This window comes from Streptomyces sp. NPDC014623 (assembly GCF_043088245.1).
GTDB lineage: Bacteria > Actinomycetota > Actinomycetes > Streptomycetales > Streptomycetaceae > Streptomyces.
Map to the genome: position 1 here is coordinate 279,888 of NZ_JBIBZU010000006.1, position 53,813 is coordinate 333,700.

The 53,813-nt window shown below is 71.6% G+C and carries 47 protein-coding genes and 1 pseudogene (1 of these 48 only partly in view); 33 read left to right on the forward strand and 15 right to left on the reverse strand.

Annotated features, from left to right (window positions below; translation table 11 throughout):
• The 5 genes from hutU to ACF1FZ_RS13450 form a co-directional block, all read left to right on the forward strand.
• A protein-coding gene (hutU, locus tag ACF1FZ_RS13430; RefSeq protein ID WP_391773500.1) for a urocanate hydratase crosses the window boundary here: on the forward strand, window positions 1–329 show its 3' portion. It extends 1,336 nt beyond the left edge of the window; only the last 329 of its 1,665 coding nucleotides appear in the window; its start codon lies beyond the left edge, outside the window; its stop codon occupies window positions 327–329.
• Between the two features lie 17 nt (window positions 330–346).
• Window positions 347–1,561 (forward strand): allantoate amidohydrolase, encoded by a 1,215-nt coding sequence (locus tag ACF1FZ_RS13435; protein ID WP_391773552.1) that lies wholly within the window; start codon window positions 347–349, stop codon window positions 1,559–1,561.
• Window positions 1,558–2,922: a formimidoylglutamate deiminase gene (locus ACF1FZ_RS13440; protein ID WP_391773501.1), complete on the forward strand. Its 1,365-nt coding sequence runs from the start codon at window positions 1,558–1,560 to the stop codon at window positions 2,920–2,922. The genes ACF1FZ_RS13435 and ACF1FZ_RS13440 overlap by 4 nt, the downstream gene beginning before the upstream one ends.
• A gap of 159 nt (window positions 2,923–3,081) precedes the next feature.
• Window positions 3,082–4,263 carry an imidazolonepropionase gene (gene hutI / locus ACF1FZ_RS13445; protein ID WP_391773502.1) on the forward strand — a complete coding sequence of 394 codons (1,182 nt, stop codon included), beginning with the start codon at window positions 3,082–3,084 and terminating at the stop codon, window positions 4,261–4,263.
• A 220-nt stretch (window positions 4,264–4,483) separates the two neighbouring features.
• Window positions 4,484–4,684, forward strand: coding sequence for a hypothetical protein (locus ACF1FZ_RS13450; RefSeq protein ID WP_391773503.1), 201 nt, complete (start codon window positions 4,484–4,486; stop codon window positions 4,682–4,684).
• 126 nt (window positions 4,685–4,810) lie between these two features.
• Here ACF1FZ_RS13450 and ACF1FZ_RS13455 read toward each other — a convergent pair whose 3' ends face one another.
• Window positions 4,811–5,794: an RNA polymerase sigma factor SigF gene (locus ACF1FZ_RS13455; RefSeq protein ID WP_391773504.1), complete on the reverse strand. Its 984-nt coding sequence runs from the start codon at window positions 5,792–5,794 to the stop codon at window positions 4,811–4,813.
• A 293-nt stretch (window positions 5,795–6,087) separates the two neighbouring features.
• Here ACF1FZ_RS13455 and ACF1FZ_RS13460 point away from each other — a divergent pair, with 293 nt between their 5' ends.
• Complete coding sequence (locus tag ACF1FZ_RS13460; protein ID WP_391773553.1) at window positions 6,088–6,456, forward strand: STAS domain-containing protein; 369 nt, start codon at window positions 6,088–6,090, stop codon at window positions 6,454–6,456.
• Between the two features lie 200 nt (window positions 6,457–6,656).
• Window positions 6,657–7,151: an ATP-binding protein gene (locus ACF1FZ_RS13465; protein WP_391773505.1), complete on the forward strand. Its 495-nt coding sequence runs from the start codon at window positions 6,657–6,659 to the stop codon at window positions 7,149–7,151.
• 96 nt (window positions 7,152–7,247) lie between these two features.
• Here ACF1FZ_RS13465 and ACF1FZ_RS13470 read toward each other — a convergent pair whose 3' ends face one another.
• On the reverse strand, window positions 7,248–8,738 hold the full coding sequence (locus ACF1FZ_RS13470) for an oligopeptide:H+ symporter (RefSeq protein WP_391773506.1): 1,491 nt from the start codon (window positions 8,736–8,738) through the stop codon (window positions 7,248–7,250).
• Window positions 8,739–9,227: 489 nt separating this feature from the next.
• Here ACF1FZ_RS13470 and ACF1FZ_RS13475 point away from each other — a divergent pair, with 489 nt between their 5' ends.
• A complete protein-coding gene (locus ACF1FZ_RS13475) occupies window positions 9,228–9,905 on the forward strand; it encodes a response regulator transcription factor (RefSeq protein ID WP_391773507.1) in 678 nt (225 codons plus the stop codon).
• 14 nt (window positions 9,906–9,919) lie between these two features.
• Window positions 9,920–11,188: an ATP-binding protein gene (locus ACF1FZ_RS13480; protein WP_391773508.1), complete on the forward strand. Its 1,269-nt coding sequence runs from the start codon at window positions 9,920–9,922 to the stop codon at window positions 11,186–11,188.
• Window positions 11,189–11,191: 3 nt separating this feature from the next.
• On the opposite strand, the gene ACF1FZ_RS13485 is transcribed toward ACF1FZ_RS13480, so the two are convergent.
• Window positions 11,192–11,710, reverse strand: coding sequence for a GtrA family protein (locus ACF1FZ_RS13485; RefSeq protein WP_391773509.1), 519 nt, complete (start codon window positions 11,708–11,710; stop codon window positions 11,192–11,194).
• Between the two features lie 174 nt (window positions 11,711–11,884).
• On the opposite strand from ACF1FZ_RS13485, the gene ACF1FZ_RS13490 reads away from it, so the two are divergent.
• Genes ACF1FZ_RS13490 through ACF1FZ_RS13500 form a run of 3 tightly spaced genes read left to right on the forward strand, consistent with a single transcriptional unit; the run spans window position 11,885 to window position 14,773 of the window.
• Window positions 11,885–13,036, forward strand: a complete 1,152-nt coding sequence (locus tag ACF1FZ_RS13490; RefSeq protein ID WP_391773510.1) for a 5-(carboxyamino)imidazole ribonucleotide synthase — start codon at window positions 11,885–11,887, stop codon at window positions 13,034–13,036.
• Window positions 13,033–13,569, forward strand: a complete 537-nt coding sequence (purE, locus tag ACF1FZ_RS13495; RefSeq protein ID WP_391773511.1) for a 5-(carboxyamino)imidazole ribonucleotide mutase — start codon at window positions 13,033–13,035, stop codon at window positions 13,567–13,569. The genes ACF1FZ_RS13490 and purE overlap by 4 nt, the downstream gene beginning before the upstream one ends.
• A gap of 10 nt (window positions 13,570–13,579) precedes the next feature.
• A complete protein-coding gene (locus tag ACF1FZ_RS13500) occupies window positions 13,580–14,773 on the forward strand; it encodes a dipeptidase (RefSeq protein WP_391773512.1) in 1,194 nt (397 codons plus the stop codon).
• 89 nt (window positions 14,774–14,862) lie between these two features.
• On the opposite strand, the gene ACF1FZ_RS13505 is transcribed toward ACF1FZ_RS13500, so the two are convergent.
• Window positions 14,863–15,225 (reverse strand): VOC family protein, encoded by a 363-nt coding sequence (locus tag ACF1FZ_RS13505; protein WP_391773513.1) that lies wholly within the window; start codon window positions 15,223–15,225, stop codon window positions 14,863–14,865.
• Window positions 15,226–15,353: 128 nt separating this feature from the next.
• Between ACF1FZ_RS13505 and ACF1FZ_RS13510 the strand changes: the two genes are divergently transcribed.
• Window positions 15,354–15,878, forward strand: coding sequence for a CGNR zinc finger domain-containing protein (locus ACF1FZ_RS13510; RefSeq protein WP_391773514.1), 525 nt, complete (start codon window positions 15,354–15,356; stop codon window positions 15,876–15,878).
• A 24-nt stretch (window positions 15,879–15,902) separates the two neighbouring features.
• Here the strand turns inward: ACF1FZ_RS13510 and ACF1FZ_RS13515 are convergent, their stop codons facing one another.
• Window positions 15,903–17,246 carry a UDP-glucose dehydrogenase family protein gene (locus ACF1FZ_RS13515; RefSeq protein ID WP_391773515.1) on the reverse strand — a complete coding sequence of 448 codons (1,344 nt, stop codon included), beginning with the start codon at window positions 17,244–17,246 and terminating at the stop codon, window positions 15,903–15,905.
• Between the two features lie 195 nt (window positions 17,247–17,441).
• On the opposite strand from ACF1FZ_RS13515, the gene ACF1FZ_RS13520 reads away from it, so the two are divergent.
• The gene (locus tag ACF1FZ_RS13520; protein ID WP_391773554.1) at window positions 17,442–18,599 is read left to right on the forward strand and encodes an acyl-CoA dehydrogenase family protein; all 1,158 of its coding nucleotides are present in this window, start codon (window positions 17,442–17,444) and stop codon (window positions 18,597–18,599) included.
• A 110-nt stretch (window positions 18,600–18,709) separates the two neighbouring features.
• Here the strand turns inward: ACF1FZ_RS13520 and ACF1FZ_RS13525 are convergent, their stop codons facing one another.
• Entirely contained in the window at window positions 18,710–19,978 is a 1,269-nt protein-coding gene (locus ACF1FZ_RS13525) for an LCP family protein (RefSeq protein ID WP_391773516.1), read from the reverse strand.
• A 119-nt stretch (window positions 19,979–20,097) separates the two neighbouring features.
• On the opposite strand from ACF1FZ_RS13525, the gene ACF1FZ_RS13530 reads away from it, so the two are divergent.
• Together ACF1FZ_RS13530 and ACF1FZ_RS13535 are read left to right on the forward strand one after the other, a co-directional pair.
• A complete protein-coding gene (locus tag ACF1FZ_RS13530; protein WP_391773517.1) occupies window positions 20,098–20,646 on the forward strand; it encodes an acyl-CoA thioesterase in 549 nt (182 codons plus the stop codon).
• 47 nt (window positions 20,647–20,693) lie between these two features.
• Window positions 20,694–21,214, forward strand: a pseudogene (locus tag ACF1FZ_RS13535) (GNAT family N-acetyltransferase).
• Between the two features lie 27 nt (window positions 21,215–21,241).
• On the opposite strand, the gene ACF1FZ_RS13540 reads toward ACF1FZ_RS13535, so the two are convergent.
• A complete protein-coding gene (locus tag ACF1FZ_RS13540; RefSeq protein WP_391773555.1) occupies window positions 21,242–22,606 on the reverse strand; it encodes an LCP family protein in 1,365 nt (454 codons plus the stop codon).
• A 333-nt stretch (window positions 22,607–22,939) separates the two neighbouring features.
• Here ACF1FZ_RS13540 and ACF1FZ_RS13545 point away from each other — a divergent pair, with 333 nt between their 5' ends.
• Window positions 22,940–23,962 (forward strand): glycosyltransferase family 2 protein, encoded by a 1,023-nt coding sequence (locus tag ACF1FZ_RS13545; protein WP_391773518.1) that lies wholly within the window; start codon window positions 22,940–22,942, stop codon window positions 23,960–23,962.
• A gap of 78 nt (window positions 23,963–24,040) precedes the next feature.
• On the opposite strand, the gene ACF1FZ_RS13550 is transcribed toward ACF1FZ_RS13545, so the two are convergent.
• The 3 genes from ACF1FZ_RS13550 to ACF1FZ_RS13560 form a co-directional block, all read right to left on the reverse strand.
• On the reverse strand, window positions 24,041–25,699 hold the full coding sequence (locus ACF1FZ_RS13550) for an LCP family protein (RefSeq protein WP_391773519.1): 1,659 nt from the start codon (window positions 25,697–25,699) through the stop codon (window positions 24,041–24,043).
• A gap of 463 nt (window positions 25,700–26,162) precedes the next feature.
• Window positions 26,163–27,446: an LCP family protein gene (locus ACF1FZ_RS13555; RefSeq protein WP_391773520.1), complete on the reverse strand. Its 1,284-nt coding sequence runs from the start codon at window positions 27,444–27,446 to the stop codon at window positions 26,163–26,165.
• Window positions 27,447–27,632: 186 nt separating this feature from the next.
• Window positions 27,633–28,385, reverse strand: coding sequence for a TIGR03089 family protein (locus tag ACF1FZ_RS13560; RefSeq protein WP_391773521.1), 753 nt, complete (start codon window positions 28,383–28,385; stop codon window positions 27,633–27,635).
• A 140-nt stretch (window positions 28,386–28,525) separates the two neighbouring features.
• Here ACF1FZ_RS13560 and ACF1FZ_RS13565 point away from each other — a divergent pair, with 140 nt between their 5' ends.
• From ACF1FZ_RS13565 to ACF1FZ_RS13575, 3 genes are all read left to right on the forward strand, one after another.
• A complete protein-coding gene (locus ACF1FZ_RS13565) occupies window positions 28,526–29,968 on the forward strand; it encodes an N-acetylmuramoyl-L-alanine amidase (protein ID WP_391773522.1) in 1,443 nt (480 codons plus the stop codon).
• Window positions 29,969–30,047: 79 nt separating this feature from the next.
• Entirely contained in the window at window positions 30,048–31,139 is a 1,092-nt protein-coding gene (locus ACF1FZ_RS13570; protein WP_391773523.1) for a sugar phosphate nucleotidyltransferase, read from the forward strand.
• Window positions 31,140–31,260: 121 nt separating this feature from the next.
• Window positions 31,261–32,253: a DNA-3-methyladenine glycosylase family protein gene (locus ACF1FZ_RS13575; RefSeq protein ID WP_391773524.1), complete on the forward strand. Its 993-nt coding sequence runs from the start codon at window positions 31,261–31,263 to the stop codon at window positions 32,251–32,253.
• Between the two features lie 10 nt (window positions 32,254–32,263).
• Here ACF1FZ_RS13575 and ACF1FZ_RS13580 read toward each other — a convergent pair whose 3' ends face one another.
• The 3 genes from ACF1FZ_RS13580 to ACF1FZ_RS13590 are packed head-to-tail and all read right to left on the reverse strand — an operon-like array spanning window position 32,264 to window position 35,128.
• The gene (locus ACF1FZ_RS13580; protein ID WP_391773525.1) at window positions 32,264–33,589 is read right to left on the reverse strand and encodes a coenzyme F420-0:L-glutamate ligase; all 1,326 of its coding nucleotides are present in this window, start codon (window positions 33,587–33,589) and stop codon (window positions 32,264–32,266) included.
• The gene (gene cofD / locus ACF1FZ_RS13585; RefSeq protein ID WP_391773526.1) at window positions 33,586–34,542 is read right to left on the reverse strand and encodes a 2-phospho-L-lactate transferase; all 957 of its coding nucleotides are present in this window, start codon (window positions 34,540–34,542) and stop codon (window positions 33,586–33,588) included. The genes ACF1FZ_RS13580 and cofD overlap by 4 nt, the downstream gene beginning before the upstream one ends.
• A gap of 46 nt (window positions 34,543–34,588) precedes the next feature.
• Window positions 34,589–35,128: a cysteine dioxygenase gene (locus ACF1FZ_RS13590; protein WP_391773527.1), complete on the reverse strand. Its 540-nt coding sequence runs from the start codon at window positions 35,126–35,128 to the stop codon at window positions 34,589–34,591.
• Window positions 35,129–35,777: 649 nt separating this feature from the next.
• Between ACF1FZ_RS13590 and ACF1FZ_RS13595 the strand changes: the two genes are divergently transcribed.
• The 3 genes from ACF1FZ_RS13595 (at window position 35,778) to ACF1FZ_RS13605 (ending at window position 41,869) form a co-directional block, all read left to right on the forward strand.
• Complete coding sequence (locus tag ACF1FZ_RS13595) at window positions 35,778–36,041, forward strand: WhiB family transcriptional regulator (protein ID WP_031093859.1); 264 nt, start codon at window positions 35,778–35,780, stop codon at window positions 36,039–36,041.
• A gap of 474 nt (window positions 36,042–36,515) precedes the next feature.
• Window positions 36,516–40,334: a glycosyltransferase family 2 protein gene (locus ACF1FZ_RS13600; RefSeq protein ID WP_391773528.1), complete on the forward strand. Its 3,819-nt coding sequence runs from the start codon at window positions 36,516–36,518 to the stop codon at window positions 40,332–40,334.
• Window positions 40,331–41,869, forward strand: a complete 1,539-nt coding sequence (locus ACF1FZ_RS13605; protein ID WP_391773529.1) for a DUF5719 family protein — start codon at window positions 40,331–40,333, stop codon at window positions 41,867–41,869. Before ACF1FZ_RS13600 ends, ACF1FZ_RS13605 begins: the two co-directional genes overlap by 4 nt.
• Window positions 41,870–41,890: 21 nt before the next feature.
• Here the strand turns inward: ACF1FZ_RS13605 and ACF1FZ_RS13610 are convergent, their stop codons facing one another.
• Window positions 41,891–42,319 carry a metallopeptidase family protein gene (locus ACF1FZ_RS13610; RefSeq protein ID WP_391773556.1) on the reverse strand — a complete coding sequence of 143 codons (429 nt, stop codon included), beginning with the start codon at window positions 42,317–42,319 and terminating at the stop codon, window positions 41,891–41,893.
• A gap of 321 nt (window positions 42,320–42,640) precedes the next feature.
• On the opposite strand from ACF1FZ_RS13610, the gene ACF1FZ_RS13615 reads away from it, so the two are divergent.
• The 9 genes from ACF1FZ_RS13615 to ACF1FZ_RS13655 all read left to right on the forward strand — a co-directional run bounded on the left by ACF1FZ_RS13615 (window position 42,641) and on the right by ACF1FZ_RS13655 (window position 51,240).
• Entirely contained in the window at window positions 42,641–43,012 is a 372-nt protein-coding gene (locus tag ACF1FZ_RS13615; RefSeq protein WP_391773530.1) for a DUF3499 domain-containing protein, read from the forward strand.
• 283 nt (window positions 43,013–43,295) lie between these two features.
• Window positions 43,296–43,427 carry a hypothetical protein gene (locus ACF1FZ_RS13620; RefSeq protein ID WP_391773531.1) on the forward strand — a complete coding sequence of 44 codons (132 nt, stop codon included), beginning with the start codon at window positions 43,296–43,298 and terminating at the stop codon, window positions 43,425–43,427.
• Window positions 43,428–43,488: 61 nt separating this feature from the next.
• Window positions 43,489–44,856, forward strand: coding sequence for a phosphomannomutase/phosphoglucomutase (locus ACF1FZ_RS13625; RefSeq protein WP_391773532.1), 1,368 nt, complete (start codon window positions 43,489–43,491; stop codon window positions 44,854–44,856).
• A gap of 221 nt (window positions 44,857–45,077) precedes the next feature.
• Window positions 45,078–45,260 (forward strand): Trm112 family protein, encoded by a 183-nt coding sequence (locus ACF1FZ_RS13630; RefSeq protein WP_391773533.1) that lies wholly within the window; start codon window positions 45,078–45,080, stop codon window positions 45,258–45,260.
• 40 nt (window positions 45,261–45,300) lie between these two features.
• Complete coding sequence (locus tag ACF1FZ_RS13635; RefSeq protein WP_391773534.1) at window positions 45,301–46,437, forward strand: SIS domain-containing protein; 1,137 nt, start codon at window positions 45,301–45,303, stop codon at window positions 46,435–46,437.
• A 53-nt stretch (window positions 46,438–46,490) separates the two neighbouring features.
• The gene (gene manA / locus ACF1FZ_RS13640) at window positions 46,491–47,681 is read left to right on the forward strand and encodes a mannose-6-phosphate isomerase, class I (RefSeq protein ID WP_391773535.1); all 1,191 of its coding nucleotides are present in this window, start codon (window positions 46,491–46,493) and stop codon (window positions 47,679–47,681) included.
• Window positions 47,682–47,768: 87 nt separating this feature from the next.
• The gene (locus ACF1FZ_RS13645) at window positions 47,769–48,764 is read left to right on the forward strand and encodes a cation diffusion facilitator family transporter (protein WP_391773536.1); all 996 of its coding nucleotides are present in this window, start codon (window positions 47,769–47,771) and stop codon (window positions 48,762–48,764) included.
• A gap of 261 nt (window positions 48,765–49,025) precedes the next feature.
• Window positions 49,026–50,483: an adenosylhomocysteinase gene (ahcY, locus tag ACF1FZ_RS13650; RefSeq protein WP_391773537.1), complete on the forward strand. Its 1,458-nt coding sequence runs from the start codon at window positions 49,026–49,028 to the stop codon at window positions 50,481–50,483.
• 124 nt (window positions 50,484–50,607) lie between these two features.
• Window positions 50,608–51,240 (forward strand): hypothetical protein, encoded by a 633-nt coding sequence (locus ACF1FZ_RS13655; RefSeq protein WP_391773538.1) that lies wholly within the window; start codon window positions 50,608–50,610, stop codon window positions 51,238–51,240.
• Between the two features lie 40 nt (window positions 51,241–51,280).
• Here ACF1FZ_RS13655 and ACF1FZ_RS13660 read toward each other — a convergent pair whose 3' ends face one another.
• On the reverse strand, window positions 51,281–52,201 hold the full coding sequence (locus tag ACF1FZ_RS13660; protein ID WP_391773539.1) for an RDD family protein: 921 nt from the start codon (window positions 52,199–52,201) through the stop codon (window positions 51,281–51,283).
• A gap of 119 nt (window positions 52,202–52,320) precedes the next feature.
• Here ACF1FZ_RS13660 and ACF1FZ_RS13665 point away from each other — a divergent pair, with 119 nt between their 5' ends.
• The gene (locus tag ACF1FZ_RS13665; protein WP_391773540.1) at window positions 52,321–53,328 is read left to right on the forward strand and encodes a stage II sporulation protein M; all 1,008 of its coding nucleotides are present in this window, start codon (window positions 52,321–52,323) and stop codon (window positions 53,326–53,328) included.
• Window positions 53,329–53,813 lie beyond the last annotated feature (485 nt).

The window sequence follows — 53,813 nt, forward strand, 5'->3', positions numbered from 1 at the left end:
CTCCCTACCGCGAGACGGAGGGCATGCTCGACGGCTCCGACGCGATCGCCGACTGGCCGCTCCTGAACGCCATGGTGAACGTCGCTTCGGGTGCCTCCTGGGTCTCCGTCCATCACGGCGGCGGTGTCGGTATGGGCCGTTCCCTCCACGCGGGGCAGGTCTCGGTCGCCGACGGCACGAAGCTGGCCGGCGAGAAGATCCGCCGTGTCCTCACCAACGACCCCGGCATGGGCGTCATCCGGCACGTGGACGCCGGCTACGACATCGCGGAGTCGGTGGCGGCCGAGCGCGGCGTGCGCATCCCGATGCGTGAGGAAGGCACCGCGTGAGCGACACCTTCCACGCCATGTGGCGCTCGCTGCGGCCCATCGGCCGCAGCGACGCCTCCGGCGGCTACCGCCGCTACGCCTGGACCGGTGCCGACGCCGAGTGCCGCCTGTGGTTCCAGGCGCAGGCCGAGGCGCGCGGCCTCGACCACGAGGTCGACCGCAATGGCAACCAGTGGGCCTGGCTCGGTGATCCGCTCGCGGGGGACGCCGTGGTCACCGGGTCCCATCTCGACTCCGTGCCCGACGGCGGCGCCTTCGACGGCCCGCTCGGTGTGGTGTCCTCCTTCGCCGCGCTGGACGAACTCCGCCGCAGGCGGGTGGTGTTCACCAGACCCTTGGCCGTCGTCAACTTCGGTGACGAGGAAGGGGCCCGGTTCGGGCTCGCCTGCGTCGGCTCCCGGCTCGCCGCCGGACAGCTGACCACCGAGGACGCGCACCGGCTCCGCGACGGGGACGGCGTCTCGCTGCCGCAGGCCATGGAGGCCGCGGGGTACGACCCCGACGCCATCGGGCCCGATCCCGGACGCCTCGCCCGGATCGGCGCGTTCGTCGAGCTCCACGTGGAGCAGGGGCGCGCCCTCGACCTGACCGGGGACCCGGTCGGGGTCGCCTCGGCCATCTGGCCGCACGGCCGCTGGCGTTTCGACTTCCGGGGCGAGGCCAACCACGCCGGCACCACGCGGCTCGCCGACCGGCGGGACCCGATGCTCACGTACGCCGAGACCGTGCTCGCGGCCCGGCGGGAGGCGGAGCTCGCCGGAGGCCTCGCGACCTTCGGCAAGATCGCCGTCGAGCCGAACGGGGTCAACGCCATCCCCTCCCTCGTGCGAGGCTGGCTCGACTCACGGGCCGCCGACCAGGCCACTCTCGACGCCGTCGTGAGCGGGATCGAGCGGGCCGCGCGGGAGCACGCCGAGCGGGCCGGGATCGACCTCGACGTCGTACGCGAGTCGTTCACGCCGGTGGTGGACTTCCAGCACGCGCTGCGGGACGAGATCCGCCGGGTACTGGAGAGGACCGGGCCGCAGGACACGGGGCGCACCGTACCCGTGCTCGGCACGGGAGCGGGACACGATGCGGGCATTTTGTCCGCTTCCGTGCCGACCGCCATGCTGTTCGTACGGAACCCCACCGGGATCTCGCACTCCCCTGCCGAGCACGCCGCGGAGGACGACTGCGTGGCCGGGGTGCGGGCACTCGCCGACGTACTGGAAGGTCTCGCGTGCAGATGACTACGCAACCGACGGGAACACCGGTCGCCGTGACGTACTGGATGTCGCACGCCTGGCTCGGCACCCACGTGGAACCGGGCGTCCTCCTGGACGTGGCCGGCGGGCGCATCGCCGGTGTCCGGACGGGCGTCGACACCCCGCCGCCCGGTGCCACCGCGCTGCACGGGCTGACCGTCCCGGGGCTGGCCAACACCCATTCGCACGCCTTCCACCGCGCGCTGCGCTCCACCGTCCAGGTGGGCTCCGGCACCTTCTGGACGTGGCGCGAGCTGATGTACCGGACGGCCTCCCGCCTCACCCCCGACACCTACTACGACCTGGCCCGTGCCACGTACGCCGAGATGGCGCTGGCGGGAATCACCGCGGTGGGCGAATTCCACTACCTGCACCACGCGCCCGGCGGCACGTCCTACGACGACCCGAACGCCATGGGCGAGGCGCTCATCGCCGCGGCGGCGGAGGCGGGCATCCGCATCACCCTGCTGGACACCGCCTACCTCGCCGCCGGGTTCGGGGAGAAGCCGAGCCGGCACCAGCTGCGCTTCTCCGACACCACCGCCGACGCCTGGGCCGAGCGCGCCTCCCTCCTCAAGGGGGACGGTGACCTGGTCGTGATCGGCGCCGCCGTCCATTCCGTACGCGCCGTGCCGGCGGGGCAGCTGGCCACCGTCGCCCGGTGGGCCCAGGAGCGAGCGGTCCCGCTGCACGTCCACCTCTCCGAACAGACCGCGGAGAACGAGGCCTGCCTCGCCGCCCACGGCCGCACCCCCGCCCGGCTCCTCGCCGACCACGGGGTGCTCGGCCCGCACACCACCGGCATCCACAACACGCACCTGACGGCCGAGGACATCGAGCTGCTGGGGGCCTCCCGGACGGGGACCTGCATGTGTCCCACCACCGAACGCGACCTCGCCGACGGCATCGGCCCCGCCACCGCTCTCCAGGGCGCGGGTTCCCCCCTCTCGCTGGGCAGCGACAGCCACGCCGTGATCGACCTGTTCGAGGAGGCCAGGGCGATGGAGCTCAACGAGCGCCTGCGCACCCATGTGCGCGGCCACTGGACGGCGGCAGCACTGCTCAGGGCGGCTTCCGCCCAGGGGCACGCCGCGCTCGGCCGTCCGGACGCGGGCGTGCTCGAACCGGGTGCGCCCGCGGATCTGGCCACCGTCGCGCTGGACTCCGTCAGAACAGCGGGGCCGGTGCCCCGGCTGGCAGCCGAAGCAGCCGTGTTCGCCGCCACCGCCGCTGATGTGCGGCACACCGTGGTGGCGGGCCGGCACATCGTCCGGGACGGCCGGCACACCCGGATCGACGACGTGCCCGGAGCACTCGCCTCGGCCGTCGCCGCCCTGTACACCTGAGGACCCGGACCGCGGCCCGCACCGGCAGAACCCGCCGGACCGCGGCCCGCACCGGCAGAACGACCCGCGCCCGAAGAACGCCCCAGGCCCGAGCCGGAAGCGCGACGGCCGAGAACCCCGGCGACCCAGCCGGGCGAACCCGACGAAAGCTGTTCCCTGATGACGACGACCACGACGACCGCCATCACCCACATCGCCCACCTGGTCACCAACGATCCCTCCCTCGGGGACGGGACCCCCCTGGGCCTGATCCGGGACGCGGCCGTCGTCATCGACGGCGACCGCATCGTGTGGACCGGTGAGTCCAGCAGGACACCCGCCACCGACGAGGCCGTCGACGCGGGCGGCCGCGCAGTGATCCCCGGCTTCGTGGACTCCCATTCCCACCTGGTGTTCGCGGGCGACCGCACCGCCGAGTTCAACGCCCGGATGTCCGGTCTCTCCTACTCCGCGGGCGGCATCCGCACGACCGTGGCCGCCACCCGCTCGGCCTCCGACGACGAGCTCTCCGCCAACGTCGCGCACTACCTGGCCGAAGCGCTCAGGCAGGGCACCACCACCTTCGAGACCAAGTCCGGCTACGGCCTCACCGTCGAGGACGAGGCACGCGCCCTGCGCATCGCCGCACGCCACACCGACGAGGTCACCTTCCTCGGCGCCCACATCGTGTCCCCCGACTACGCGGACGACCCCGCCGGTTACGTGGACCTCGTCACCGGACCGATGCTGGACGCCTGTGCCCCGCACGCCCGCTGGATCGACGTCTTCTGCGAGCGGGGGGCCTTCGACGAGGACCAGGCGCGCACCGTCCTCACCGCGGGCCTGGCCAGGGGCCTGCACCCCCGTGTCCACGCCAACCAGCTCGGCCACGGTCCCGGCGTCCGGCTGGCCGTCGAACTGGACGCGGCGTCCGCCGACCACTGCACCCACCTCGACGACGCCGACCTCGACGCGCTCGGCCAGGGCGACACCGTCGCCACCCTGCTCCCCGGCGCCGAGTTCTCCACCCGCGCGGCCTGGCCCGACGCCCGTCGCATCCTCGGCGCGGGCGCCACCGTCGCCCTGTCCACGGACTGCAACCCGGGCTCCTCCTTCACCTCCTCCATGCCGTTCTGCATCGCCCTCGCCGTACGGGACATGGGGATGACCCCCGACGAAGCGGTCTGGTCCGCCACCGCCGGGGGAGCCGCCGCGCTGCGCCGCACCGACATCGGCCGCATCACCCCCGGAGCCCGCGCGGACCTGGTGATCCTCGACGCGCCGAGCCACGTCCACCTCGCCTACCGGCCGGGAGTCCCGCTGACCGGCGCCGTATGGCGGAGGGGGAAGCGGGTCGTGTGACGCTCCGTCCGGACGGGCCCGGTACGCGCCGTCCGGTCACGGGACGTCGCGGCTGTCCACCGCCGGCGACCGCGCCCGGTACCGTTCCGGCCGGCGTGGCTCAGGGGGAGGGACCGGGGCCCTCCCGAAGGGGCGCTGACCCTGGCCGCCACGGGCTCGTTCCCCGAGGCGCTGCGCCGCTACGACCGGCTGGAGCACCGGTTCTTCGCCGGGCAGGAACGTGCCCGAGAACGCCGAGATGATCGAGGACCCGGCGCGCTGCCTCCCGGCCCGGCCGCCGCCCGGGGCCGCGGCCTACGTCGTTCTCACGCGCACCCAGGACATCCGCACCGGCGGTGAGGCCCTTCCCACGGATCCGGGTACGGCGTCCACGGCGGTCGGACACGCCGCGGAGCGGCCGGCCGGACCGCTCTTCCCCTGAGCCGTGTGCTCCCCCGGAACCCCGCCCGGCGGGGCCCGGGCGCTCCGTCGGCAACGCGGAAGGACCCGCCCGTCGGCCGGGCGGGTCCTTCCGCGACGACGTACCGGTGGTGCCGGTGACGCCGGTTCACTCGTCCACGGTCAGGCCCTTCCTGAGCTTGACGAGGGTCCGGGAGAGCAGCCGGGACACGTGCATCTGCGAGATGCCGAGCTCCTCACCGATCTCCGACTGCGTCATGTTGGAGACGAACCGCATGGAGAGGATCGTGCGGTCACGCAGGGGGAGCGAGGCGATGAGCGGCTTGAGGGACTCGATGTACTCGATGCCCTCGATCCCGTGGTCCTCGTAGCCGAGCCGGTCCGCGAGGGCGCCCTCACCGTCGTCGCCGTAATCCTCGGGCTTGGCGTCCAGCGAGCTCGCGGTGTACGCGTTGCTCGCGGTCATGCCCTCGACGACCTCGTCCCGGGTCAGGCCGAGGCGGTCGGCGAGTTCGACGACCGTGGGCGCGCGGTCCAGCTTCTGGGCCAGCTCGTCGCCCGCCTTGGCCAGGTCCAGCCGCAGCTCCTGCAGTCGGCGCGGGACGCGCACGGACCAGCTGGTGTCGCGGAAGAAGCGCTTGATCTCACCGATGATGGTGGGCATCGCGAACGTCGGGAACTCCACGCCCCGGCTGAGCTCGAAGCGGTCGATCGCCTTGATCAGGCCGATGGTGCCGACCTGGACGATGTCCTCCATGGGCTCGCTGCGGGTGCGGAACCGGGAGGCGGCGAACTTGACCAGGGCCAGGTTGAGTTCGACCAGGGTGTTACGGACGTACGCGTGCTCGTGGGTGCCTTCGTCGAGGGCTTCGAGCCGTGCGAAGAGCGTCTTCGACAGGGCCCTGGCGTCCAGCGCGCCGATTTCGGCGTAGGGCGGAATCTCGGGAAGCTCCTCGAAGCCCTCGAATTCTTCGCCCGGAAGAAAGTCGTCGCCGGTCAGGCCGGTGGTGGTGTGGATGCTGCTCCGAGGGCCGGGTACGGCCCTCGCGGCAGCGGAGTCGGAATCGGTCGGTCCCTGAGGACATGCCGACGTCGCGAGGGGGGTACGCGATACGTCGAGCCGGGGTGACATGGTTCTCCTCCGTCGTTCTCGGCATATGGCTGCCGATGCCCATACGTCTTCCTGCGGTGAAGCGGCGCCTCCGAAGCCGATCAGAATTCCTGGTGCAGATGTCTTCTCTACCCTTACCCGGTTCCAGCCACGAGTTACAAGCGCCAATTCCGCCTTTATGTCCGGTTTGTTGAGTTCTCCGACTACCGTGTGGCGAGGGAAACGCGTAATGTGCCACGCACGTCGGGGGCAGCCACGATGAAGTCGCGTACACAGGGGCGCGGGTAGTGACGGACGGCGAAGAGGGACAGGCGATGGACCGCGGGACGGTCGGCAGTGCGAACCGGGGTCGGCTGAGTGTCGAGGTCCGGACCGAAGGGCGCAGCGAAGTCGTGACGCCGGTGGGTGAGCTCGATCACCACACCGCCGATCTGCTTCGGGAGCCCTTGGAGAGCGCGGTCGAACAAGGGCGTTTGCGTCTGGTCGTCGACTGTGCGCGGCTCGATTTCTGCGACTCCACCGGACTCAACGTGCTGCTCGGCGCCAGGCTGAAGGCCGAGGCGGCGGGGGGCGCGGTCCACCTGGCCGGAATGCAGCCCGTGGTGGCTCGCGTCTTCGAGATCACGGGAGCGGAGGCGGTCTTCACCGTCCACGCCTCGCTCGAAGACGCTCTGAGTGGCTGACAGCGGTTTTCCGTGCGTATCCCCGGCCGCGGCATCCCCGACTGTCGCAAGACTCTCGCTCATGGCGTACTTGTAGTGGGTGTCGTCACCATTCAGCCGGGCAGGAGACACCCCGTCGGGGGCAGGAAGCCCGCACACGCTGTATCTGATCAGTATCTGTTCGATGGCAACACACGGTGAATCGGTGAGGTGAAGCGCTGATGAGCACCACCCGGCAGCATCCGCCGGGCGGCCTCGGCCGCGAGCCGGACGGCACAGGGACCGCCTCTGCCGTGCCCGCTGACCGGCAGTGGCGCACGCTCTCGCTGAGAGAGGCCACGGGCATCGTTCCCATGGCCCGTGACTTCGCCAGGCAGGCGCTCCACGACTGGGGCTGGCTGCCCGCGTCGGGCGCCGACCGGAAGGCCGCCGCCGAGGACGTCCTGCTGGTCGTCTCCGAGCTGGTCACGAATGCCTGCCTGCACGCGGGCGGCCCCGACGAGCTGCGTATCGCCTGGTCGCCGAAGGTCCTCCGGGTCGAGGTCGTCGACGGCGGAGCGGGGCAGCCCGCACCCCGTACGCCGCATCGCGCCGGGCGGCCGGGCGGGCACGGCATGTTTATCGTGCAGCGGCTCTGCCTGGACTGGGGTGTGGCGCGCACGCCCGAGCAGCCGGGCAAGACCGTCTGGGCGGAGCTCGCGGCGCCGCCCGCGTAGGCCCCGGCCCTCCTTCCTCCGCTTACGCCCGCCCGTACGGCTCAGGCCCCCGCACCGGACCGGTGCGGGGGCCTGAGCCGTACGGGCGGGTCCGTGTCAGCGGACGTTGCCCATGAGGGCCTTGACCTTGCCGCGGTACATGAAGATCGCGACACCCGCGAGGACCGCGAGCGCGGCCTGGAGCGCGACGACTCCGGTGCCGTTGAGCTCGACACCCGCGAGGGAGAGCAGGCCCGTGGTGCAGTCACCGGCGGTCACGGCCAGGAACCAGACACCCATCATCTGACTGGCGTACTTGGCCGGCGCCATCTTCGTGGTGACCGAAAGGCCGACCGGGGACAGCGTCAGCTCGCCGACGGTCTGCACGAAGTAGATCGCGACCAGCCACATCGCGGCGGCCTTGTGACCGTCGCCCGCGATGGTCAGCGGCGCCAGGAAGAGGAAGAACGACGCACCGACCAGCACCAGGCCGGAGCTGAACTTCACGACCGTGCTCGGCTCCTTGCCCCGCCGGTTCAGCGCCAGCCAGAAGGCGGCGAAGACCGGGGCCAGCGCCATGATCAGGACCGGGTTGACCGACTGGTACCAGGAGACCGGGAAGTTCCAGCCGAGAACCGAGTTCTCCGCGGAGGACTCGGCGAAGATCGCCAGGGTCGAACCGCCCTGGTCGTAGATCATCCAGAAGATGGCGGCGGCCACGAAGAACCAGATGTAGCCGGACATCTTCTTCTGCTCGGTCTCGCTGAGCTCCTTGTCGCGCTTGATGCGCGCCAGGACCATCACCGGGATGACCAGGCCCGCGATCGTGATCGGGACCAGCAGCCAGTTCAGCGTGTAGACGCCGGTGACGACCGTGCCGAGGTAGAAGACGGCCGCGATGCCCAGCCAGATCATCGACTTGCGCAGGGTGGAGGCGCGCTCGTCGGCGGAGAGCGGCTTCGGCACGACGAGGCTGCGCTCGTTCAGGTGGCGCGTACCGAGCAGGAACTGGACGACACCGAGTCCCATGCCGAGTGCGGCCAGGGCGAAGCCCAGGTGCCAGTTGACGTTCTCGCCGACGGTGCCGATCACCAGCGGGGCGGCGAAGGCGCCCACGTTGATGCCCATGTAGAAGATCGTGAAGCCACCGTCACGGCGCGGGTCGTCCGGGCCGTCGTAGAGGTGGCCGACCATCGTGGAGATGTTGGACTTCAGCAGACCGGAGCCGATGGCGACCAGGCCGAGCCCGGCGAAGAAGGTGCCCTCGGAGGGCAGTGCCAGGGTCAGGTGGCCGAGCATGATGACGCCGCCGGCGACGGCGACGGTCTTGCGGGGGCCCCAGACACGGTCGCCGAACCAGCCGCCGGGCATGGCGAGCAGGTACACCAGCGACAGGTAGACCGAATAGATCGCCGTGGCCGTGGCGGGGTTCATGTGAAGCCCGTTGGGAGCGATCAGGTAGAGCGGGAGGAGGGCGCGCATGCCGTAGTAGCTGAAACGCTCCCACATCTCCGTCATGAAGAGAGTGGCCAGGCCGCGGGGGTGGCCGAAGAAGGTCTTCTCGGAGCCGGAAGTGCCGGCCGAGTCCTTCGTCAGGCTGGACGCCATGGTCGATCCTTGCTGGTCGGGACGCGCCGCCTCGTGAGCGGTACGCGCCCGGTGGGGGGTGGCCGGCACCGGGGCGGAAGCGCCCCACCCCTGACGCCTCGAGGGATTCGATCCGGCCACCCGATCCGTAGGGGAGTGCGGGAGGCGGGTCGTGGGACCGACCGCTCAGGGATCCACACCCGGCACGCGTCCTCGCGCTCCGGGCCCGGCCCACAGGTCATTCACTGGTCGGGGCCGGCAGGAACCGGCCCGTACACAAAAGTGACCCCTGGCGCTCAAAGCAGCCAACGGGTCATTCAGCGGTGCAACAGGCGTCGAGCAACCATACGACACGACACATGGGGATATGGAAGGACTTGAGAGATGGATCACAGGTTTACGTGGAACCACGGTCCCATATTCAAAGGAGGATGTCCGATTCGTGGCCCTGACCCGTAGGGCTTGCCCAGTGCCTCACCCTGGCAGGTCTGTGCGGACTACCATCACTGCATGACCCGTGTACTGCTCGCCGAGGACGACGCATCCATCTCGGAGCCACTGGCCCGCGCCCTGCGTCGTGAGGGTTACGAGGTCGAGGTCCGCGAGGACGGTCCGAGCGCACTCGACGCCGGACTCCAGGGCACCGTCGACCTGGTCGTCCTCGACCTGGGGCTGCCCGGGATGGACGGCCTCGAGGTCGCCAGGCGGCTGCGGGCCGACGGTCACGCCGTACCCATCCTGGTGCTCACCGCCCGGGCCGACGAGGTCGACACGGTCGTCGGCCTCGACGCCGGGGCCGACGACTACGTCACCAAACCCTTCCGCCTGGCCGAGCTCCTCGCCCGGGTCCGCGCCCTGCTGCGCCGCGGCGCCACCGAGCACGCCCCGCAGCCCGCCACGCACGGCGTCAGGATCGACGTCGAGTCCCACCGGGCCTGGATGGGTGACGAGGAGCTCCAGCTCACCGCGAAGGAGTTCGACCTGCTGCGGGTCCTCGTGCGGGACGCCGGGCGGGTCGTCACCCGCGACCAGCTGATGCGTGAGGTCTGGGACACCACCTGGTGGTCCTCCACCAAGACCCTCGACATGCACATCTCCTGGCTTCGCAAGAAGCTCGGCGACGACGCGGCCAATCCGCGCTACATCGCCACCGTCCGGGGCGTCGGCTTCCGGTTCGAGAAGAGCTGACGTACAGAACAGACATGCGCCGCCGACTGATCAACTCCACGCTCGCCGTGGTGCTCGTCGTGATCGCCGTCTTCGGCGTGTCCCTCGTCATCGTCGAGACCCGCACCATCAGCAACAGTGCCCAGGAAAGCGTCGACTCCGAGGCCTTCAGGCTGATCAGCGTCGTCGAGAGCCGGCTGCTCGGCGCCGAGCGGATCACCCCCCAGGTCCTCGCCGAGCAGGTGGACCCCAGCCGCTACGCCCGCGTCGAGATCCCCGGCAGGGCTCCCATCGAGGTGGGCGAGCGCCCCACGGACAGCGACGTCACCCGCAGCACCGAGACGGGGGAGCAGGGCGAGAAGGTCACCGTCGAGGAGTCCCGCTCCGCCGTGACCCGTGAGGTCGGCCGGACCCTGCTGATCATCGGAGCGGTGGCACTGCTCGCCATCATCTCCGCCGTCCTCCTCGCCGTACGCCAGGCCGACCGGCTGACCTCCCCGCTCACCGACCTCGCCGAGACCGCCGAACGCCTCGGATCGGGCGACCCCCGCCCCCGGCACAAGCGGTACGGGGTGACGGAGCTGGACCGGGTCGCCGACGTCCTCGACTCCTCCGCCGAGCGGATCGCCCGGATGCTGACCGCGGAGCGGCGTCTGGCCGCGGACGCCTCGCACCAGCTCCGCACACCGCTGACCGCCCTCTCCATGCGGATCGAGGAGATCTCCGTCACCGACGACCCGGAGACGGTGAAGGAGGAGGCGAACATCGCGCTCACCCAGGTCGAACGGCTCACGGACGTGGTGCAGCGGCTGCTGACGAATTCCCGTGACCCGCGCACCGGCTCCGCCGTCGTCTTCGACCTCGACGAGGTCGTCAAGCAGCAGATCGAGGAGTGGCGCCCCGCCTACCGCAGCGCCGGCCGGGCCGTCGTCTGCTCCGGCAAGCACGGGCTGGAGGCCGTCGGCACCCCCGGAGCCGTCGCCCAGGTGCTCGCCGCGCTGATCGAGAACTCACTCATGCACGGTGGCGGCACGGTCGCGCTGCGTACCCGCATCACCGGCAACCAGGTCGTCGTCGAGGTCACGGACGAGGGCCCCGGTGTGCCCGCCGACCTCGGGGCCCGCATCTTCGAGCGAACCATCAGCGGCCGCAACTCCACCGGTATCGGCCTCGCCGTCGCCCGGGACCTCGCCGAGGCCGACGGCGGCCGGCTCGAACTGCTCCAGCAGCAGCCACCGGTCTTCGCCCTCTTCCTCAGCCGGGTCGCCCCGAGCCGCAAGGACTCCGTACGCCCGGTGCGCTGAACCTCAGCGGGGCACAGGGCCGGGTGCTACCTCGTCGGAGGGCCGCCGCTGTTCCAGAAACCGTCCCGCGTCGCGCGCGGCCTCCTCGGCGGGCAGCGCCCTGAACACCCAGGTGCGGTAGGACCAGAAGCGGAACAGCGTGGCGATCCCGATGCCGAGGATCTTGAAGACGTTGCTCTGGACCGGGCTGTTCCACCCGAAGCCGTACGTCGCCACGTAGAGCACACCCGTCTCGATCACCGCACCGACGGCGCTGAACAGCAGGAACAGCGTCAGCTCACGGGTCCGGCCGGTCTTGTCCCGGTCCCGGTAGGTCCAGTAGCGGAAGCCGACGTAGTTGAAGAGGATGGCGACGGCCGTGCCCATGAGCCCGGCGCGTACCACCGGAATGTCCGTGGTGCGCCAGATCAGGTTGGAGACGGCGATGTTGACGACCAGCCCGAGTGCGCCGACCGCGCCGAACTTGGCGACCTCCCGGGACAGCAGATCAAGCCGGGCCCGCAGTGCGCCCCGTTCGCTCATGGTGATCGCTCAGCCCCGTCCGGTCGGTTCCGTCAACCCGGCCATGCTAACCAGCCCTCCCGCGTGATGCCTGTGAGGCGGACGGCCCGTGTGACGCGGCCGTCCCGCCCGGGACCTGCCGGGCCCGGCAGGAGAGGGTGAGGGGCGTTCCCGCACGCCCGATACCCTGGACACGTGACGTTCCCTGTAGTCGGCATGGTCGGCGGCGGTCAGCTCGCCCGTATGACCCACGAGGCGGGCATCCCCCTCGGCCTGAAATTCAAGCTCCTCAGTGACACCCCCCAGGACTCGGCTGCCCAGGTGGCCGGCGAAGTAGTCGTCGGCGACTATCGCGACCTGGAGACACTGCGCGCCTTCGCGCGCGGCTGTGACGTGATCACCTTCGACCACGAGCACGTGCCGACCGAGCACCTGCGGGCCCTGGAGGCGGACGGCATCCCCGTACGCCCCGGCCCCGACGCTCTGGTGCACGCCCAGGACAAGGGGGTGATGCGCGCGAAGCTCATGGAGATCGGCGCGCCCTGCCCCCGTCACCGCATCGTGGCGGACCCGGCGGACGCCGCGGCCTTCGCGGAAGAGGGGGGCGGCTTCCCCGTCATCCTCAAGACGGTCCGGGGCGGCTACGACGGCAAGGGCGTCTGGGTGGTGCGCTCCGAGGCGGACGCCGCCGAGCCCTTCCGGGCCGGGGTCCCCGTCCTCGCGGAGGAGAAGGTCGACTTCGTGCGGGAGCTGGCGGCGAACATCGTCCGCTCACCGCACGGCCAGGCCGTCGCCTACCCCGTCGTCGAGTCCGTCCAGGTCGACGGGGTCTGCGACACCGTCATCGCCCCGGCGCCCGGCCTGGACGAACGCCTCGCCGGCGAGGCCCAGCAGCTCGCCCTGCGGATCGCGGCCGAGCTCGGTGTGGTGGGCCACCTCGCGGTGGAGCTCTTCGAGACGCGCGGACCCGACGGGAAGCCCGGCATCCTCGTGAACGAGCTGGCGATGCGCCCGCACAACTCCGGGCACTGGACCCAGGACGGCGCGGTCACCTCGCAGTTCGCCAACCACGTGCGGGCCGTCCTGGACCTCCCGCTCGGCGACCCCCGCCCGCGCGCCCCGTGGACGGTCATGTGCAACGTCCTCGGCGGTGACTACCCGGACATGTACCAGGGTTACCTGCACTGCATGGCCCGGGACCCGCAGCTCAAGATCCACATGTACGGCAAGGACGTGAAGCCTGGCCGCAAGGTGGGCCACGTCAACACCTACGGCGACGATCTGGCGGACGTGCGCGAGCGCGCCCGGCACGCGGCCGACTACCTCCGAGGAACGATCACCGAATGACCGCACCAGGTTCCGCCCCCGTCGTCGGCATCGTCATGGGCTCGGACTCCGACTGGCCCGTGATGGAAGCGGCCGCCAAGGCCCTCGACGAGTTCGAGATCCCCTACGAGGTCGACGTCGTCTCCGCGCACCGCATGCCGCACGAGATGATCGCGTACGGCGAGAAGGCCGCGGACCGCGGCCTCAAGGCGATCATCGCGGGAGCGGGCGGAGCGGCCCACCTGCCCGGGATGCTCGCCTCCGTCACCCCGCTGCCCGTGATCGGCGTCCCGGTCCCGCTGAAGTACCTCGACGGCATGGACAGCCTGCTGTCCATCGTCCAGATGCCGGCCGGGGTCCCCGTCGCCACGGTCTCCGTCGGCGGCGCCCGTAACGCGGGCCTGCTCGCCGCCCGCGTCCTCGCCGCCCACGACGGCGCGCTGCTGGAGCGGATGAAGGACTTCCAGCAGGAGCTCAAGGAGCAGGCGACGGAGAAGGGCAAGCGGCTGCGCGCCAGAACCCAGGGTGCGGACTCCTTCGGCTTCGGGAAGTAGGCGGTCGCGGATGGACAACCTGGAACGCGCCCGGCTGCTCCTGGCCGACCATCCCGTCGTCGACGGCCACAACGACCTCCCCTGGGCCCTGCGTGAGCAGGTCGGCTACGACCTCGACGCCCGTGACATCTCACGGGACCAGACCGGCACCCTGCACACCGACATCCCGCGGCTGCGGGCCGGAGGCGTCGGCGCACAGTTCTGGTCGGTCTACGTCGCTCCCCGGCTGGCGGGCGACGCCGCGGTCAGCGCCACGCTGGAACAGATCGACGTGGTCGGCGAGATGCTGGACCGCTACCCGGCCGACCTGCGGCGCGCCCTGACCGCCGACGACATGGAGAAGGCCCGCGCCGAGGGCCGTATCGCCTCCCTGATGGGTGCCGAGGGCGGCCACTCCATCAACAACTCCCTGGGCACTCTGCGCGCCCTGCACACCCTGGGCGTCCGCTACATGACGCTCACGCACAACGACAACACCGACTGGGCGGACTCGGCGACCGACTCCCCGCGCGTCGGCGGCCTGTCGGAGTTCGGCCGCGAGGTCGTACGCGAGATGAACCGCATCGGGATGCTGGTCGATCTCTCCCACGTGGCGGCCACCACGATGCGTGACGCGCTCGCCACCTCCGTGGCGCCGGTGATCTTCTCGCACTCCTCCGCCCGGGCGGTCTGCGATCATCCGCGCAACATCCCCGACGACGTGCTGCGGATGCTGGCGGCCAACGGCGGCGTGGCCATGGCGACCTTCGTACCGAAGTTCGTCCTGCCGGCGGCCGTCGAATGGACGCTCGCCGCGGACCGCAACATGCGGGAGCACGGCCTGCACCACCTGGACACCACACCGGCCGCCATGCGGATCCACGCGGACTTCGAAGCGCTCCACCCGCGTCCCGCGGCCACCGTGGCCACGATCGCCGACCACCTCGACCACATGCGCGAGATCGCCGGGATCGACCACATCGGCGTCGGCGGCGACTACGACGGCACGGCGTTCCTCCCGCTGGAGCTGGAGGACGTGTCGGGCTACCCGTACCTGATCGCGGAGCTGCTCACACGGGGCTGGTCGGAGACCGACGTGGCCAAGCTGACGTGGGAGAACGCGGTGCGGGTCCTGCGTGACGCGGAAGCGGTGTCCCGCGACCTGAGCAGCCGGACCGGCCCGTCACACGCGACGATCGACGAGCTGGACGGCCCGGCGCGCTGACGTCCCTCGTACCGGACACGAAGGCGGCGGGGCGGGGCCGGCCACGGCCCCGCCCCGCCGCCTTCGTGTCCCGGCCCGGACAGGCGCCTTCAGCAGGCGCACAGACAGAACGGGTGCCCCGCGGGGTCGGCGTACACGCGCCAGGTACGTGACGGGTCTCCCGCCTCCAGCAGGGTCGCCCCCAGCGACAGCACCTCCCGCTCCGCCGCTTCCAGGTCCTCCACCGTCAGGTCCAGATGGAACTGCTGCGGGGCCTCGGCCCGCGGCCACTGCGGCGGTACGTGGCCGGGAGCGGCCTGGAAGGCCAGCACCGCGCCGTCGTCCGTCTTCAGGTCGACCCATCCCTCGCCGTCGTTCTCGGTCCTGCCGCCGAGCACCTGGGCGTAGAAACCGGCCAGGGCGACGGGGTCGGGACAGTCCAGGACGACGGTGCCCAGCTTGGCGACGGCCATGACGTCTCCTCCTCGGATCGGAACCGCGAGAGGGCGTGGCGGACCGCCGCCCCCCGTGGGTTACCTATTGAACCGCTCAACCGGTAACCGTTACTGCATGCTCCCGCAAAGGGAGTAACCTCGCAACCATGAACGAGAGGGCGACCGCCCCCGGTGGACTCGCTCTGATCGAGAGCCTGGTCAACACGCTGGACATCGAGACCGGCACGGACGCCCTCGGTACACCGGAGGGACGCGCGCCCTTCGGCCTGACCGGGGCGGATGTGCCCGGCGCCACGCTCCTGCGTGAGGCGCTGCGCCAGGTCTGCCTCACCCACGCCGGGCACCGCCCACCGGAGGGCTGCGGCGCTCCCCCGCTCGACCGGCTGCTCGCCGCCGCGCCGCTCCGGGTCACCGTGGACGTGACCGGGGCCGTCGCGCTGCGGCCGGTCGCCGAACCCGCGGGGCTGACGGCCCGGGTCGCCGTGGCTGTCGCGGAGGCCGCCGCGGACGGCACCTGGGCACGGCTCAAGGCGTGTGAGGCCGATGACTGCCGCTGGGTGTACTACGACCGGAGCCCGGCGGGGCGCCGCCGCTGGTGTTCGATGTCGGTGTGCGGGGCCCGCGCCAAGATGCGTAGGTACCGCGCCGGACGGGGCGAGGGCCCTGCCTGAGGCCTGCCCCGCCCCTTCCTCGCGTCAGGCCTTCGGACGGCCCATCGCCCGGTAGGTCCAGCCGGCCTCGCGCCACACCGCGGGGTCCAGCGCGTTGCGGCCGTCCAGAATGATCCGCCGTCCCGCGACCTCGCCCAGCGCGGCCGGGTCCAGCTCCCGGAATTCGCTCCACTCCGTCAGGTGCAGCACCACGTCCGCACCGCGCACCGCGTCCAGCGCCGTGCCGGCGTAGCCGAGCGTCGGGAACAGGCGCCGGGCGTTGTCCATGCCCTTGGGGTCGAAGACCGTCACCTGGCCACCCTGCAGGTGGATCTGCCCGGCGACGTTCAGGGCCGGCGAGTCGCGTACGTCGTCGGAGTCCGGCTTGAAGGTGGCGCCCAGCACCGCGACCCGCGTGCCCAGGAACGACCCGCCGCCCACGGCCTCGCGGGCCAGTTCCACCATGTGCCCGCGCCTGCGCATGTTGATGGAGTCGACCTCCCGCAGGAAGGTCAGTGCCTGGTCGGCGCCCAGCTCACCGGCGCGCGCCATGAAGGCGCGGATGTCCTTGGGCAGGCAGCCCCCGCCGAAGCCGATCCCGGCCCGCAGGAACTTCTTCCCGATGCGCTCGTCGTGGCCGATGGCCTCGGCGAGCTTCACCACGTCACCGTCGGCGGCCTCGCAGACCTCGGCCATGGCGTTGATGAACGAGATCTTGGTGGCGAGGAAGGAGTTGGCGGAGGTCTTCACCAGCTCGGCGGTCGGGAAGTCCGTCACCACGAAGGGCGATCCCTCGGCGACCGGCCCCGCGTAGACCTCGCGCAGCAGCTTCTCGGCCCGCTCGCTCTCCACGCCGACGACGATCCGGTCCGGGTGCAGCGTGTCCTTCACCGCGAAGCCCTCACGCAGGAACTCCGGGTTCCAGGCCAGCTCCGCGTCCGTACCCACCGGTGCCAGCTCGGCCAGCCGTGCCGACAGCCGTGCGGCGGAGCCCACCGGGACGGTGGACTTGCCCACGACCAGCGCGGGGCGGGTCAGCTGCGGGGCCAGTGACTCGAAGGCACTGTCCACATAGCTCATGTCACAGGCGTACTCGCCGTGCTTCTGGGGAGTGTTCACGCAGACGAAGTGCACGTCGCCGAACGCGCCGATCTCCTCCCAGGAGGTGGTGAACCGCAGCCGTCCCGTGGACCCTTCGAGGCCGGCGACATGCTTCTGCAGGATCTCCTCGAGCCCCGGCTCGTACATCGGGACCTTGCCGGCCGAGAGCATCTCGATCTTCTCGGGCACGACATCGAGCCCGAGGACCTCGAAGCCCAGCTCCGCCATGGCCGCGGCATGGGTGGCGCCGAGGTAACCGGTACCGATCACGGTGATCCTGAGGGCCATGGGTGCTCCTGAACGATGCGGACAGACGTGCGGAGCCGAGCATAACCGGGCGTGCGGACGCCGTTTCCGGCCGCCTCGGGGGCGGTCCGCACGGCTGTCGGCAAGCTCACGTGCCCCACCCGTATGCCTCTGCTCGGGCGGGCCACTAAAATCAGGTTACTTAACGGTAGTTAGCATTCTTGGGGAGTGAACATCGTGGCGGGTTCGACCGATTTCGACCTGTACCGTCCGGCCGAGGAGCACGACATGCTCCGCGAGACGATCCGTTCGCTCGCCGAGGCGAAGATCGCCCCGCACGCCGCCGCGGTCGACGAGGAGGCGCGCTTCCCGCAGGAGGCGCTGGACGCGCTGGTCGCGTCGGACCTGCACGCGGTCCACGTCCCGGAGGAGTACGGCGGCGCGGGCGCCGACGCGCTCGCCACGGTCATCGTGATCGAGGAGGTGGCCCGTGTCTGCGCGTCCTCCTCCCTGATCCCGGCCGTGAACAAGCTGGGATCGCTCCCGGTGATCCTCTCCGGCTCCGAGGACCTCAAGAGGAAGTACCTGGGCCCGCTCGCCAAGGGCGACGCGATGTTCTCGTACGCCCTGTCCGAGCCGGACGCCGGCTCCGACGCGGCGGGCATGAAGACCAGGGCCGTCCGCGACGGCGACTTCTGGGTCCTCGACGGTGTGAAGCGCTGGATCACCAACGCGGGCGAGTCCGAGTACTACACGGTCATGGCGGTCACCGACCCGACGAAGCGTTCCAAGGGCATCTCGGCGTTCGTCGTCGAGAAGTCCGACGAGGGCGTCTCCTTCGGCGCCCCGGAGAAGAAGCTCGGCATCAAGGGCTCCCCGACGCGCGAGGTCTACCTCGACAACGTCCGTATCCCCGCCGACCGCATGATCGGCGAGGAGGGCACCGGCTTCGCCACGGCGATGAAGACCCTGGACCACACCCGCATCACGATCGCGGCCCAGGCACTCGGCATCGCCCAGGGTGCCCTGGACTACGCCAAGGGCTACGTCCAGGAGCGCAAGCAGTTCGGCAAGCCGATCGGCGACTTCCAGGGCGTCCAGTTCATGCTCGCCGACATGGCGATGAAGCTGGAGGCGGCCCGCCAGCTCACCTACTCCGCCGCCGCCAAGTCCGAGCGTGTCGACGGTGACCTGACCTTCTTCGGCGCCGCGGCCAAGTGCTTCGCGTCCGACGTCGCGATGGAGGTCACCACGGACGCGGTCCAGCTGCTCGGCGGCTACGGCTACACGCGTGACTACCCGGTCGAGCGCATGATGCGCGACGCCAAGATCACCCAGATCTACGAGGGCACGAACCAGGTCCAGCGGATCGTCATGGCCCGCAACCTGCCGTAACGGCTTCTCGCGACAGCGCACTGTGCCCCCGGCGCTGCCGGGGGCACAGTGCGCTGCGGGCGCCGATACGCGAGCGGCGTCTTCCAGGAGCCTTCGTGGGCCGGTGGCGGTCAGCTGCCCTTGACCGTGACCTTCTCGTCGTTCTTCAGCTGCTCCACGAGCTTCTTGACCTCGTCCTTGTCCCAGACCAGGTTGCCGTTCACGCTCCGGCCCGAGAGCGGGATGTTCATCGACGTGCCCTCGCCGCCCGTGACGCCCTTCATCGCGAAGAACATGTTGCCGAGCGACCAGAGCGACATGTCCTTGTCCACGATCAGGGTGTCCAGGCCCGCGCCCATCGTCGGGTAGAGCGTGAACGGGTTGAGGATCGTGGACGGGGTGGCCGTCTGGGAGGCCAGGGCCGCGAGGAACTTCTGCTGGTTCTTCGTGCGGTCCAGGTCGCTGCCCGCGAAGGCGTACCGGGTGCGGACGAAGGCGAGGGACTGCTCGCCGTTCAGCGTCTGCTTGCCGGCCTGGAAGTCGGCGCCGGACTTCTTGTCCTTGAACGCCTTGGGGATGTCCATCTCGACACCGCCGATCGCGTCCACGATGCTGGCGAAGCCGCCGAACCCGATCTCGACGTAGTGGTCGATGCGCAGCCCGGTGTTGAACTCGACCGTGCGGACCAGCAGCTCCGGGCCGTCCTCCGCGTAGGCGGCGTTCAGCTTCACCTGGCGGCCCGTGCCCGCGAACTTCTTGCCGGACTCCGAGCCGACGAAGCTCGGGATCTCGACGTTGGAGTCGCGGGGCAGGGAGATCAGCGTCGGGCCGTTGGAGCCGTCGTGCAGGATCATCATCGAGTCGGTCCGCTTGCCCTCGGCGGAGCCGGTGTGCAGCTTCTTCTTGTCCTCGGCCGTCATGCCCTCGCGGCTGTCGGAGCCCACGATCAGGTAGTTCGTGCCGTCGCCCTCGGAGGGACGGTCGATGACCATGGCGAGGTCGACCTCGCGCTTGAGCTTGCCGTCGGCCCAGAAGTACGTGCCGACGGAGACCGCGAGCACCACGACGACCAGGGTCAGGGCGCCGGCCTTGATCCGCCGGCCCCAGTCGGGGGCGGCGTGGGGCTGGACGTAGCCGCTGTCACCACCACGGCCGCCGTCGCGCCGGCCGGCGCCGTAGACCTGGCCCGTGTTGTAGCCGCTGTCGTAGCCGGGTGCCTCGCCGTAGCCGTCGTGGCCCTGGCCCTGCTGCGGCGGGATCCGGGGCGGGGACTGCGGCGGCGCCGGACGCCGCCGGACGTGCGGCATGGCGCGGGCGCTCTCGGGCTGGGGGCTCGCGCTGCCCCGTCCGTAGCGCTGCTCGCCGGGTCCGCCGTTACGTCCATCGGGCCAATCGCTCATGCGGACCAGTGTGCCGTCTCGGCCCGCGCGTCTTACAGGGTGTACGGGGGATCGGGTCACGGCTGTAGCCAAGCTGATGCAATACGGCCGGGCGCAAGCCCCCGCATAAGGTGGACGGCATGACAGATCAGTCCCAGCCACCGGTGGGCGATATTCCGGTCAAGCCGACCTCGGCGTCCCGGACCACCCTCAGCCACATCATGACCGGCAACGACACCAACCTCCTGGGCACGGTGCACGGCGGCGTGATCATGAAACTGGTCGACGACGCGGCGGGGGCGGTCGCGGGCCGGCACTCCGGAGGGCCGGCCGTGACGGCCTCGATGGACGAGATGGTCTTCCTGGAGCCGGTCCGCGTGGGTGACCTCGTCCACGTCCGTGCCCAGGTGAACTGGACCGGCCGTTCCTCGATGGAGGTCGGCGTCCGGGTGATGGCCGAGCGGTGGAACGAGTCGACGCCGGCCCAGCAGGTCGGCAGCGCCTACCTGGTGTTCGCGGCGGTCGACGAGGACGGCAAGCCGCGCCGCGTTCCGCAGGTGGCCCCGGAGACGGAACGCGACAAGCGGCGCTACCAGGAGGCGCAGATCCGCCGCACGCACCGCCTCGCCCGGCGGCGTGCGATCAAGGAGCTGCGGGAGCAGCGGGCGGCCGAAGGCATCGACGACTGAGCCTTCCCGCCGGATCGCCCGCATGGACGTGCGACAGGTTGCCCGCGATGACTGGACTCGGACCCGTGGCCTGGCCACCTGCCCCGATACGGACCGAGCGCCTCGTGCTCCGCGAGTCCGAGGCACGGGACCGCGCGGCGTTCATCGAGTTGTTCGCATCGCCGGAGGCGGGCGCCTGCCCCGGTGGTCCTCGACCGCGTGACGAGCCCGAGCGCGCGGTGCCTGGGGTACCCGGGCGGCGTACCGGTCTCTTCGTGGCCGATCATCGATCCGGCGTGACGCGGGGCGTCCGGGACATGTCCGTCCGGAGGCCGGGGAGGCCGAGCCCGGTTACATGTTCCTGCCGGCGACTTGGGGCTGCGGGTACGCCGCGGAGGCATGCACAACGGCACTCGACCGGCTCGCCGGCGCACTTCCTGGCGAGCCGGGGGTGCTTCGTACCCGGACTGCCAACGGCAGCGCGATGCGCCTCGCGGTGAAACCGGGGTTCACCGAGGTGGAGCGGTTCGAGGAGTACGGCGCCGAGCAGTGGTCCGGCGTGCGGACCCCGGTCAAGCCGTCCGGCTGAGACGGGAGCGAGTCCCGGAGCGCCCGGTCACGGGCAGACCACCTGGTCGCCCGTCACCGTGCCGAACTCCCCACGCCGGGAGTCCTCGGCCTTCACCTGCCGCACCTTGGTGAAGTCCGAGCCCGCCGTGACCTTCATGGTCCCGCCCTGTCCCTTCACCGCCCTGAGTTCACATCCGGGCAGTGCGGCGGCCAGGGACTTCGCCGACCGGTCCCAGCGCGGGTCGTACGTGACCACCGTCCGCCGCAGATCGTGCGGTCCGCCGTTCAGCGGCGAGCGGGTGGTGTCGAACCCGGTGCTCCGCAGTGCCGCGTCGACGTCCTGGCCGAGTCCGTCCCTGGGCGTCCCGTTGTAGACCTGCACCCGGATCTGTTCCGGCGCCACATCGACGAGCGTCGCCTCGGGCCGTTTCGGCGGGCGCGGGGCGAGCGGCCGGTCCTCGCGCAGGGCCTGGAACATCTTCTTCGCCTTCTCGGCGTCCCACTTCACCGTGGAGCCGATGCCCTTGACCTGATGGCCCTTCTCCTCGAGGGGGACGGAGGCGAATTCGGACGAGGCGGGTGTGAAGCCGCGCATGGCCCTGCCGAGCTCCAGCATCTGTTTCGTACCGAAGCCCTTGTCGGCGCGGGCCGATTCGAGTACCGACGCGGCGACCTGCTGGAACTTCATCGGGTTCATCAGCACACCGCTGCTGGCCGTCCGCTTGACCAGAGCGGCCATGAACCTCTGCTGGCGCTGCATCCTGCCCAGGTCCGCCGCTCCGTCGAGGTGCCGGGAGCGCACGTACCGGAGGGCCTCGCCACCGTCCAGCTCGTGGGTGCCGGGGGCCAGGTCCAGGCCGGTGTAGGAGTCCTTGAGGGGCTTGGCGGTGCAGATCTCCACCCCGCCCAGGGTGTCGACCGTCTTCATGAAGCTGGTGAAGTCGACCTCCAGATAGTGGTCGATCTTGACGCCTGTCATCTGCTCGACGGTCCGCACCGTGAGCTGAGGTCCGCCCTCGGCGTAGGCGGCGTTCAGCTTCACCGGATGGGCGGAGTGCTCCTTGCCGGTGGTGGCGTCCGTGTGGGCCGGGAGCTCGGCGTAGCTGTCGCGCGGCAGACTGATGACGCTGGCCCGCTGTCTGTCGGCCGAGAGGTGGACGAGCATGAGGGTGTCGGTGCAGTGACAGGGGGCACCGCCCAGCTTGTACTTCTTCTTCTCCGCCGGGGTGATCTCGTCCCGGCCGTCGGTGCCGACGAGCAGGAAATTCAGGCCGTGGCCGCCCGGGGGGCGGTTCTTCATGTCCTTGAACGGGTCGACCCGTTCGATCCCCGTCTCCAGACCGCTCACCACGGCATGCCCGATCCCGCCGGCGCCGAGCACCAGCACGGACAGCCCGGTGGCGACCCGCATGCCCCAGTGGCCCTGCGGTTTCCGCCCGCCGGCCCGGTTCCGGCCGCGGGCGTGGCCACCGGCTCCGGGCTGCTGCGCGGGTCCGCGCTGCGGGGGAGCGGTGCGGGGATGCGGGGGACGGGGCGATCGGTGCGGCGTGGGCACGAGGGACACCTCCGCGCGAGCGAGTGGGACTTTCGCACGGTAGGCCCATACGATCTGCAGACCGGTAGGCCGCCCGGCGGCGCGCGCCGCTGTCCCCCGTTCGCGGTAACGTGGCGGCCGAATCACGCCGCCTCCTGGGGTGCGAAACCCCCGGAACCCTGGCACCCCCGAGGACCCCCCGAGGACCACATGTCTGCCGCGCAGTACCCCGCCGTCTCCGTGATCATGCCGGTGCTCAACGAGGAACGCCATCTCAGGAACTCGGTCCGGCACATCCTGGAGCAGGAGTACGCCGGCGAGATGGAGGTGGTGATCGCCCTCGGCCCCTCGGTCGACCGTACGGACGAGATCGCCGCCGAGCTGGTCCGGGAGGACTCCCGGGTCCACACCGTCCCCAACCCGACCGGCCGCACCCCCGCAGCGCTCAACGCCGCGATCAAGGCGTCCCGGCACCCGATCGTGGTGCGGGTGGACGGTCACGGCATGCTGTCGCCGAACTACATCGCGACGGCCGTGCGGCTCCTGGAGGAGACCGGCGCGCAGAACGTCGGCGGCATCATGCACGCCGAGGGTGAGAACGCCTGGGAGGACGCCGTGGCTGCCGCGATGACGTCGAAGATCGGCGTCGGCAACGCGGCCTTCCACACCGGAGGGAAGGCGGGCCCCGCCGAGACCGTGTACCTGGGCGTCTTCCGCCGCGAGGCACTGGAGCGTGCCGACGGCTACAACGTGGAGTTCATCCGCGCCCAGGACTGGGAGCTGAACTTCCGTATCCGTGAGGCGGGCGGCCTGATCTGGTTCTCGCCGGAGCTGAAGGTGCAGTACCGCCCGCGGCCCAGCATCCGTGCCCTCTCCAAGCAGTACAAGGAGTACGGCCGCTGGCGCCACGTCGTGGCCCGCTACCACTCCGGCTCGATCAACCTGCGCTATCTGGCCCCGCCGACCGCCGTCTGCGCGATAGCGGCCGGGATCGTCGTGGGCGCGGCCGTCACCCCGTGGGCGTTCGCCGTGCCGGCCGGCTACGCGGCGGCGATCGTCGCCGGGTCGCTGCCCGCCGGGAAGGGCCTGTCGCTGAAGGCGCGCGCACAGATCCCCGTGGCGCTGGCCACCATGCACATGTCGTGGGGGTACGGCTTCCTGACCAGCCCCCGTTCGCTGGCCAGGAAGGTCATCGCCAGCCGCCGCCCGGCCGTGCGGGAGCAGACGGCCTGACCGCCGTGGCCGAAGGAGGAAGGGTCCGGCCACGGCCGGACCCTTCTCCCCTGCCGGCTCCTGCCCGCATGTACGACGTCACCAGGTGAAACCCGGGTTGACGCGCATGCACGCCTTCTCGTCGGCGCCGTTGAGCGGGTTCGCCGAGTCCGGCGTCTTCTCCTCGGCGGCCTCGGCGGGATAGGCCCCGTCCTCGCGCCAGTCGGCCCCCACGGCCAGGACGATGCCTGACACGCCGGTCGACTTCTTCACCTGGGACACCGGGATGCCGAGCGCCTTGGCGACGGCCTGCGCGTCGCCCTCCATGTCCGCGCTGGGATACAGGACACCGGTCCTGGCAGCCGCCTCGACGTTCTGCGAATCGACCGTCGCCCTGGTGAAGCCCGCTTCCGTGAGCAGCTCCCTGACCGTGTTCGCCCGGCCCTGGGCCGGGCCGGACGCGTCCGTGGAGGTGGCGTTGCGCACGCTGACCGGGATCTCGGCGGCGGGGGCGGCCTGGTCCTTGGCGACGGGCGTCTTGCGCTTGGACGCCTTGCCGTCCAGCGGGATGTCCTCACGGACCATCCGGAAGACCTGCTCGGCCTCCTCGGCCTTCGGGTACACCCGGCCGCTGAACTGCCCCGTGCCGTAGACGTTCGGCATGGTCGTCATGGTGATGCGGTCGGTGGGGGCCTTCTTGAGCTCCTCGGCCAGGTCGTACAGCTTCTTGACGGTGTCGAGGCCCTTGTCGACCGTCAGCGCGCTGGTGGCCGCCTCGGCGAGGTCCATCAGCTTCCCGGGGTCGGTGAGCTTGGTGCCCTTGCGCAGCTCCCGGACCATCGAGTTCAGGTACTGGTGCTGGGCCTTGGTCCGGCCGAGGTCCGTGTTGTCCTCGAAGCCGTAGCGCGTACGCAGCCACTGGAGGGCCTGTTCGCCCTTGACGGACGTGGTGCCCTTCTCCAGCTTCAGCCCGGACCCCTTGCCGTCACCGGTGTGCGAGTAGACGTTGGCGTCGACGCAGACGGGGACGCCCCCGATCGCGTCGGCCATGGAGACCACACCCGCGAAGTCGATCATCATGAAGTGGTCGATGGTGATACCGGTGAGTTCGTACCAGGCGGCCACCGTGCATCCGGGGCCGCCACGGCCCAGGCTCTCGTTGGTCTGTACGTCGACGGTGCTGGCCGGATACACCTTGCCGGAGTCGGGGTCGGTGCACTTGGGCATCTTCAGCATGGTGTCGCGCGGCATGCTGATGACCGAGATGTTGCTGCGGTCCGCGGAGAGGTGGAGCAGCATCTGCACGTCGGCGAGCGGCGTGCCCCCGAAGGTCTCCTTCGCTCCGCCCAGCTTCTGGTTGGCCGCGGAGTCCCGGGCGTCGGATCCTATGAGCAGGATGTTCAGAGGCGTCTGACCGGCGGCGTTGGCCTTGTGGTCGGCCATCTCCTTGTCACCGAGCGTCAGTTCCTCTTTCCTGAGGTTGCCGTTGAGGTGCTTGTAGTACACGTAACCGGCGCCGCCGGTGCCGAGTATGAGCAGTGCGAGGACGGACGCCACCCAGCGCAGCACGCGCCGCTTTCCACCTCTGGCGGCCCGCCGTACACGGCGGTTGGGCCCCGCCCCGCCGCGCACGCCCTCGGGCGGGGCGGACCGCTCGCGCCGTTCCTGACCGCTGCGCACCCCACCGGACGCGCCGCGGTCCTCACCGCCCGGCGGCCTGTCGTGCCGGCCGCGCGGCCGTGTCCCCTCCCCGCGCATGCTGCTCCGTACCACCAGGACCCCCCTGCTCCTCAGAATTCCGCTGTGGCGCGACGACCCGTCGTCACTTCGCGCGTTCCGCCTTGTCCGTGCCGGCCGTCCGGACGACTCCCGGCGCCTTCTCCGCGCGGTGTCCTTCCGGTCCGGTCCGGGTGTACTCCGGGAGTGCCGGTGTGTGCGTCGAGGACCCACCGGCCGGCGGGACCGATGTCGTCCGCCCGTCCACGGCTGTGCGCGTCCACGGTTGCCTGAGTCCTCCGTCGGTGCCGGGCGAGGCGCCTCCCCCGGCGGGGCGCGCGGTCGTCCGCTCCGGGCACGCGGTCCGACGGCCGCGAGCACCGGATCGCGTCACACTATCCGGCGGAATCAGCCACAGGGGGCGCGGGTGACACATTCCACGCTCCTCACGACCGGGCATGACACCCGTTCCGTTCCCGTTTCCGTCCACGGCCCGGGAACCGTCCTAGGAGCCGCACGGGTCGTCCGCCGCGTTCGACCCCGAATAGGTGGGTGCGGGGGTCGGACTCCCGTCCGTACCGCCGGACTTCCGGCCGGAGGGGTCCTTCCCGGAGCTGTGATCTGCCTGTGGGCCCACGGAGTCGAGCGTCCCGGCGGGGACCACGGCGACCGGCTCGTCCTTGCGCAACCGGGTGAACAGCCGGTCCGCGTCCGGCTGTACGAGCTCGTCACGGTTCGGGTCGGCGTGGTACGCCTTCCGGGGCACGGTCAGGAACTGCACCTTCTCCGTCGGCACGTTCCGCATTCCGCGCACCAGGTCGTACAGGTCCCGCAGGGAGTCGAGCCCCGGGTCCGTGGTGAGTGACTTGGTCGCCGCGTCCAGCACCGGGTAGAGCCGTGTCGGGTTCAGCAGTACGCCGTTGCTCTGCATCTTGTTGACGAGGGCACCCAGGAACTTCTGCTGGCGGTCCATGCGCTCGGTGTCGCTGCCGTCACCGATCGACTTACGGGCCCGCACGTAACCCAGCGCCTTCTCGCCGTCGAGCTTCTGGCGGCCCGCGGGGAGCTTGAGCCGGGCGGCGGCGTCATCGACCGGTTCCTTGAGGCACACCTCGACACCGTCGACGGCGTCGACCATGTCCTTGAAGCCGTTGAAGTCGATGACCATGTGGTGGTCGACGCGGATGCCCGTCATCTTCTCGACCGTCCGGATGGTGCAGGCCGTGCCGCCGATCTCGAAGGCCGAGTTGAACTGGGCGAACCGTTCCCTCGTGGTCCTGCCGTCGGCGGTGCGGCAGCTGGGGACCTCGGCCATCAGGTCGCGCGGGACCGACACCGCCGTGGCGCTCCCGCGGTCGGCCGCGAGGTGCAGCAGGATCGTGGTGTCCGAACGCTGGCTGCCGCCGTCGTCACGTCCGTACGCGCTGTTGTCGCCGGAGCGGGTGTCGGAGCCGATGAGCAGGATGTTCCGGGCGTCCCTCGCGATCGGCAGCGGGCGGTCCTTCTCGTACGCCCTGAGTTCGGCGGCGGCACTCGTGTCGGTCGTGATGTTGCCGTCGAGCTTCTTGTACAGCCACCAGCCGGCCCCGGCGGCCACCAGCACGAGGAACGAGGCCGTGAGCGCGCTCCAGCGGAGCCAGCGCCCGCGGTCCAGGGGGCCGCGCCCGGGCCGCTCGCCCCAGGTCCCGGCCCCGCCGCCGCCCCCGGCCGCGGGCTCGTCCCCGGCCGGGTGTTCCGGGCGGTCCGGTTCGGCCGGGGTGCCGGGGCTGTCGCTCACGTCTGCGTCCATCCTTCACGTTCGGCGGCGCGATGGGCCGCCGGTCGCAGGAGTAGACGGCTGAACCTCACGCTTGGTTGTGCATTCAGGCGGCGTTCTCGGCGGTGCCTCGTTCCGCCCGATCATGTACCGCCGTCGGTGCTCAGTCCCGGGGGCTCGGCCCGCCCTGGGCCGGACGAGTGGCCTTCGGAGCGCTTGTCATACCGCGGTGCCGGTGATCCGCTCGCTTTCGACGCGCTTGGCCAGCCCCTCCTCGTCCAGCCGGTCCAGGTGGCGGCACAGGACGACGGACCCCCCTGCGGCCAGCGGCGCGAAGAGACCGGCGGACAGCCCCTCCCACGAGTCGTACGTACGGCCCGTCAGCAGCCTGGATCCCGGACCGAGTCCCCTCTGTGCCGCGTCCTGACGGGCGCGTGCGACCAGCTGGTCCGCCGTCAGGACGGTGCCGCCCACGGCCAGCGCGGGGGCCGCCGGGTCCACCGGGGCGTACGGGGCGAAGCGGTCGCCCTGGCCCGGCACCTCCACGGCGTAGTCCGCGAACCCCTCGGGAGCCTGCGGGAACCGGCCGCCCAGCGGGCGCAGCGCCAGCGCGATCCGCTCGCCACGGCAGGCGCGGGCCCGGTCGAGCGAGTCCGGTCCGCTGACGACCAGATCGGCGGCCGCCGGGTCACCCTGCACCTCGGCGACGACACCCACCGACGAGCAGGCCAGCAACCAGACGGCCGACTGCCAGTGGGCGGGGAGCAGCAGGGCGAGCCGGTCGCCCGGCTCGGCGGCCAGGTCGCCCTGGAGCAGATTGGCGGTCTTGGCCACCCAATTGGCGAAGGTGGCCACCGACAGTTCGACGCGCTCTCCGGTTGCGTCGTCGTAGAAAGTGACGAGGGGGCGGGCGGGGTCCGCGGCGAGCGCGGATCGCAGCAGGTCGGCGGGGGTGCGGTCACTGGCGTTCATCCGCGCAAGGGTACGCGGCGGGTGCCGCCCCGGCAGAGCATGGCGGGTGCCCCGTACACCGGTTCGGCAGACGGGGCGTCAGCTGGAGGCGGCCGCACTCCAGTAGCCGGAAATGCGGGTATGAGTCAAGGATTTCCTGTATGCGTGCACTTCTTACCACCTCCATCGGCGTCGCCTGCGCGACGGCATTCACCCTCCCGCTCGCCGCGCCCGCGCCCGCCGCCCCCGTCCAGGCCCCGGTGGCGCAGACGCCCGCGGCAGCTCCCGGCGAACCCGCGGGTTCGACCCAGTCCCTGCCCCTGCGGCCGCTCACCGACGCGGCCCCGAGGACCACCGGCGAGCCCACGGCGCCCGCAGCAGCACAAGGGCTGCCCCGGCGTGACTCGCACCGCTTCTCGCTCGTCGGCGTGGTCTGGGACGACGCCGGCACCGAACTGCACGGCACCGTCCAGGTCCGCACCCGTGCGACCGGCACCGGCAGGTGGTCCGGCTGGCAGTCCCTCGAGACCCACAACACCGACCACGCCGCCGACTCCGGCAGCCCCGAACGGGAATCGGGCACCGTGCGCGGCTCCACCGCCCCCCTCTGGGTCGGCGAGTCGGACGGCGTCGAGGTGCGCGTGCGCTCCGAGAGCTCCGCACCGCGAGACGGCTCCGCCGGTTCCGGGCTTCTCCCGGCCGGCCTCCAGGTGGAACTCGTCGACCCGGGCGACGACCCGGAGGAGCCCCGCACCGAGGGCGCCCCGGCCCCCGGCACCTCGTCGGCGGTGCCCGCTGTCGCCCCGTCGGCGGGCACCACGACGCCCGCCACGGCCGCCCGGCCCGGTGCGCTCCCGGAGCTCGCGGGCCTCGGCCTGGCAGCCGCCGAGAGCTCCGCCGTCAACGCCGACCTCGCTCCGCTGGGTGCCACCGGGATCACTGCCCTGAGCAAGGCCGAGTCGGAGGAGCAGGCGGTCGTCGGAGCGGCCGCGAAGCCGTTCGTGGGACCGCGCCCGGCCATCGTCACCCGTAAGGGCTGGGGAGCCGACGAGAGCCTGCGCGAGCGCAGCTTCGCCTACACCTCGACGGTCAAGGCCGCCTTCATCCATCACAGCGCCACCGGCAACAACTACACCTGCGCCCAGGCGCCCTCCGTCCTGCGGAGCATCTACCGCTACCACGTCAAGAGCAGCGGCTGGCGCGACTTCGGCTACAACTTCGCCGTCGACAAGTGCGGGAAGATCTACGAAGGGCGTGCCGGGGGAGTGTCGAAGGCGGTCCTCGGGGCCCATACCCTCGGTTTCAACACCAACAGCATGGGGATCGCGGTACTCGGGACGTACAGCTCGAAGAACCCGCCCGCCGCCGCGGTCACCGCGGTAGCCAAGCTCACCGCCTGGAAGCTCGGTCTGTTCGGCCGGAACCCCAAGGGCAAGGTCACGCTCGTCTCCGGCGGCAGCGGCAAGTACAAGAAGGGTGCGAAGGCCAGACTCGACGTCATCTCGGGGCACCGCGACGGGTTCGCAACCGAATGCCCCGGAATCCGTCTCTACAAGAAGCTCGGCACGGCCCGGACCAGTTCGGCGAAGCTGCAGGGCCGCTGACCGGAAGGGCTCCGAACGGTCTGCATACACTGGCCAGCCGAAACGAGGCCCGGCCCCAGCAGGAAGCAGAGACGGTGCTGTGACAGAGGCAAAAGAAGCGATCCTCCTGGTCGGTGGCAAAGGCACCCGGCTGCGTCCGCTCACGGTGCACACCCCGAAGCCGATGGTCCCGGCGGCAGGGGTGCCGTTCCTCACGCACCAGCTGGCGCGTGCCAGGGCCGCCGGGGTGGAGCACATCGTGCTGGCGACGTCCTACCTGGCGGAGGTGTTCGAACCGTACTTCGGTGACGGTTCGTCGCTCGGCCTCTCCATCGAGTACGTCACCGAGGACGAGCCCCTCGGCACCGGCGGAGCCATCCGGAACGTGGCGTCGCGGCTGGACTCGGGCCCGGACGAACCCGTCATCGTGTTCAACGGGGACATCCTCACCGGCCTCGACATCCGGGCCCTGGTCGCGGCGCACGCCACCTCCGGCGCGGACGTGTCCCTGCACCTCACCAGGGTGGAGGACCCCCGCGCCTTCGGTCTCGTACCGACGGACGCCACGGGCCGGGTGACGGCCTTCCTGGAGAAGCCGCAGGCCCCCGAGGAGATAGTCACCGACCAGATCAACGCGGGGGCGTACGTCTTCCGCCGGTCGGTCATCGACACGATCCCGGCCGGCCGGCCGGTCTCCGTGGAACGCGAGACCTTCCCCGGCCTGCTGGCCGCCGGCGCCCACCTCCAGGGCATGGTGGACTCCACGTACTGGCTGGACCTCGGCACCCCGCAGGCGTTCGTACGCGGCTCGGCCGACCTGGTCCTCGGCCGTGCTCCGTCCCCCGCGGTCCCCGGCCGCTGCGGCGACCGGCTCGTCCTGCCCACCGCCTCGGTGGCCGCCGACGCCAAGCTCACCGGCGGCACGGTCGTCGGCGACGGCGCCCTGATCGGCGAGGGCACCAGGATCTCGGGCTCCACCGTGCTGGACGGCGCCGTCGTCGAACCGGGCGCCGTCGTCACCGACTCGCTGGTCGGAGCCGGTGCCCGGATCGGCAGCCGTTCGGTCCTCGTGGGCGCGGTGATCGGCGACGGCGCCCAGGTCGGTGCCGACAACGAACTGCGTGACGGCATCCGTGTCTGGTGCGGCGCGGTCCTCCCGGACGCCTCGGTCCGCTTCTCGTCGGACCAGTGACCGGACCGGTGAGGGACCGGTGAGCCGTCCTTCCAGCAGGTGAACGGCCCCTTCCGGCCGGTGGCCGGCCTCCGTCGGCCTTACCCTCGACGGACACCCCTGACGACCGAGGACCTCACCCGTGGCAGGACGCTTCGTACCCCGCACCACCGCCGTGCCCCGGCAGGAACCCGCGTCCGCGTCCGCAGCGCCGCAGACCCGGACCTGGACACCGCCGGGGCCGCTCGACCTGCGGCTGGTCCTGAGCCCGCTGCGGCGCGGCCCGGCGGACCCCGCTTACCGGGCGCTGCCCGACGGAACCTTCTGGCGCGCGACCCGGACCCCGGCCGGCCCCGGCACCCTGCGTGTCGCGGCGTCGCACGACGGCCGGATCTCGGCGGCGGCGTGGGGGCCCGGCGCACAGTGGCTCCTGGACGGGCTGCCGACGCTGCTCGGCGCGGACGACACCCCGGACGACTTCCGCCCGCACCACCGGCTGGTCGCCCTGACCCGGCACCGCCGGCCGGGGCTGCGCCTGCTGCGCACCGGGCTGGTCATGGAGTCCCTGATCCCGTCGGTCCTGGAACAGAAGGTCACCACCGACGAGGCGTACCGCGCCTGGCGGCTGCTTCTGCGCACCTACGGGACCCCCGCACCCGGACCCGCCGACGCGGCGTTCGGCGCGTACGGCCTGTACGTCATGCCGGACCCCAGGACCTGGTCACTGATCCCGTCGTGGGAGTGGCACCGTGCGGGCGTGGACGCCAAACGTTCCGCCACGGTCCTGCGCGCGGTCCGGGTGGCCCGGCGGGTGGAGGAGGCGGCCGCCATGGAGCTCCCCGAGGCGATGGCCCGGCTGCAACTGATCCCGGGCATCGGCCCCTGGACCGCGGCGGAGACCCTGCAGCGCTCGAACGGCGCGGCCGACGCGGTGACGGTCGGCGACCTGCACCTGCCGGGCATCGTGGGCCACGCGCTGGCGGACAACAGGAACGCCGACGACGAGGAGATGCTGGCGCTCCTCGCCCCCTACGAGGGCCAGCGCCACCGCGCGACCCGCCTGATCATGCTCTCGGGCCGCACCCCGGCCCGCCGGTCCCCCCGGATGACGCCGCGCGACATCGCCCGGCTGTAGCCCCTCCGCCTCAGCGCACCGTGACGAACGCCCCCGCGTCCCGCGCCGCCCGCGCCGGCGGCGCGGCCTTCGGATGGCCCACGGCGACCGCGCCCAGCGGATCCCAGGAGTCCGGCAGGTCCAGCACCTCACGCACCACGGACCGGCAGAACATCGTCGAGGAGACCCACGCCGAGCCGAGCCGCTCGCCCGCGAGCGCCACCAGGAAGTTCTGGACGCCCGCACCGGCCGCGACCACGAACATCTCCCGCTCCGCGGTGTCCCGGCGCTCGTCCCCGTAGGTGTGCGAGCCGTCCGTCACGAGGCACGGCACCGCCAGGTACGGCGCGTTGCGCAGGACGTCGCCCCGCCGGACCCGCTTGGCGACGGACTCCTCGCTGCGCCCGTCCCGTCGCAGATCAGCGATCCACGCGTCCCGCATGGCATCCAGCAGCCGGTGGCGCGACTGTGCGGACTCCAGCAGGACGAACCGCCACGGCGTCGTGTGATGGGGTGCGGGAGCCGTCACCGCCGCCGCCACCGCACGCCGTACGGCTCCGGGGTCGACCGGTTCGTCCGTGAACTCCCGGACCGTGCGCCGGAGATTCAGCGCTTCCCGCACCGCCTCGGACGTACCCAGCCGGAACATGTCGTCCGCAGCGGCCCGCACCATCGCCCGGGCACCCTCGTCGGACGCGGAGGGGCCCGCCACCACGCGCGCAAGTCCGCGCACCACCGCGACCGGCAGGCCGGACGCCTTGCCCTTCACCAGGTCGCCGGCCGAAGCCAGCTCGTCGGCCGTGGCCACGACCGTGGCACTCAGCGGGTTGCCGTAGCCGTCGGTGCCGCCCCGGAGGTCGTCGAGGACCCTGACCCCCGCCGCTCCGATCGCCACGTCCGTCAGGCCGTTGCGCCAGGGGCGGCCGAAGGTGTCCGTGACGAGGACCCCGACCTCGACACCGAGCGCGTCCCGCAGGCCGTCCCGGATGAGCCGGGCCGACGCGTCCGGGTCCTCGGGCAGCAGCAGCACCGTTCCGGCCGGGGTGTTCGAGGCGTCGACCCCGGCCGCGGCCATGACGAGCCCCTGCCGGTTCTCCACGATCCTGAGCGTCCCGCGCCGGGCGACCACCCGGACGGTCTCGGCGTCGATCGCCGCCTCCCGGTCCGTGGCCTCGACGATCCGGCCCTCCGCCTTGGACACGATCTTCGAGGTGACCAGCAGGACGTCGCCGTCCACCAGACCGGGTTCCGTGGCGGCGATCAGCTTCGCGAGGTCGTCACCCTCCCGCACCTCGGGCATCCCGGGCAGCGCCCACACCCGGTAGGAGGGGGCCCCGTCGGCCGGCCCGCCGCTCATGCCCGTACCTCCTCGGCCAGTGCCAGGGCCTGCCGGGCCATCTCGGCGGTGGCGTCCACGTCCGTCATCATCAGCGGGACGGCCCGGCAGCGGATCCCCGCCGCCTCGACCTCCTCGACCGCCCCTGCGTCCACGCTGTCGACGAGCCAGCCGTCGAGCAGCCCCGAACCGTAGTGCCGGGCGACGGCCGCGGCGGTGGACTCGACGCCCACCGCGGCCAGCACCTTGTCGGCCATGCCCCGCACGGGCGCGTCGCCGACGATGGGGGAGAGCCCGACCACGGGCACCCCGGCCTCGGCGATCGCCTCCCGGATACCGGGCACGGCGAGGATGGTGCCCACCGACACGACGGGGTTCGACGGCGGGAAGACGATGACGTCCGACCCGGCGATGGCCTCCAGGACGCCCGGCGCGGGCGCGGCCTGCTCCGCGCCCACCGGCACGACGGCCTGCGCGGGCACGGACGCGCGCATCCTCACCCAGTACTCCTGGAAGTGGACGGCCTTGCTCTCGCCGTCGACGTCCACCGCCACGTGCGTCTCGACGCGGTCGTCGGACATCGGGATCAGCCGGACCCCCGGCTTCCACCGTGCACACAGCGCCTCGGTGACCGCGCTCAGCGGATAGCCCGCGCCGAGCATCTGCGTACGGACGATGTGGGTCGCGAAGTCACGGTCGCCGAGGCCGAACCACTCGGGCCCCACGCCGTACGCCGCGAGCTCGTCCTTGACCCGGAAACTCTCGTCGGTACGCCCCCAGCCCCGCTCCTCGTCGATGCCCCCGCCGAGGGTGTACATCACGGTGTCGAGGTCGGGGCAGACCTTCAGCCCGAACAGATGGATGTCGTCGCCGGTGTTGCCGATCACCGTGATGTCCGCGTCGGGCGCGGCCTGTTTGAGGCCACGCAGGAAACGAGCACCACCGATACCGCCGGCCAGAACCACAATGCGCATGACGAACAGTGTGTCAGGCGCGGCCCCGCCCGGGCGGGGGGTGGTGTCAGACCGGTACGGCGTCCTCGGCAGCCGGAGCGCACCGCGCCGCGTGCATCGGCATGTCGGTCAGGCCCGGGAAGTAGATGTGCAGGCTGACGGCGGGTTCGAGGGAGTCGTTGACGACCTCGTGGACGTAACCCGGGGCGAAGACGCGCTGCGCGCCGGGGTCCAGGGTCTGCGCCCCGCGCTCCGTGCGCTCGGTCAGCTCACCCTCCAGGACCGTGAGCACCCCGGAGGAGGGGCCGTGGTCGTGGCGCCCGCTGCCCTGGCCGGGGACCCAGCTGAGCAGCCACACCTCGTAACCGAGTGAGGCCTCCCCTGAACGAGCGGAGCCGGGAGCCGGGGGGACGGCGTGCAGCCGGTGGTACCAGCGGGTGGTGGCGTCGTACCGGACGAGCGGGGCCCACCGGGCGCGGTCGGCGGCGATGGAGCGGGCGAGTCCGGCGAACCCGGCCACGGTGGAGGGGTGAGGGCTGGCCGGCTGCAGGAGGTGCTGGACCTCGAGGATGTCGCCGGCGATCGAAAGGTCGCTGTCGCTGTTCATGGGTGTGGTGGTTCCTCGGCATTGGATGCGCGTACGGGGGGTGGCGCGGAGACCGGAATGCGGTGAAACGAAGCTGGATCAGAGCTGGAGCGCTACGGCTTCAACAGCTGTGACAGCTGGAACAGCAACAGCGGGCCTGGACAGCCGTACGGAACCCACGGACGTGGGTCGTGTACATCGCTGCGGTCGCTGGCATGGGGTCAAGAAGACCGGCTGGGTCCGTCCCGTGTCAACCCGGTGACCGATGTGGCGGCAATGTTTCACCCCGATCGGTTGCCGTGGGTGGAGAAAGGTTTTGGCACCCACCGGACGGGCAAGGTGGCGCATCAGCCGTGTTCCCGGACGCGGCTGATGCCCCGTGACCCATCTGTGATCTTGGTCGCTTCGGTGATCAAATCGAAACATCGGGACGGCTCCATCCGTCTCACCCGGTGAGAAGCGGATCCGGGCTGGGTCGATGGCATATGTCAGGTTTTTAGTGATTTGAACACTTTCGGCATAGGCTTGGTTCCGCAGAGTGAATACCGAGGCCAATAGCAGATCTTCGCTTGACTGGCCCGGAGATACACACTTGTAATTTCACTCGTGTCGTTCGGCCGCACCGATAACGGCCGCATCACGGGACGCAAGAGACGGACGAGGGGCGCACATGACCGAGCTGTTCCAGCAACTGCTGGTCGAGGACGCGGACGAGGAGCTCGGCTGGCAGGAGCGCGCGCTGTGCGCCCAGACCGATCCCGAGTCCTTCTTTCCTGAGAAGGGCGGCTCCACGCGCGAGGCCAAGAAGGTCTGTCTCGCCTGCGAAGTCCGTTCCGAATGCCTCGAGTACGCCCTCAACAACGACGAGCGGTTCGGGATCTGGGGCGGCCTCTCCGAGCGTGAACGGCGGCGCCTGAAGAAGGCGGCCATCTGACTCGTGCCGCGCCCACGCGCCGCGCCCGCCCGCCACGCCGTGCCCGCGCACCACGCCCGCACCTGCACCTGCGCACCGGGATCCTGACGGCCCGGGGCCCCTCGGCCCGGACCGTGCCGGGTCCACGTGCCCCGGCGGCCCAGCTCGCGGCATTGCCGCCACCCGCCATGGCTCCTTCCCCGGACTCCCGGCCGTGCCCGGGCAGGGGAGATCCGGGCCGGCTCCTCCCTCCACCTCGTGGTGCACGGCACCGGACCCCGCTCCCCGGCCCGGCCTCGGCATGTCCGGCCATCTCCGGCATGTCCGGCCGGCTCCGGCTGCCGCCGGTCAACCGCTCGGCACGGGGCGGACATCCGTACCGTTAGTGTGGGGCCCCGTCCGAGAGACGCGCCGACGCCCCGCCGGGGCGCGCGCGTACACCGATGCAGCCCCCGGGGGACCCCCTCCGGACCCGGCCGGAGGGCCCGTACCCCGATGTCCGTGCACAGCCACTCGGCGGCGCCGAACGCGGCCGCCGCCGCCCCAGAGTTCCCCCGGCACGTCGTCACCGCCGTGCTCGTCTCGCACGACGGCGCACGCTGGCTGCCCCGAGTGCTGGGCGGACTGCTCGGGCAGGAGCGCCCCGTGCAGAACGTCGTCGCCGCCGACACCGGCAGCGCCGACGACTCCGCCCGCCTGGTCACCGAGGCGCTCGGTGACGAGCGCGTCCTCCACCTGGCGCGGCGTACGAGTTTCGGTACCGCCGTGGAAGAGGCGATCCGCACGGCCGGGGTCCTCACCCCCGACGACCTGCCGTACCTGAAGCGCCCCAGCGGCTGGGACCCGGTCACCCGCAGCTGGCGTGACGACGCCTACGACCTGCCGGAGCTCCCGCACGGCGAACCCGTCCAGTGGCTCTGGCTGCTGCACGACGACAGTGCCCCCGAGCCGGACGCGCTCGCCGAGATGCTCCGAGTCGTCGACCACGACAAGCACGCCGCGATCGTCGGACCCAAGCTGCGCGGCTGGTACGACCGCAAGCAACTCCTCGAGGTCGGCGTCTCCATCGCCAACAGCGGACGCCGCTGGACCGGACTGGACCGCCGCGAGCAGGACCAGGGACAGCACGACCAGGTCCGCACGGTGCTCTCGGTCTCCTCCGCGGGCATGCTGGTACGCCGCGACGTCTGGGAGGAGCTGGGCGGCTTCGACCGCAGGCTCCCGCTGATGCGCGACGACGTCGACCTCTGCTGGCGTGCGCACCAGGCCGGCCACCGGGTGCTCGTCGCCCCCGGTGCCGTACTGCGGCACGCCGAGGCCTCCGCCAGGGAACGCCGGCCCATCGACTGTGCCGGGCGTTCCGTCACCAGCCCGCACCGCGTGGACAAGGCGGGCGCCGTCTACACGATGCTCGCCAACGCCCGCGGCAGACAACTGCCGTGGGCCCTGCTCCGCCTCGTCGTCGGCACCCTGCTGCGCACCCTCGCCTACCTCGTCGGCAAGGCGCCGGGGCAGGCGCTCGACGAGGTCGCCGGACTCCTCGGCACCCTGCTGCGCCCCGGGCGGATCATCGCCGCCCGCCGCGCGCGGGACGGAGGGACGGTGGACGCGGCCGATCTGCGGTCCCTCTTCCCACCGCCCGGGGCCACGGTCCGGGCGACCGTCGAACAGGTCGCCGGCAACTTCGGCAGCCGCACCGACTCCGACTCCGGGGGCTCACGCCACGGCGCCGTCGAGTCAGGGCCCGGCGGCGACGACGCCGACTTCCTGGAGGTCGAACAGTTCGCGCGGCTCAAGAAGGTCGGCCGCAAGCCCGGCCCCGTGCTCTTCGCGCTCCTCCTGCTGGTCTCGCTGGTGGCCTGCCGGGGGCTTCTCGGCAGCGGCGCCCTCGCGGGCGGCGCACTGCTGCCGGCCCCCGCCGACGTCTCCGACCTCTGGGGACGCTACGCGGACGGATGGCACCCCGTCGGTACGGGGGGGACCCAGTCCGCCCCTCCCTACCTCGGCGTGATCGCCGCCCTGTCGGCCCTGTTCCTCGGCTCCACGGGCTTCGCGCTCACCCTCCTGCTCGTCTGTTCGGTCCCGCTCGCCGGGCTCACCGCGTACTTCGCCTCCCGGCCGCTGGTCGAGTCCCGGCTCCTGCGGGCCTGGGCGAGCGTCGCGTACGCCTTCCTGCCCGCCGCCACCGGAGCGCTGGCCACCGGCCGTATCGGCACAGCCGTCCTGGCCGTCCTGCTCCCGCTGATCGCCCGCGCGGCCGTCGCCGCGCACGGGCTGCGGGGCGACGGTTCCGGCGCACGCGGCAGCTGGCGCGCCACCTGGGCGTACACCCTGCTGCTCACGGTCACCACGGCCTTCACACCGATCGTCTGGCCGCTCGCGGTGCTCCTGGGAGCCGGGGTGCTGGTGCTGCGCCGGAACGACATCGCCGCCTACGGACTGCGCTTCCTGGCCACGGCCGGCACCCCGCTCCTGGTCCTCGCGCCCTGGTCGCTGTCCCTGCTCAGCAGTCCGTCCGGCTTCCTGAAGGAGGCCGGGCTCGACATCGGCACGGGCACGGCGTCCGCTCTCGACCTGCTCGGCATCAGCCCCGGCGGGCCCAAGGCCGCGGGCGGCGTCCTGCTGCTGGGCGTCGTGCTGGCGGCGCTGGCCGCCCTGCTGCGCGGGGAGCGGCAGTTCGCGATCCGCACCGCGTGGGCCGTCGTGCTCGTCTCCCTGGTCTTCGCGGCGATCTCCAACGGCTCCACCTGGGCGGGGCCCGCCACGCTCGTCTACGGCATCGCGCTGATCGCCGCCGCGCTGCTCGGGGCGGACGGCGCCCGGATCCGGGTCGCCGCGCTGAGCTTCGGCTGGCGCCAGCCGGCCGCCGTCCTGATCGCCCTGGCAGCCGGGCTCGCCCCGGTCCTGGCCGCGGCAGGCTGGATGATCGGCGGTGCGGCCGGCCCGGTGGAGCGCCGGGACCCCGTCCAGGTGCCGGCCTTCGTCGCGGAGGAGAGCAGCACCCGGGACCAGGCGCGCACCCTGGTGCTCGGGGGAACGTCGCAGGCCGCCGTCTCCTACAGCCTGGTCCGCGGTTCGGGCGCCCGTCTGGGCGATGCCGAGCTCACCGAGGCGGGCGGCAGCAACACCCGTCTCGACAAGGTCGTCGCCAACCTGGTCGCGGGCTCCGGTGCGGACCAGGGCAGTCAGCTCAGCGGCTTCGCCATCCGCTACGTCCTCGTGCGGGACGGGGCGCCCCGCCGGATGAGCCGTGTGCTGGACTCGACCCCGGGGCTGAGCCGGCTCAGCCAGCTGGACGGCAGCGCCTTGTGGCGGGTCGACCGTCAGGTCTCCCGGCTCGCGATCGTCCCCTCCGGCGCCGGCGCCGAGCCCGTGCCCGTCGGATCACTGCCCGTCGAGGCGCACACCGAGATCCCCGAAGGCGGCTCCGGACGGGTGCTGCGGATCGCCGACGCGGCGGACCCGGGCTGGCAGGCCACGCTGAACGGCCGCGCGCTGACCCCGAAGACCGTGGACGGCTGGGCCCAGGGGTTCGAACTCCCCGCCGAGGGCGGCACGCTCGACCTGACGTTCGACGCGCCCGTGACGCATACCGCCTGGGTCTGGACGCAGGTGGCGCTCGGCCTCGTCCTGGTGGTGCTGGCCCTGCCGGGCCGCCGCCGGGAGGTCGACGACGACCTGCCCGAGGAGACCGAGGCGGTCGCGGCCGAGCCGGTCGCGGGCGAGGGGCGCCGGGCCCGGAGGCTGCGCGCGGCCGCCCAGGCGGAAGCAGCCGCGGCGGGCGACGACGTCGCAGGGGCGGCGGCCCGGCAGGACGGCACGGCGACCGGGTACACCGAGGCCGCTCCCGGTATCCCGGAGCAGGCGCGGGGGGAACACCTCCCGGAGCAGGCGCCGGGGGAGTACGTCCCGGAGCAGGCACCCGGGGAGTACGCCCCGGTGCAGCAGAGCGCCGATCCGTACGCGGCGGCCCCGGGCGGCCAGGACGGCACCTACACCGCCGTGCCGCAGCAGAACTACGGCGGGTGGGAGGCGCAGCAGTACCAGGGCGCCGACTACGGGCAGTACCAGGGCGGGCAGGACACCGGCCGGTACCACCAGGCCGATCCGTACCAGCAGGATCCGTACCAGCAGGATCCGTACCAGCAGCAGGGCGCCTACGACCCGTACGGCTACGCCCAGCAGCCCTACGCCACGGGGGCGGGCGAAGCCGCCCCGCACGACGGGCATGAAGGGCACGAAGAGAACCCGACCCCGGGCCAGGGCCCGTGGCCGACCGGCAACGGCAACGCATCGCGAGGCGAGTCCGAGTGAAGTCCACCCCCCTTTCCCTCATCGCGGGCGTCGTCGCCCTCGCCGCCGTCACCGGCTTCGCCGCGCTCACCGTGCCCGGCGACGAGGGCGCGGCGGAGACGAAGGCCGCTGCCCGGCTCCCCGTCGAGCGCTCCAGCCTGCTCTGCCCGGAACCGAGCACCTCCGACCTGGCGGAGACGACGTACACGTCCTTCACCCCGGCGGGGAAGGGCGGTGCGGAGGCCGGTACCGCCGAGCTGGAGCCGGCCGATCCCCTTCCGGCGGACGAGGAAGCGCCGGTGGACGAGGAGAAGGGCGAGGAGGGCGAGGGCAAGGGCGACGCGGACGAGGCGCCGGACGGCAAGCCCGTCGTCTCCCTCAAGGACCTCGGCAGGCCGGCCACCGCCGACACCTCCAAGTCCGGCGCTCCGGCCCTGGTCGGCACCGCCACCGGCAAGTTCGCACCCGGCTGGACCGTCCAGCAGACCACCATGGCCGCCGCCGGCGGTGCCCGCGGTCTGCTCGGTGTCAGCTGCACCGCCCCCGACACGGACTTCTGGTTCCCTGGGGCGAGCACCGGGGCGACCCGCCAGGACTACGTCCACCTGACCAACCCCGACGACACCGCCGCCGTCGCCGACATCGAGCTCTACGGCGCCGAGGGTCCTCTGGAGTCCACCGCGGGTGAGGGCATCACCGTCCCGGCGAGGTCGAGCGTCCCGATGCTGATCTCGACCCTGACCGGCGAGGCCGCCGAGAACGTGACCGTCCACGTCACCACCCGGACGGGACGTGTCGGCGCGGTCGTGAGCGCCGCGGAGGACGAGGTGGGCAGCGACTGGCTGGCCGCCTCCGCCGATCCGGCCGGCACGCAGATCCTGCCCGGGATCCCGGCCGACGCCACCTCCGTCCGCCTGGTGGCGTTCGCGCCCGGGGAGGCCGACGCCGACGTGAGGATCCAGCTCCTGGGGAAGACCGGGCCGCTGGCACCGGCGGGGAACGCCACCCTGCACATCAAGTCGCAGATGACCGCGAGCGTCGACCTCAAGGACGTCACCCGTGGGGAGCCCGGCTCGCTCCGGCTGTCCCCCGCCGACGGCAGCACGACTCCGGTGGTCGCCGCACTGCGCGTGGTGCGGGGCACCGGGGCCAAGCAGGAGGTCGCCTTCATCCCGGCGACCGGTCCCGTGGGCGAACGGGCGAGCGTGGCGGACAACCGGGCCAAGGGCTCGGTGCTGTCCCTGACCGCCCCCGGCGAAACGGCCCAGGTCAAGGTCACGGCGTCGGCGGGCAGCGAAGGCGGCGAGGCGGCCGTGAAGACGTACACGGTCAAGGGCGGTACGACGGTCGAGGTCACGCCGCAGGTCCCCGCGGGTCTCAAGGGCGGCTACGCCCTGACGGTGGAGACCGGGCGGGGCGGCCCGGTGCACGCCGCCCGCACGCTCACGATCGCGGAGGGCGGGGTCGGCATGTTCACCGTGCAGACCATGCCGGACGACGGGGGCACGGTCGAGGTGCCCACGGCCGAGCAGGACCTCTCGGTCCTGGACGACTGAGGGAGCGCGCCGGGGGTGGCCTCAGTCCTGCCCGTAGCGCGGGTCGACCGACTCGGGCGAGAGGCCGAGCAGCTCCGCGACCTGCTCCACCACGACTTCGTGCACCAACAGGGCGCGCTCGTCGCGGCTCTTCGTGCGGATCTCGACGGGTCGCCGGTAGATGACGATCTGCGCGGGCTGTCCCTTCACGGCGGACAGCGCGCGCCCCAGCGGCACGGTCTCCTCCAGCGAACCCGGCACGTCGAGGACCAGGAAGTCGACGTCCGCCAGCTGCGGCCAGCGCCGCTCCAGCCGCTCCACCGAGTCCTGGACGAGGTCGCGGAAGCTCTCGGTCCTGCTGACGGACAGCGGCACCTGGGGCGGCGCGACCGGCCCGCGCATACCGCGGCCATGGCGGTCGCGGTGACGGGGGCGTGGCTCGGACGGGAGGGGCGGTACGGGGCTGTCCATCACCGACGCAGCGTAACTCTCCTCGGGCCGGGGCGATCACTGCTTCTCCGCAGGTCTGCCGGATGCCCCAGGATGAACATTCCGGCCAGGGCCCGGTGCGGTTCGATCCTTGCTGTGCTCGCGGGCCCTTCGTCGAATGACCGTTTATGTTCCTTCCGGCGACCGCGGTGCCTCCCGCGCGCACCGGTCGATTCCGGCTGCCGGGCAGGTCGGAGCGGTTGCGCCGGAGCCGCTCCGGGCCGGGTCCGCGGGGCGACACGAGCGGGTGAGCTGAGGGAGAGTCGTCGCAGCCCGCTCAAGAGTGCGGTACCGTCCAACATCGTGAGCCCTGTACGTCGCTGTTCGCGAACTGCGTGCGGCCGTCCCGCCGTCGCGACACTGACGTACGTCTATGCCGACTCGACCGCGGTCCTCGGCCCGCTCGCCACCTATGCCGAGCCCCACTGCTACGACCTCTGCGCCGAGCACGGCGAGCGGCTGACCGCGCCGCGCGGCTGGGAGGTCGTCCGGCTCTCCGACCCCTCGGCGCCCACCCGCCCCAGCGGTGACGATCTCGAAGCACTCGCCAACGCCGTGCGTGAGGCGGCCCGTCCCCAGGACCGGCAGCAGGGCGGCAGGGGGCCGCGGTCGGCGGACCCGGTGGAGGTCGCGCGCCGGGGGCATCTGAGAGTGCTGCGCTCTCCGGACTCCTGACGCACCTGCCCCGGTTGTCCGACCCGCCACCCCTTCCGTCCCAGGCGTCACGCTCCGGCCGGAAGAGGATCTCCGGCGCGGCGCATCGACGTCGGCTTGTCGCGGACACGACCATTCCTCCGCCCGGGGGACCGCTTCCGCGTCACGGAACCCTGGGAGGTCCGTGTGTTCGTCCAGCAACTCGAACCCGCAGCCGACTCGCTCGCTCCGTCCGCTCTCGTCGCTTCCTTGCCACTGGTGACCGTTCTCGTCCTCCCGGGCGCCGTCCGCATGAGGGCGCACCGTGCCGGACCCACCGTGGCCGTGCTCGTATCTGCTGCGCAGGGTCCTGCCGTGGAGCCTCGGCCCGCTGCTGGTGATGTGCCTGGTCGTGACGGCCCGGAGCACGGCGGTACCGGGCTGGACGCTCCCCTGACCGGGGGGCCGGGGCCGCCGGGTAGTTTGGGCGGTCCGTAAAGATCCCAGGAGGACCGGCCGTGGTTGCTGACCTGTCGCAGCTCGTGAAGGCGTACGACGTGCGCGGAGTCGTGCCCGACCAGTGGGACGAGCCGCTCGCCGAACTGTTCGGCGCCGCCTTCGTCCAGGTCACCGAGGCGGACGCCCTCGTGATCGGCCACGACATGCGTCCCTCCTCACCCGGACTGGCCGCCGCCTTCGCCCGCGGCGCGACGGCCCGCGGCGCCGACGTCACCCTCATCGGGCTCTGCTCGACGGACCAGCTGTACTACGCGTCCGGGGCACTGGACCTGCCCGGAGCGATGTTCACGGCCTCGCACAACCCGGCGCGGTACAACGGCATCAAGCTGTGCCGTGCCGGAGCCGCACCCGTGGGCCAGGACACCGGGCTGACCGACATCCGCACCCTGGTCGAGCAGTGGTCCGAGCACGGCATGCCCGCGACGACCGCCACCACCCCGGGCACCGTCACCGAGCGCGACACCCTCACCGACTACGCCGCGCACCTGCTGGGCCTCGTGGGTCTCTCCGGAATCCGGCCGCTCAAGGTCGTCGTGGACGCGGGCAACGGCATGGGCGGCCACACCGTCCCCACCGTCTTCGCCGGCCTCCCCCTCGACCTCGTACCCATGTACTTCGAGCTCGACGGCACCTTCCCCAACCACGAGGCCAACCCCCTCGACCCGAAGAACATCGTCGACCTCCAGGCCCGCGTCCTCGCCGAGGGTGCCGACCTCGGCCTCGCGTTCGACGGCGACGCGGACCGCTGCTTCGTCGTCGACGAGCGCGGCGAAGGCGTCTCCCCGTCCGCGATCACGGCCCTGGTCGCCGCCCGCGAGCTGGCCCGCAACGGTGGTGAGGGCACCGTCATCCACAACCTGATCACCTCCTGGTCGGTCCCCGAAGTCGTACGCGAGAACGGCGGAACCCCCGTCCGCACCCGCGTCGGCCACTCCTTCATCAAGGCCGAGATGGCCGAGCACGGCGCGATCTTCGGCGGCGAGCACTCGGCGCACTACTACTTCCGCGACTTCTGGAACGCCGATACGGGCATGCTCGCCGCGCTCCACGTCCTGGCCGCACTCGGCGGACAGGAGGGCCCGCTCTCCGGGCTCCTCGACCGGTACGACCGCTACGCGGGCTCCGGCGAGATCAATTCCACCGTGGCCGACCAGGCGGGCCGGCTGGCGGCGGTCAGGACGGCGTACGACCACCGCGAGGACGTGCGGTTCGACGAGCTCGACGGACTCACGGTGACCGGTACCGACTGGTGGTTCAACCTCCGCGCCTCCAACACCGAGCCGTTGCTGCGTCTGAACGTCGAGGCACGCGACGGGGGGACGATGACGGAGATCCGCGACGAGGTCCTCGCCCTCGTCCGCGCGTGACGGGCGCACATCGGGGGCACACGCACCGAGGACGCCGCGGGACGACCACGGCGTCCGCGCCGCCCGCGGCATGCGTACCGCCCGACGCATGTCCCGTCGGGCGGGGCCTCCCGGGCCGCGACCCTCTCGGCCCGGCGGTAGGCTGACCACGCCCCAAGCTCCGCGGACCCGTACCGGGGTCCGGACCGGATCCGCACCGCATGCCCGAAGGGACCCACCCCATGCCGCTCGAAGCCGGCCTCCTGCAGATCCTCGCCTGCCCGGCCTGCCACGCCGGGCTCGACGACCGGTCCGCGGCCGAGAACCCCGAGCTGGTCTGCACCGGCGCGGACTGCGGTCTCGCCTACCCGGTACGGGACGGAATCCCGGTACTCCTCGTCGACGAGGCCCGCCGCCCCGCGTAACCCGCACCCTGGTCAACACGGCGATCGGAGGCCCACCACCATGCTCGACGAGTCGCTGCTCGACGTACCGGAAGCCCTTGCCCGAGCCGACCGGCGAGGGCTGCTGCGCGGTGCCGCCGAGGCCGGAGCCCGCGTCCGCACCGCCATCCGGCACGCCTCCGAGGCGGGGATCGGGACCCTGGCCCCCGACGGCAGGCCCCGCGCCGTCCTCGTCGCGGGGCCCGGCACCGCCGCGTCCGGCGTCGCCGACCTGATCGGCGCCCTCGCGGGCGCCTCGGCGCCCGTCACCGCGATCCGCCCCACCGGGGTCGCGGCAGCCCCCGGAGCGCTGCGCTGGACACTGCCCGGCTGGGCCGGGTCCGTCGACCTGCTGCTCATCGCCACCGCCGACGGCTCGGAACCCGGCCTCGCGCTCCTCGCGGAGCAGGCGTACCGCCGCGGCTGCACGGTCGTCGCCGTCGCACCCGTCCGGTCCCCGCTGCGCGAAGCCGTCGACGGGATCCACGGACTCGTCGTCCCCATGGCCGCCGCCCCGCACGGGGAGTACGACGCCGAGACCTCGGCGGCGGGCCCCGGCACGCTCTGGGCCCTGCTCACCCCGCTGCTCGCCCTGCTGGACCGGGTGGGCCTGATCGACGCGCCCCCGGACGCGCTGCAGAAGGTCGCCGACCGCCTCGACCGCACCGCCGAACGCTGCGGGCCGGCCATCGCCACCTACAGCAACCCGGCCAAGACCCTGGCCGCGGAACTCGCCGACAGCCTGCCGCTCGTCTGGACGGAGGGCGAGGCCGCAGGCCCCGTGGGGCGCCGGTTCGCCGCCGTCCTGGCCGAGCTGGCCGGACGCCCCGCCCTCGTCGCCGAGCTGCCGGAGGCCCTGCCCTCCCACGGAGGGCTGCTCGCCGGAGCGTTCGCCGCAGGCGCCGACCCCGACGACTTCTTCCGCGACCGGGTGGACGAACCCGAAGCCATGAGGGCACGCGTCGTCCTGCTCCGCGGCCGGCCCGCCGGCGGCCTGACCGCCGGTCCGGCCGCCCGCGAGCTCGCCCTGAGCCACGACACGGCCATCAGCGAACTCGAACCGGAGGAGGGCAGCGAGCTCGAAGCCCTCGCCGAGCTCCTCGCGGTCACCGATTTCGCCGCCGTCTACGCCTCCCTGGCCTCCGACAACCGGGCCTGAAGCCCGCCCCCCTGGGCACCACGCCCCCGCGCACCCCACGAGGACGAATCTCCATGGACCGGCTCTCCAACACCGTGCGCCCCTACGCCTGGGGCTCCACCACGGCCATCCCCGAGCTGCTCGGCACAGCCCCGACCGGCGAACCGCAGGCCGAGATGTGGATGGGGGCCCACCCGGGAGCCCCTTCGCGCGTCACCCGCCCCGCCGGGGCGGAGCCCGCGAGTTCCGGGCCGGTGGAGCAGTCCCTCACGGACGTCATCGCGGCAGCCCCCGAGCGTGAACTCGGCACCGCGGCCGTCCGCGCCTTCGGCCCCCGTCTCCCCTTCCTGCTCAAGCTGCTCGCAGCTGGCGCACCGCTGTCCCTCCAGGTGCACCCCGACCTCGCGCAGGCGCAGCAGGGCTTCGCGGACGAGGAGCGCCGGGGCGTTCCCGTCGACGCGCCCCACCGCACCTACAAGGACGCCAACCACAAGCCCGAGCTGATCTGCGCGCTCACACCCTTCGAAGGGCTGTGCGGCTTCCGCAGGCCCGCCGAAGCCGCCGGCCTGATAGCCGCTCTCGGTGTCGACTCCCTCAAGCCCTATGTGGACCTGCTCCGCGCCCGGCCCGAGGACGGGGCTCTGCGCGAGGTACTCACCGCGATCCTCACCGCCGACCCCGACGAGATGGCGCACACGGTCGCCGAGGCGGCCGAGGCCGCGCAGCGGCTCGGCGGCGTCCACGCCCCGTACGCCCAGATCGCCCGCCACCACCCCGGCGACCCGGGCGTCATCGCGGCCATGCTGCTGAACCACGTACGACTCCAGCCCGGCGAGGCCATGTTCCTCGGCGCGGGCGTGCCGCACGCCTATCTCGGCGGCCTGGGTGTCGAGATCATGGCCAACTCCGACAACGTGCTGCGCTGCGGCCTCACCCCCAAGCACGTCGACGTCCCCGAACTGCTGCGCGTCGTCCGCTTCGAGGCCACCGAGCCAGGCATCCTGCGCCCCGAGGCCGCCCCCGGCGGCGAGGAGCTGTACGAGACGCCGGTCGACGAATTCAGGCTGTCCCGCTACGTCCTGCCGCCCGGCGGGGCCCCTGCAGACCTCAGCGTCGCAGCCCCCCAGATCCTGCTCTGTACGGCAGGCACCCCACAGGCGGGGGAGGTCACCCTCGCACCCGGCGAATCCGTGTTCGTCCCGGCCGACGAAACGGTCGAAGTCTCCGGCACCGGAACGCTCTTCCGCGCGACCGTGGTGATCTGACGTACTGTCCGCGCCAGCGACTGCAACAATATCCGGCCGTACAGCGGCGCCCGTGCCGCAGCACCGAGGAAGGGACACCAGGCACCCATGAGCGCGTCAGGCGGAACCAAGGCGATCGTGGCGGCACTCGCCGCCAATCTCGCGATCGCGGTGGCCAAATTCGTGGCGTTCCTCTTCAGCGGTTCGTCATCGATGCTGGCGGAGAGCGTCCACTCACTGGCGGACTCGGGCAACCAGGGTCTCCTGCTGCTCGGCGGCAAGAAGGCCCAGCGTGAGGCGACCCCCCAGCACCCCTTCGGCTACGGGCGCGAGCGCTACATCTACGCCTTCCTCGTCTCCATCGTGCTGTTCTCGGTGGGTGGCATGTTCGCGATCTACGAGGGCTACGAGAAGATCAAGCACCCGCACGAGATCGAGGCCTGGTACTGGCCGGTCGGCGTGCTGGTCTTCGCGATCATCGCCGAGAGCTTCTCCTTCCGTACGGCCATCGTCGAGTCCAATGCGACCCGCGGCAAGCTGTCCTGGACGCAGTTCGTCCGCCGCGCCAAGGCACCCGAACTGCCCGTCGTCCTCCTCGAGGACCTCGGCGCGCTCGTCGGCCTGATCCTGGCTCTCGCCGGTGTCGGCCTGGCGCTGGGAACCGGCAACGGGGTCTGGGACGGCATCGGCACCCTGTGCATCGGCATCCTGCTGATCGTCATCGCGATCGTTCTGGCCGCCGAGACGAAGTCGCTGCTGCTCGGTGAGGCGGCCGGCGTCGATGACGTGGAGAAGATCCAGGCCTCGGTGGTCGACGGTGACACCGTCACCCGCATCATCCACATGCGCACGCTCCACCTCGGTCCGGAAGAACTGCTGGTGGCCGCCAAGATCGCGGTGCGGGCCGAAGAATCCGCCGCCGAGGTCGCGGAAGCGATCAACGCCGCCGAGAACCGGATCCGCGAGGCCGTCCCGATCGCCCGGGTCATCTACCTCGAGCCCGACATCTACAACGAGGCGGCCGCTGCGGCCGGCACCAACCCGGGCAAGACCCCGGGCGGCCCCGCGTCCCCCGGTGACGTACCCGCGGGATCCGGCCACTGATCCGCTGAAGTTCAGCCCCGAACGGCCCCGCGCCCCACTCCGCCGCCCAGGCGGACTGGGGCGCGCTGGGCCGTTCGGTGTAGATTCGGGGGAGTACCAGACGTCGCTGCTGATGGCGGTCGATCGGTTCGCGGAAGCGGGCCGGCCGAGGGAGAGAGGGCCTCCGACGGACTGCACTGCGGATCGCCCGGGCATTCGTGTGCCCGTGACCGCCGCAGAGCCAGCCATCCACCCTCGACCCACTACGAGGAGCAGCCCGTTATGACGACGGCCGCCAATCGCCAGGACTTCAAGGTCGCCGATCTTTCTCTCGCCGCTTTCGGGCGTAAGGAGATCACTCTTGCCGAGCACGAGATGCCCGGTCTGATGTCGATCCGCAGGCAGTACACCGACGCGCAGCCGCTGGCCGGTGCGCGGATCACCGGTTCGCTGCACATGACCGTGCAGACCGCGGTGCTCATCGAGACGCTGGTCGCTCTGGGTGCGGAGGTCCGCTGGGCCTCGTGCAACATCTACTCGACCCAGGACCATGCCGCCGCCGCGATCGCGGTCGGTCCGGGCGGTACTCCGGACGCCCCTGCCGGTGTGCCGGTCTTCGCCTGGAAGGGGGAGTCCCTGGAGGAGTACTGGTGGTGCACGGAGCAGGCGCTGACCTGGCCGGGCACTCCGACCGGTGGTCCGAACATGATCCTCGACGACGGTGGTGACGCCACCCTCCTGGTCCACAAGGGCGTCGAGTTCGAGAAGGCCGGCAAGGCTCCGGACCCCTCCACCGCGGACAGTGAGGAGTACGCCCACATCCTCACCCTGCTCAACCGCACCCTGGGTGAGTCCCCGCAGAAGTGGACCCAGCTGGCCTCCGAGATCCGCGGGGTGACCGAGGAGACCACGACCGGTGTGCACCGGCTCTACGAGATGCACCGCGAGGGCACGCTCCTCTTCCCGGCGATCAACGTCAACGACGCGGTCACCAAGTCGAAGTTCGACAACAAGTACGGCTGCCGCCACTCGCTGATCGACGGCATCAACCGTGCCACCGACGTCCTGATCGGCGGCAAGACCGCCGTCGTCTGCGGCTACGGCGACGTGGGCAAGGGCTGCGCGGAATCCCTCCGCGGCCAGGGCGCCCGCGTGATCATCACGGAGATCGACCCGATCTGCGCCCTGCAGGCCGCGATGGACGGCTACCAGGTCACGACGCTGGACGACGTGGTGGAGACGGCGGACATCTTCATCACCACCACCGGCAACAAGGACATCATCATGGCCTCCGACATGGCCCGGATGAAGCACCAGGCCATCGTCGGCAACATCGGCCACTTCGACAACGAGATCGACATGGCCGGCCTGGCGAAGATCGACGGCATCGTCAAGGACGAGGTCAAGCCGCAGGTCCACACCTGGACGTTCGCGAACGGCAAGGTCCTCATCGTGCTGTCCGAGGGCCGTCTGCTGAACCTCGGCAACGCCACCGGTCACCCCTCGTTCGTCATGTCCAACTCCTTCGCGGACCAGACCCTGGCCCAGATCGAGCTGTTCACCAAGCCCGAGGCGTACCCGACCGACGTCTACGTACTGCCCAAGCACCTGGACGAGAAGGTCGCCCGCCTCCACCTCGACGCACTGGGCGTGAAACTCACGACCCTGCGCCAGGAACAGGCCGACTACATCGGAGTCCCGGTCGAAGGCCCCTACAAGTCAGACCTCTACCGCTACTGAGCCGGCCGTCGGCCACCGGCCGGCACAGCTCTCAGCAGAAGGTCCGAACGCAGGCCCCCGCACCCCCGTGCCGGGGGCCTGCGCCGTACCGCACCCGCACAGCCCGAGGACCCAGAAGGACCCCATGCCCCGCGGCCGTTATTCACTCCACGATGTCCACGACCACACCCCCCTCGGCGAAGAACACTTCCACTGCGCACCCGGCCCCTCCGGCTGGCGCTATGTCTCCCAGAGCACGGGCCCCTCAGGCGCCCACCTGGGCTCCGTCGATCTGGCCCTGGACGAACTCGGCCGGCCCATCCGCCTCGAACTGCACGCGTCGAGCTGGCAGATCCGCGGCGCGGCCCTGGACGGAGTCACCTGGGTCCGGACCGATCCCTCCGGCACCCATGCCACCGAAGGCAATGCCCGCGCCCACACCTTCTCCGGTACCTCCCCCGCTTTTCTCGTCGCCACCGCCCGGCTCCTGCGCCTCACCCCCGGCACCCCCGCGACCCGCGTCCGTCTGGTCACCTTCACGGACCCGGTTCTCGCCCCCCGAACCGTGGACCAGTCCTGGTCCCTGCTGAACAGTGAAGCGCACGCCACTGACAACGGACCCCTGATCGTGGACGAGTACCAGGTCGCCGCACTGGACACCGGTGAACAGCACACCGTGCACATCGCGGGCGACGTGGTGCTGGCGGCGCCGGGCATCGAACTCGAGCATCTCGAATCACCGCCTTCGGCCATGCCACGTACGACGGACGGGACATAGGACAGGCGGAGTCACCCGGCGGGCTCGGACGGACCGGCCCTCAGGCAGGTGGGGCGAAGCCGGTCGCGACCGGTCCCCCGGGCCCCCTGTCGGACGCGGCAGCCGCCCCGGGCGTGCCGGCCTCCGTCGGCCGCATCTCCGTCGGCCGGTCACCGGAGAACTCCCGATACACAGGTGCGGGCAGGGCCGACGCCGCCCCGCTGCTGCGACCCGCTGCAGCAGTCACCCGCCGGACATCCCTGACCTGCCGTTCGTTGACCACGGCCGCCAGGTAGGCAGCCGCCGGCACCCCTTGCGGTGCCGGAACACCTGTATGCGCGGCGAGGTCCGTGGACAGCCGCTCGGCCATGGACCGGCGCACCGCGGCGTCGAGCTGGTTCATCCGCGTCAGGTACTGCCGTATCGCCAGCCACAGGTCGTCGGGCACGCCCGAGAGGTCCAACTGCGCGAAACGTCCCACGAGCCAGGACGGCGGGGGCGGCACGGCGACGACCCGCCCGGCCGGGACCCGCTCACGCACGACGAGCGTTCCGGCGAATACGTCACCGAGCCGACGGCCACGGGCAGACACCAGAGAGGCGATGCAGCCCACGGCTCCGAACGTTCCCAGAATCTCGACCACTCCCATCGCTCCCCGCACGAGCGCGTGCCGGAACCGGATCGGCCCCCCGTCGTCGCGCACCACGCGAAGTCCGCAGGCCGCCTTGCCGAGCGAACGCCCATGAGTCAGCGTCTCGACCGCCACCGGCCCGCCCACCAGCACCAGAAGAAACGTGGCGACAGCGATCGCGGCGGACGCCGCCTCGTCGAGGGCCACGCTGGCCACGGCCAGACCGACGGACAGCAGAAAGAAGACGGTCAGGAGTACCGCGAGATCGATGGCGATCGCCAACGCCCGGCTGGGCAGCCTCGCCGGCTGCAGCCCCAGTACCACCGCGTCCCCGGTCACGAGCTGATTCATCGCCACCCACCCCTCGCCGCCCTTCCCTGCCCCTCGGGACCACAGTCTGCCAAGCTGACCCGCAGCGCACCGCTGTAGTACGGACCCGTACGCACCCATGCCTGGAGCAGCAGCCGACCATGGATCTCGACGTCTTCGTCAGCACCCACCACACCGAGTGGGACCGCCTGGACCATCTTCTGCACCGAGGGCGCAGCCTGACAGGTGAAGAAGTGGATGAACTCGTCGACCTGTACCAGCGCACCGCCACCCACCTTTCCCTCATCCAGTCCGATGCCCCGGACCCCCTGCTGACCGTGCGCCTCACCCAGCTCGTGGCCCGGGCACGCTCCACCGTGACCGGAGCCCGCCGCGCTTCGTGGCGGGATGCCGCACGTTTCCTGACGGCCGGCTTTCCCGCGGCCGTCTACCGCTCACGGCACTGGTGGATCCCCACGGCGGTGCTCTCCACACTGCTGGCGGCCGTCATCGGCTGGTGGATCGGTGCACACCCGGAGGTCCAGGCATCGATCGCCGCACCGGAGGACCTGCGTGCTCTCACCCGTCCCGGCGGCGAGTACGAGACGTACTACTCCAGCCATCCGGCCGCCTCCTTCGCTGCCCAGGTCTGGACGAACAATGCCCAGGCAGCGGCCATGTGCCTGGTGCTGGGAGCGTTTCTCTGCATACCGGTGATCTGGATCCTCTTCATCAACGTGCTCAACCTCGCTGTCGGCATCGGCCTGATGTCATCCGCAGGCCGTCTGGACACGTTCCTGGGGCTCGTCCTGCCGCACGGGCTTCTCGAGCTCACCGCCGTGTTCGTCGCAGCGGGAACCGGCCTCCGCCTCGGATGGGCGGTCATCGACCCGGGTCCGCGCACCCGGCGCTCCGCCCTGGCCCAGCAGGGCCGGGCCGCGATGGGCATGGCCATCGGCCTGGCGCTGGTCCTGTTCGTCTCCGGCGTCATCGAAGGCTTCGTCACCCCGTCGAGCCTCCCGACCTGGGCTCGCATCACCATCGGCGTTGTCGCTGAGCTGGCCTTTCTCTCCTACGTCTATGTTCTCGGGGGCCGGGCGGCGCGTGCCGGAAACACAGGGGATCTTGAAGCCGAGGGGCGCAGCGCTGAGCTCCCCGCCGCAGCCTGACAGGCTGATGTGCATCCAGGGGTTCTGACCTGCTAGTCTCCAGTTCGCCCACAAAGACTGTTGACATGGTCTGCGTGGAGAGGTAGATTTTAACGGTTCCAACGAACTGGACAGTTCGCGTGGGAACGCCTAAAGTTCATCTCGTTCGTGCAGGGGACGTGGTCCTCGCCGAACCGATTGATTCTTCCCCCTTAGAGCAAACAGCCGGATTCGCTTCGGTCGAATTGCTTCTGATAAAGTTGAATCAGCCGAAAGGCAAAGGCCACTCCACAGGCCACCGGAATCACATTCGGACCGGAAACGGAACGGAAAAGAGTCTGGTAAAGTCGGAACCGCCGGAAAGGGAAACGCGAAAGCGGGGAACCGGACGGCGGAAGAGCAGGAGCCCGTTTCGGCCGGGAATCGGACACGGAAGAGTCTGATAGAGTCGGAAACGCAGGAAAGAAGGGAAGCGCCCGGAGGGGCCCGGTGAGACGGGACCGAAG

Excerpts from the sequence above, each read along its gene's own strand:
- ACF1FZ_RS13435 (WP_391773552.1), top strand. The coding sequence starts at position 347 with ATGTGGCGCTCGCTGCGGCCCATCGGCCGCAGCGACGCCTCCGGCGGC.
- ACF1FZ_RS13440 (WP_391773501.1), top strand. The coding sequence starts at position 1,558 with ATGACTACGCAACCGACGGGAACACCGGTCGCCGTGACGTACTGGATG.
- hutI (WP_391773502.1), top strand. The coding sequence starts at position 3,082 with ATGACGACGACCACGACGACCGCCATCACCCACATCGCCCACCTGGTC.
- ACF1FZ_RS13455 (WP_391773504.1), bottom strand. The coding sequence starts at position 5,794 with ATGTCACCCCGGCTCGACGTATCGCGTACCCCCCTCGCGACGTCGGCA.
- ACF1FZ_RS13460 (WP_391773553.1), top strand. The coding sequence starts at position 6,088 with ATGGACCGCGGGACGGTCGGCAGTGCGAACCGGGGTCGGCTGAGTGTC.
- ACF1FZ_RS13465 (WP_391773505.1), top strand. The coding sequence starts at position 6,657 with ATGAGCACCACCCGGCAGCATCCGCCGGGCGGCCTCGGCCGCGAGCCG.
- ACF1FZ_RS13470 (WP_391773506.1), bottom strand. The coding sequence starts at position 8,738 with ATGGCGTCCAGCCTGACGAAGGACTCGGCCGGCACTTCCGGCTCCGAG.
- ACF1FZ_RS13475 (WP_391773507.1), top strand. The coding sequence starts at position 9,228 with ATGACCCGTGTACTGCTCGCCGAGGACGACGCATCCATCTCGGAGCCA.
- ACF1FZ_RS13480 (WP_391773508.1), top strand. The coding sequence starts at position 9,920 with ATGCGCCGCCGACTGATCAACTCCACGCTCGCCGTGGTGCTCGTCGTG.
- ACF1FZ_RS13485 (WP_391773509.1), bottom strand. The coding sequence starts at position 11,710 with ATGAGCGAACGGGGCGCACTGCGGGCCCGGCTTGATCTGCTGTCCCGG.
- purE (WP_391773511.1), top strand. The coding sequence starts at position 13,033 with ATGACCGCACCAGGTTCCGCCCCCGTCGTCGGCATCGTCATGGGCTCG.
- ACF1FZ_RS13500 (WP_391773512.1), top strand. The coding sequence starts at position 13,580 with ATGGACAACCTGGAACGCGCCCGGCTGCTCCTGGCCGACCATCCCGTC.
- ACF1FZ_RS13505 (WP_391773513.1), bottom strand. The coding sequence starts at position 15,225 with ATGGCCGTCGCCAAGCTGGGCACCGTCGTCCTGGACTGTCCCGACCCC.
- ACF1FZ_RS13510 (WP_391773514.1), top strand. The coding sequence starts at position 15,354 with ATGAACGAGAGGGCGACCGCCCCCGGTGGACTCGCTCTGATCGAGAGC.
- ACF1FZ_RS13515 (WP_391773515.1), bottom strand. The coding sequence starts at position 17,246 with ATGGCCCTCAGGATCACCGTGATCGGTACCGGTTACCTCGGCGCCACC.
- ACF1FZ_RS13525 (WP_391773516.1), bottom strand. The coding sequence starts at position 19,978 with ATGAGCGATTGGCCCGATGGACGTAACGGCGGACCCGGCGAGCAGCGC.
- ACF1FZ_RS13530 (WP_391773517.1), top strand. The coding sequence starts at position 20,098 with ATGACAGATCAGTCCCAGCCACCGGTGGGCGATATTCCGGTCAAGCCG.
- ACF1FZ_RS13540 (WP_391773555.1), bottom strand. The coding sequence starts at position 22,606 with ATGCGGGTCGCCACCGGGCTGTCCGTGCTGGTGCTCGGCGCCGGCGGG.
- ACF1FZ_RS13545 (WP_391773518.1), top strand. The coding sequence starts at position 22,940 with ATGTCTGCCGCGCAGTACCCCGCCGTCTCCGTGATCATGCCGGTGCTC.
- ACF1FZ_RS13550 (WP_391773519.1), bottom strand. The coding sequence starts at position 25,699 with ATGCGCGGGGAGGGGACACGGCCGCGCGGCCGGCACGACAGGCCGCCG.
- ACF1FZ_RS13555 (WP_391773520.1), bottom strand. The coding sequence starts at position 27,446 with ATGGACGCAGACGTGAGCGACAGCCCCGGCACCCCGGCCGAACCGGAC.
- ACF1FZ_RS13560 (WP_391773521.1), bottom strand. The coding sequence starts at position 28,385 with ATGAACGCCAGTGACCGCACCCCCGCCGACCTGCTGCGATCCGCGCTC.
- ACF1FZ_RS13565 (WP_391773522.1), top strand. The coding sequence starts at position 28,526 with ATGCGTGCACTTCTTACCACCTCCATCGGCGTCGCCTGCGCGACGGCA.
- ACF1FZ_RS13580 (WP_391773525.1), bottom strand. The coding sequence starts at position 33,589 with ATGAGCGGCGGGCCGGCCGACGGGGCCCCCTCCTACCGGGTGTGGGCG.
- cofD (WP_391773526.1), bottom strand. The coding sequence starts at position 34,542 with ATGCGCATTGTGGTTCTGGCCGGCGGTATCGGTGGTGCTCGTTTCCTG.
- ACF1FZ_RS13590 (WP_391773527.1), bottom strand. The coding sequence starts at position 35,128 with ATGAACAGCGACAGCGACCTTTCGATCGCCGGCGACATCCTCGAGGTC.
- ACF1FZ_RS13595 (WP_031093859.1), top strand. The coding sequence starts at position 35,778 with ATGACCGAGCTGTTCCAGCAACTGCTGGTCGAGGACGCGGACGAGGAG.
- ACF1FZ_RS13600 (WP_391773528.1), top strand. The coding sequence starts at position 36,516 with ATGTCCGTGCACAGCCACTCGGCGGCGCCGAACGCGGCCGCCGCCGCC.
- ACF1FZ_RS13610 (WP_391773556.1), bottom strand. The coding sequence starts at position 42,319 with ATGGACAGCCCCGTACCGCCCCTCCCGTCCGAGCCACGCCCCCGTCAC.
- ACF1FZ_RS13630 (WP_391773533.1), top strand. The coding sequence starts at position 45,078 with ATGCCGCTCGAAGCCGGCCTCCTGCAGATCCTCGCCTGCCCGGCCTGC.
- ACF1FZ_RS13635 (WP_391773534.1), top strand. The coding sequence starts at position 45,301 with ATGCTCGACGAGTCGCTGCTCGACGTACCGGAAGCCCTTGCCCGAGCC.
- manA (WP_391773535.1), top strand. The coding sequence starts at position 46,491 with ATGGACCGGCTCTCCAACACCGTGCGCCCCTACGCCTGGGGCTCCACC.
- ACF1FZ_RS13645 (WP_391773536.1), top strand. The coding sequence starts at position 47,769 with ATGAGCGCGTCAGGCGGAACCAAGGCGATCGTGGCGGCACTCGCCGCC.
- ahcY (WP_391773537.1), top strand. The coding sequence starts at position 49,026 with ATGACGACGGCCGCCAATCGCCAGGACTTCAAGGTCGCCGATCTTTCT.
- ACF1FZ_RS13655 (WP_391773538.1), top strand. The coding sequence starts at position 50,608 with ATGCCCCGCGGCCGTTATTCACTCCACGATGTCCACGACCACACCCCC.
- ACF1FZ_RS13660 (WP_391773539.1), bottom strand. The coding sequence starts at position 52,201 with ATGAATCAGCTCGTGACCGGGGACGCGGTGGTACTGGGGCTGCAGCCG.
- ACF1FZ_RS13665 (WP_391773540.1), top strand. The coding sequence starts at position 52,321 with ATGGATCTCGACGTCTTCGTCAGCACCCACCACACCGAGTGGGACCGC.